The 55,524-nt window shown below is 71.9% G+C and carries 56 protein-coding genes, 1 rRNA gene and 2 pseudogenes (1 of these 59 only partly in view); 31 read left to right on the top strand and 28 right to left on the bottom strand.

What is annotated here, in order from left to right; all coding sequences use genetic code 11:
* The 5 genes from AB0N31_RS27155 to AB0N31_RS27135 all read right to left on the bottom strand — a co-directional run.
* Positions 1 to 197: the 5' portion of a Fur family transcriptional regulator gene (locus AB0N31_RS27155; RefSeq protein ID WP_366061055.1), read on the bottom strand. Its footprint begins 265 nt before the window's first position; only the first 197 of its 462 coding nucleotides appear in the window; the start codon lies at positions 195 to 197; the stop codon falls past the left edge of the window.
* Positions 198 to 275: 78 nt separating this feature from the next.
* Positions 276 to 851 carry an FABP family protein gene (locus tag AB0N31_RS27150; protein WP_366061054.1) on the bottom strand — a complete coding sequence of 192 codons (576 nt, stop codon included), beginning with the start codon at positions 849 to 851 and terminating at the stop codon, positions 276 to 278.
* Positions 852 to 1,078: 227 nt separating this feature from the next.
* The gene (locus tag AB0N31_RS27145; protein WP_366061053.1) at positions 1,079 to 1,957 is read right to left on the bottom strand and encodes a hypothetical protein; all 879 of its coding nucleotides are present in this window, start codon (positions 1,955 to 1,957) and stop codon (positions 1,079 to 1,081) included.
* Positions 1,954 to 2,871: a hypothetical protein gene (locus AB0N31_RS27140; protein ID WP_366061052.1), complete on the bottom strand. Its 918-nt coding sequence runs from the start codon at positions 2,869 to 2,871 to the stop codon at positions 1,954 to 1,956. Before AB0N31_RS27140 ends, AB0N31_RS27145 begins: the two co-directional genes overlap by 4 nt.
* A complete protein-coding gene (locus AB0N31_RS27135) occupies positions 2,868 to 3,644 on the bottom strand; it encodes a hypothetical protein (protein ID WP_366061051.1) in 777 nt (258 codons plus the stop codon). The genes AB0N31_RS27140 and AB0N31_RS27135 overlap by 4 nt, the downstream gene beginning before the upstream one ends.
* A gap of 102 nt (positions 3,645 to 3,746) precedes the next feature.
* Here AB0N31_RS27135 and AB0N31_RS27130 point away from each other — a divergent pair, with 102 nt between their 5' ends.
* Positions 3,747 to 4,109, top strand: coding sequence for a DsrE family protein (locus AB0N31_RS27130; protein WP_073495028.1), 363 nt, complete (start codon positions 3,747 to 3,749; stop codon positions 4,107 to 4,109).
* Between the two features lie 28 nt (positions 4,110 to 4,137).
* Here AB0N31_RS27130 and AB0N31_RS27125 read toward each other — a convergent pair whose 3' ends face one another.
* The 8 genes from AB0N31_RS27125 to AB0N31_RS27090 form a co-directional block, all read right to left on the bottom strand.
* Entirely contained in the window at positions 4,138 to 4,398 is a 261-nt protein-coding gene (locus AB0N31_RS27125; protein ID WP_366061050.1) for a DUF3099 domain-containing protein, read from the bottom strand.
* A gap of 188 nt (positions 4,399 to 4,586) precedes the next feature.
* Positions 4,587 to 4,874, bottom strand: a complete 288-nt coding sequence (locus AB0N31_RS27120) for a DUF1416 domain-containing protein (RefSeq protein WP_004986406.1) — start codon at positions 4,872 to 4,874, stop codon at positions 4,587 to 4,589.
* A gap of 45 nt (positions 4,875 to 4,919) precedes the next feature.
* Positions 4,920 to 5,759, bottom strand: coding sequence for a sulfurtransferase (locus AB0N31_RS27115; RefSeq protein ID WP_363086870.1), 840 nt, complete (start codon positions 5,757 to 5,759; stop codon positions 4,920 to 4,922).
* Positions 5,760 to 5,898: 139 nt separating this feature from the next.
* The gene (locus AB0N31_RS27110) at positions 5,899 to 5,982 is read right to left on the bottom strand and encodes an Ms5788A family Cys-rich leader peptide (RefSeq protein WP_353850233.1); all 84 of its coding nucleotides are present in this window, start codon (positions 5,980 to 5,982) and stop codon (positions 5,899 to 5,901) included.
* A gap of 207 nt (positions 5,983 to 6,189) precedes the next feature.
* Complete coding sequence (locus AB0N31_RS27105) at positions 6,190 to 6,924, bottom strand: DUF2993 domain-containing protein (protein ID WP_366061049.1); 735 nt, start codon at positions 6,922 to 6,924, stop codon at positions 6,190 to 6,192.
* Between the two features lie 115 nt (positions 6,925 to 7,039).
* A complete protein-coding gene (locus AB0N31_RS27100) occupies positions 7,040 to 8,320 on the bottom strand; it encodes a hypothetical protein (protein ID WP_366061048.1) in 1,281 nt (426 codons plus the stop codon).
* A 1-nt stretch (position 8,321) separates the two neighbouring features.
* Positions 8,322 to 8,576, bottom strand: coding sequence for a MoaD/ThiS family protein (locus AB0N31_RS27095; protein ID WP_366061047.1), 255 nt, complete (start codon positions 8,574 to 8,576; stop codon positions 8,322 to 8,324).
* Between the two features lie 52 nt (positions 8,577 to 8,628).
* The gene (locus AB0N31_RS27090; RefSeq protein WP_366061046.1) at positions 8,629 to 9,468 is read right to left on the bottom strand and encodes an alpha/beta fold hydrolase; all 840 of its coding nucleotides are present in this window, start codon (positions 9,466 to 9,468) and stop codon (positions 8,629 to 8,631) included.
* A gap of 174 nt (positions 9,469 to 9,642) precedes the next feature.
* On the opposite strand from AB0N31_RS27090, the gene AB0N31_RS27085 reads away from it, so the two are divergent.
* The 7 genes from AB0N31_RS27085 (at position 9,643) to AB0N31_RS27055 (ending at position 17,544) form a co-directional block, all read left to right on the top strand.
* A complete protein-coding gene (locus tag AB0N31_RS27085; protein WP_366061045.1) occupies positions 9,643 to 10,422 on the top strand; it encodes a response regulator transcription factor in 780 nt (259 codons plus the stop codon).
* An 86-nt stretch (positions 10,423 to 10,508) separates the two neighbouring features.
* Positions 10,509 to 11,531 (top strand): LacI family DNA-binding transcriptional regulator, encoded by a 1,023-nt coding sequence (locus AB0N31_RS27080; protein WP_366061044.1) that lies wholly within the window; start codon positions 10,509 to 10,511, stop codon positions 11,529 to 11,531.
* Between the two features lie 152 nt (positions 11,532 to 11,683).
* Positions 11,684 to 12,865, top strand: coding sequence for a trypsin-like peptidase domain-containing protein (locus AB0N31_RS27075; protein WP_366061043.1), 1,182 nt, complete (start codon positions 11,684 to 11,686; stop codon positions 12,863 to 12,865).
* Between the two features lie 29 nt (positions 12,866 to 12,894).
* Positions 12,895 to 13,104, top strand: a complete 210-nt coding sequence (locus tag AB0N31_RS27070; RefSeq protein ID WP_366061042.1) for a hypothetical protein — start codon at positions 12,895 to 12,897, stop codon at positions 13,102 to 13,104.
* Between the two features lie 55 nt (positions 13,105 to 13,159).
* Complete coding sequence (locus tag AB0N31_RS27065) at positions 13,160 to 13,894, top strand: response regulator transcription factor (RefSeq protein ID WP_366061041.1); 735 nt, start codon at positions 13,160 to 13,162, stop codon at positions 13,892 to 13,894.
* Positions 13,891 to 15,321, top strand: coding sequence for a HAMP domain-containing sensor histidine kinase (locus tag AB0N31_RS27060; protein ID WP_366061040.1), 1,431 nt, complete (start codon positions 13,891 to 13,893; stop codon positions 15,319 to 15,321). Before AB0N31_RS27065 ends, AB0N31_RS27060 begins: the two co-directional genes overlap by 4 nt.
* Before the next feature lie 126 nt (positions 15,322 to 15,447).
* Complete coding sequence (locus AB0N31_RS27055; RefSeq protein WP_366061039.1) at positions 15,448 to 17,544, top strand: pectinesterase family protein; 2,097 nt, start codon at positions 15,448 to 15,450, stop codon at positions 17,542 to 17,544.
* Positions 17,545 to 17,638: 94 nt separating this feature from the next.
* Here AB0N31_RS27055 and AB0N31_RS27050 read toward each other — a convergent pair.
* Positions 17,639 to 17,989, bottom strand: a pseudogene (locus tag AB0N31_RS27050) (Scr1 family TA system antitoxin-like transcriptional regulator); the annotation flags it as partial.
* A gap of 106 nt (positions 17,990 to 18,095) precedes the next feature.
* Entirely contained in the window at positions 18,096 to 19,898 is a 1,803-nt protein-coding gene (locus AB0N31_RS27045; RefSeq protein ID WP_366061038.1) for a bifunctional metallophosphatase/5'-nucleotidase, read from the bottom strand.
* Positions 19,899 to 20,213: 315 nt separating this feature from the next.
* Between AB0N31_RS27045 and mshD the strand changes: the two genes are divergently transcribed.
* Positions 20,214 to 21,140, top strand: a complete 927-nt coding sequence (gene mshD, locus AB0N31_RS27040; protein WP_366061037.1) for a mycothiol synthase — start codon at positions 20,214 to 20,216, stop codon at positions 21,138 to 21,140.
* Between the two features lie 7 nt (positions 21,141 to 21,147).
* Here mshD and AB0N31_RS27035 read toward each other — a convergent pair whose 3' ends face one another.
* From AB0N31_RS27035 to AB0N31_RS27015, 5 genes are all read right to left on the bottom strand, one after another.
* Positions 21,148 to 21,942: an ABC transporter gene (locus tag AB0N31_RS27035; RefSeq protein ID WP_366061036.1), complete on the bottom strand. Its 795-nt coding sequence runs from the start codon at positions 21,940 to 21,942 to the stop codon at positions 21,148 to 21,150.
* Positions 21,930 to 23,483: an ABC transporter permease gene (locus AB0N31_RS27030; RefSeq protein WP_366061035.1), complete on the bottom strand. Its 1,554-nt coding sequence runs from the start codon at positions 23,481 to 23,483 to the stop codon at positions 21,930 to 21,932. The genes AB0N31_RS27035 and AB0N31_RS27030 overlap by 13 nt, the downstream gene beginning before the upstream one ends.
* Entirely contained in the window at positions 23,480 to 24,349 is an 870-nt protein-coding gene (locus tag AB0N31_RS27025) for an ABC transporter ATP-binding protein (RefSeq protein WP_366061034.1), read from the bottom strand. The genes AB0N31_RS27030 and AB0N31_RS27025 overlap by 4 nt, the downstream gene beginning before the upstream one ends.
* A 47-nt stretch (positions 24,350 to 24,396) precedes the next feature.
* Complete coding sequence (locus AB0N31_RS27020; protein ID WP_366061033.1) at positions 24,397 to 25,239, bottom strand: zf-HC2 domain-containing protein; 843 nt, start codon at positions 25,237 to 25,239, stop codon at positions 24,397 to 24,399.
* Positions 25,240 to 25,306: 67 nt separating this feature from the next.
* Entirely contained in the window at positions 25,307 to 25,855 is a 549-nt protein-coding gene (locus tag AB0N31_RS27015; RefSeq protein WP_366061032.1) for an RNA polymerase sigma factor, read from the bottom strand.
* A gap of 312 nt (positions 25,856 to 26,167) precedes the next feature.
* Here AB0N31_RS27015 and AB0N31_RS27010 point away from each other — a divergent pair, with 312 nt between their 5' ends.
* From AB0N31_RS27010 to pstB, 11 genes are all read left to right on the top strand, one after another.
* On the top strand, positions 26,168 to 26,656 hold the full coding sequence (locus AB0N31_RS27010) for a GntR family transcriptional regulator (protein ID WP_366061031.1): 489 nt from the start codon (positions 26,168 to 26,170) through the stop codon (positions 26,654 to 26,656).
* Positions 26,653 to 27,552, top strand: coding sequence for an ABC transporter ATP-binding protein (locus AB0N31_RS27005; RefSeq protein ID WP_366061030.1), 900 nt, complete (start codon positions 26,653 to 26,655; stop codon positions 27,550 to 27,552). Before AB0N31_RS27010 ends, AB0N31_RS27005 begins: the two co-directional genes overlap by 4 nt.
* Positions 27,549 to 28,616, top strand: a complete 1,068-nt coding sequence (locus AB0N31_RS27000) for an ABC transporter permease (RefSeq protein WP_366061029.1) — start codon at positions 27,549 to 27,551, stop codon at positions 28,614 to 28,616. Before AB0N31_RS27005 ends, AB0N31_RS27000 begins: the two co-directional genes overlap by 4 nt.
* Complete coding sequence (locus AB0N31_RS26995) at positions 28,613 to 29,599, top strand: hypothetical protein (RefSeq protein ID WP_366061028.1); 987 nt, start codon at positions 28,613 to 28,615, stop codon at positions 29,597 to 29,599. Before AB0N31_RS27000 ends, AB0N31_RS26995 begins: the two co-directional genes overlap by 4 nt.
* A 390-nt stretch (positions 29,600 to 29,989) precedes the next feature.
* Positions 29,990 to 32,221, top strand: a complete 2,232-nt coding sequence (locus AB0N31_RS26990) for an RNA degradosome polyphosphate kinase (protein WP_366061027.1) — start codon at positions 29,990 to 29,992, stop codon at positions 32,219 to 32,221.
* Positions 32,202 to 33,332 (top strand): CHAD domain-containing protein, encoded by a 1,131-nt coding sequence (locus AB0N31_RS26985; protein WP_366061026.1) that lies wholly within the window; start codon positions 32,202 to 32,204, stop codon positions 33,330 to 33,332. Before AB0N31_RS26990 ends, AB0N31_RS26985 begins: the two co-directional genes overlap by 20 nt.
* Positions 33,333 to 33,369: 37 nt before the next feature.
* Positions 33,370 to 33,804: an NUDIX hydrolase gene (locus AB0N31_RS26980; RefSeq protein ID WP_366061025.1), complete on the top strand. Its 435-nt coding sequence runs from the start codon at positions 33,370 to 33,372 to the stop codon at positions 33,802 to 33,804.
* Between the two features lie 274 nt (positions 33,805 to 34,078).
* Entirely contained in the window at positions 34,079 to 35,215 is a 1,137-nt protein-coding gene (gene pstS, locus AB0N31_RS26975; RefSeq protein WP_366061024.1) for a phosphate ABC transporter substrate-binding protein PstS, read from the top strand.
* Positions 35,216 to 35,351: 136 nt separating this feature from the next.
* Positions 35,352 to 36,362 (top strand): phosphate ABC transporter permease subunit PstC, encoded by a 1,011-nt coding sequence (pstC, locus tag AB0N31_RS26970; protein ID WP_366061023.1) that lies wholly within the window; start codon positions 35,352 to 35,354, stop codon positions 36,360 to 36,362.
* Positions 36,359 to 37,420 carry a phosphate ABC transporter permease PstA gene (gene pstA, locus AB0N31_RS26965; RefSeq protein ID WP_366061022.1) on the top strand — a complete coding sequence of 354 codons (1,062 nt, stop codon included), beginning with the start codon at positions 36,359 to 36,361 and terminating at the stop codon, positions 37,418 to 37,420. The genes pstC and pstA overlap by 4 nt, the downstream gene beginning before the upstream one ends.
* 71 nt (positions 37,421 to 37,491) lie before the next feature.
* Complete coding sequence (gene pstB / locus AB0N31_RS26960; RefSeq protein ID WP_366061021.1) at positions 37,492 to 38,268, top strand: phosphate ABC transporter ATP-binding protein PstB; 777 nt, start codon at positions 37,492 to 37,494, stop codon at positions 38,266 to 38,268.
* Between the two features lie 169 nt (positions 38,269 to 38,437).
* On the opposite strand, the gene AB0N31_RS26955 is transcribed toward pstB, so the two are convergent.
* Both AB0N31_RS26955 and AB0N31_RS26950 read right to left on the bottom strand, forming a co-directional pair.
* The gene (locus AB0N31_RS26955; RefSeq protein ID WP_366061020.1) at positions 38,438 to 39,436 is read right to left on the bottom strand and encodes an inorganic phosphate transporter; all 999 of its coding nucleotides are present in this window, start codon (positions 39,434 to 39,436) and stop codon (positions 38,438 to 38,440) included.
* Between the two features lie 7 nt (positions 39,437 to 39,443).
* On the bottom strand, positions 39,444 to 40,064 hold the full coding sequence (locus AB0N31_RS26950) for a DUF47 family protein (RefSeq protein WP_366061019.1): 621 nt from the start codon (positions 40,062 to 40,064) through the stop codon (positions 39,444 to 39,446).
* Positions 40,065 to 40,288: 224 nt separating this feature from the next.
* Here AB0N31_RS26950 and AB0N31_RS26945 point away from each other — a divergent pair, with 224 nt between their 5' ends.
* Entirely contained in the window at positions 40,289 to 40,630 is a 342-nt protein-coding gene (locus AB0N31_RS26945) for a metal-sensitive transcriptional regulator (protein ID WP_366061018.1), read from the top strand.
* A gap of 45 nt (positions 40,631 to 40,675) precedes the next feature.
* Here AB0N31_RS26945 and AB0N31_RS26940 read toward each other — a convergent pair whose 3' ends face one another.
* Positions 40,676 to 40,849 (bottom strand): hypothetical protein, encoded by a 174-nt coding sequence (locus AB0N31_RS26940; RefSeq protein ID WP_366061017.1) that lies wholly within the window; start codon positions 40,847 to 40,849, stop codon positions 40,676 to 40,678.
* Positions 40,850 to 41,002: 153 nt separating this feature from the next.
* On the bottom strand, positions 41,003 to 41,842 hold the full coding sequence (locus AB0N31_RS26935; protein WP_366061016.1) for a hypothetical protein: 840 nt from the start codon (positions 41,840 to 41,842) through the stop codon (positions 41,003 to 41,005).
* A gap of 144 nt (positions 41,843 to 41,986) precedes the next feature.
* On the opposite strand from AB0N31_RS26935, the gene AB0N31_RS26930 reads away from it, so the two are divergent.
* Together AB0N31_RS26930 and AB0N31_RS26925 are read left to right on the top strand one after the other, a co-directional pair.
* Positions 41,987 to 42,160, top strand: a complete 174-nt coding sequence (locus AB0N31_RS26930; protein WP_366061015.1) for a hypothetical protein — start codon at positions 41,987 to 41,989, stop codon at positions 42,158 to 42,160.
* Positions 42,161 to 42,251: 91 nt separating this feature from the next.
* Positions 42,252 to 43,820 (top strand): FAD-binding oxidoreductase, encoded by a 1,569-nt coding sequence (locus AB0N31_RS26925; protein WP_366061014.1) that lies wholly within the window; start codon positions 42,252 to 42,254, stop codon positions 43,818 to 43,820.
* Between the two features lie 64 nt (positions 43,821 to 43,884).
* Here the strand turns inward: AB0N31_RS26925 and AB0N31_RS26920 are convergent, their stop codons facing one another.
* Positions 43,885 to 44,598 carry a phosphatase PAP2 family protein gene (locus tag AB0N31_RS26920; protein WP_366061013.1) on the bottom strand — a complete coding sequence of 238 codons (714 nt, stop codon included), beginning with the start codon at positions 44,596 to 44,598 and terminating at the stop codon, positions 43,885 to 43,887.
* A 237-nt stretch (positions 44,599 to 44,835) separates the two neighbouring features.
* Complete coding sequence (locus tag AB0N31_RS26915) at positions 44,836 to 45,843, bottom strand: bifunctional lytic transglycosylase/C40 family peptidase (RefSeq protein WP_366061012.1); 1,008 nt, start codon at positions 45,841 to 45,843, stop codon at positions 44,836 to 44,838.
* A gap of 271 nt (positions 45,844 to 46,114) precedes the next feature.
* On the opposite strand from AB0N31_RS26915, the gene AB0N31_RS26910 reads away from it, so the two are divergent.
* From AB0N31_RS26910 to AB0N31_RS26875, 8 genes and pseudogenes are all read left to right on the top strand, one after another.
* On the top strand, positions 46,115 to 46,849 hold the full coding sequence (locus AB0N31_RS26910; RefSeq protein ID WP_366061011.1) for a carbonic anhydrase: 735 nt from the start codon (positions 46,115 to 46,117) through the stop codon (positions 46,847 to 46,849).
* 81 nt (positions 46,850 to 46,930) lie between these two features.
* Positions 46,931 to 47,161 (top strand): annotated as a pseudogene (locus AB0N31_RS26905) (DUF397 domain-containing protein); the annotation flags it as partial.
* A gap of 466 nt (positions 47,162 to 47,627) precedes the next feature.
* Positions 47,628 to 47,936 (top strand): hypothetical protein, encoded by a 309-nt coding sequence (locus AB0N31_RS26900; protein ID WP_003991275.1) that lies wholly within the window; start codon positions 47,628 to 47,630, stop codon positions 47,934 to 47,936.
* A 189-nt stretch (positions 47,937 to 48,125) separates the two neighbouring features.
* The gene (locus tag AB0N31_RS26895) at positions 48,126 to 48,953 is read left to right on the top strand and encodes a hypothetical protein (RefSeq protein WP_366061010.1); all 828 of its coding nucleotides are present in this window, start codon (positions 48,126 to 48,128) and stop codon (positions 48,951 to 48,953) included.
* Positions 48,943 to 50,283 carry a hypothetical protein gene (locus tag AB0N31_RS26890; RefSeq protein ID WP_366061009.1) on the top strand — a complete coding sequence of 447 codons (1,341 nt, stop codon included), beginning with the start codon at positions 48,943 to 48,945 and terminating at the stop codon, positions 50,281 to 50,283. Before AB0N31_RS26895 ends, AB0N31_RS26890 begins: the two co-directional genes overlap by 11 nt.
* Positions 50,280 to 51,839 (top strand): SCO6880 family protein, encoded by a 1,560-nt coding sequence (locus AB0N31_RS26885; RefSeq protein WP_366061008.1) that lies wholly within the window; start codon positions 50,280 to 50,282, stop codon positions 51,837 to 51,839. The genes AB0N31_RS26890 and AB0N31_RS26885 overlap by 4 nt, the downstream gene beginning before the upstream one ends.
* Positions 51,840 to 51,847: 8 nt before the next feature.
* Positions 51,848 to 53,272 (top strand): ATP-binding protein, encoded by a 1,425-nt coding sequence (locus AB0N31_RS26880; RefSeq protein WP_366061007.1) that lies wholly within the window; start codon positions 51,848 to 51,850, stop codon positions 53,270 to 53,272.
* A 14-nt stretch (positions 53,273 to 53,286) separates the two neighbouring features.
* Positions 53,287 to 54,765 carry a type IV secretory system conjugative DNA transfer family protein gene (locus tag AB0N31_RS26875; RefSeq protein WP_366061006.1) on the top strand — a complete coding sequence of 493 codons (1,479 nt, stop codon included), beginning with the start codon at positions 53,287 to 53,289 and terminating at the stop codon, positions 54,763 to 54,765.
* Between the two features lie 3 nt (positions 54,766 to 54,768).
* Here the strand turns inward: AB0N31_RS26875 and AB0N31_RS26870 are convergent, their stop codons facing one another.
* Positions 54,769 to 55,323 (bottom strand): GNAT family N-acetyltransferase, encoded by a 555-nt coding sequence (locus AB0N31_RS26870; RefSeq protein WP_366061005.1) that lies wholly within the window; start codon positions 55,321 to 55,323, stop codon positions 54,769 to 54,771.
* 113 nt (positions 55,324 to 55,436) lie between these two features.
* Positions 55,437 to 55,524 (bottom strand): 5S ribosomal RNA (rrf, locus tag AB0N31_RS26865); the annotation flags it as partial.

Genomic DNA, 55,524 nt, shown 5'->3' with positions numbered 1-55,524 from the left:
CCCAGCTCCTCCAGCAGCTCGAGCGTGCGGTAGACGGTGGAAATGTTGACCCCCGACGCCGTCCTCCTCACTTCCACGAGGATGTCGTCGGGGGTCGCGTGCTCCAGGGTGTCCACGGCTTCGAGGACGAGTTGCCGCTGCGGGGTCAGCCGGTAGCCGCGCTGCCGCAGATCGCTCTTCCAGTCGGTGCTCACCACACAGCAGAGTCTAGGACCCTTTCGGTGAAGTCCCGCTGCGGAGAAGGTCCGCCGGACGCGCGCGTGCGCGAAGAGGGCCTACTTGAAGAAGGCGATGCCGTCGTCCGGCATGTCGTCCGGCAGGGCCTTCGCCCAGCGTTCGACCTCTTCCGGGGTGACGACCTTCTTCAGGTGGGCCGACATGTAGGGGCGCAGCTCGACCTCGGGGGTCTGCTTCTCGCCGACCCACATGAGGTCGCTCTTGACGTAGCCGTACAGCCGCTTGCCGCCCGTGTAAGGGCCGGAGGCGGCCGTGCGGGCCACCGCGTCCGTGACCAGGTCGATCTGGGGCTTCTTGTCGGCCATCTCGCCGTACCAGACCTCGACGACGCCGTCGTCGCGGACCATCGTCACCTCGACCTTGCGGTCGGCGTCGATCCGCCAGAAGCCGGACTCGGTCTCCAGGGGACGGACCTTGTTGCCGTCCTGGTCCAGGACCCAGGTGCGGGAGTGGTACTCCAGGAAGTCCCGGCCGTCGTGCGTGAAGGTGGCCTCCTGCCCGAAGTTGCACTTCTCGGCTCCGGGGAAGTCGTGCACGCCCGCGCCCGCCCAGGTGCCCAGCAGGAAGGCGAGGGGGACGAGGTCCTTGTGGAGGTCGGACGGGATCTCGATCATCGGTGGCACTTCCTAGACGTGGGTCAGCGCTGGCCCTGGTACAGCTTCTTCACGGTCAGCCCGGCGAAGGCGAGGACGCCGACGCAGACCAGGACCAGCAGGGCTTCGAAGAAGATCTCCACGGGGTGCTCCTCGGATGAGCGTGCTTCGGGTTACGTACTACAGGGCCGGGCCCCAGCTTACGCGGCCGGGGACCGGCCCTCCTTGCGAGGTGGCCCTCGCCGGCGTCACCCCAGCAGCTGGCTCTGCAGCGTCACCGTCTGCTGGAAGGGGACGGCCGCGGCGGCGCCCTTGCGGGACTGCACGACCAGGGCGTGGACGTCACCGGCGGCGATGTGCGCGAACCGCACCTGTTCCGGCCCGTACGGCTTGGCCTCGGCGTAGGGGATGCTCTGCACCTCCGACACCGCGGCGCGCTCCGGGAAGCCCTCGTCGTACTCGGCCTCGGCGGCGCCCCGCACCTGGTGGACGGGGGGTGCGAAGGCGACGGCCTCGCTCGCCACCAGCTGGTCGACGACGGCCGCGGTGTCGAACTGGAGGAGGTAGACGCGGGTCCGGGTGCCGTCCGGGGTCGTCCAGCCGCGGGCGGCGATGTGCCGCAGCCCGTGGTCGACGAGCTTCTGGCCGAGCTCCTCGCGGTGCTCCTCCTGCTCGTACTCCGCGAGGTAGTCCTTCGTCGCCAGCCAGCCGTCCGAGCCGCGCAGCGCCTTGTCCTCCGTGGCCCCCTCGGGGGCGGGCAGGAGAAGGGCGCGCAGGTCGGCGTAGTGGGTGCCGGCCGGGTTCGTCTCGGCGAAGGGCCCGGGGCTGCCCGAGGGCAGCGGCGGCTTGGTGAGCGTCGGGTACACCCACCGCCCGTCCGACTCGGTCGCCAGTCCCGGCACGTCCGTGCGCTCCATCCCGGCGATGCCGTACGCCGACCCGGCACCGACCGCCGCGAAGACGGCGACGGCGGCGGTCCACCGCAGCAGGGCCCGCAGGACCCGGCGGTCCTTGGGGGCCGGGGTGGGGACGGGAGCGGGGACGGGGGTGGGATCGGGGGTGGGATCGGGGGATTCGGTGACGTCCACGGCTTCCGTCGCCTCCGTGAGTTGCCGCTGCTCGGTCATACCGCCTCCCCGGGCTTCGCCACGCGGTCGAGCTGCGCGCGCAGAAATGCCGCCACGTCCTTGGTGTCGATCGGCTCCACTCCCTGCGCCGTGGCGCTGACCAGGACGTTCCCGACGTAGGCGGAGCAGTACATCGCGCTGAGGCCGCTGTCGTCGTCCTTGGGCGGGAGGAAGCATTTGGCGTTCTTGTGGCCCTTGATCTCGGGGCCCTTGCGGAAGACGTCCAGGGCGTCCAGGAAGTCGCTCTGGAACGTGGCGATCTCGCGGACCGCCGCCTTGCTGTCCAGCTGGGAGAGCACGACGCTCACCGAGTAGACGTCCTCGTTGGAGGAGTAGGTGTCGGCCGGGCGGTTGTAGTAACTGCGCATCGCCATGCCCTGGATGCGCTGCTTGTCGATCTGCTTCTCCAGCCGCATGCGCTGGGACCGGGGCAGGTCGCTCAGCGACTTCTTGCGCAGGGCCGTGGCCTGCGCTCCGCTGAGCTGGACGTCGGAGCCGAACTCATCGAGGTCGGGCCCTCGCGTCCAGCCTTCGGTGCCCCCGTACGGCAGGAGCATCCCGGCGAGGCCCTGTCCGCGGGCCGCCTCCGGCTCGTCCGCCGTGACCGCCGGGAACTTCCAGCCGGGCGCACCCGCGTCCCGGTCGGCGTCCCGCACGACCACGGCCGTGGTGCCGACACCGGCGACGACGGCCCCGGCGAGCAGCAGGGATCCGGCGACCAGGGCGACGCGCCGCCCGTTCGGTCGCCGCTTCGCGGAAGCGCCTGACCCGGGTCCGGGGGACGCCAGGACCTCGGGGGCCGCCAGGACCTCGGGGGCCGCCAGGACCTCGGGGGCCGCAGGGGTCTCCGGGGACGCGGAGGTCTCCGGGGCCTTCACGGGCAGCTCCGCGGGCGGGTTTTCCTGCTCGCTCACAGCTGCTCCATCTGCCGGCGGGCCAGATCCATGATCTTCTTCTTGGGGATCGCCTTGGTGCCGGAGACCCACACCTCCACCGTCACGTCGCCGCGCCAGGCGTGCGCCTCGGCGGTGTAGAGGGGCAGGTAGCCCGGCTCGGTCCCGGGCTTGCGGTGGACGTACACCATGCCGTCCCCGGTGCCGGGGAGGTCCCAGCTGTCGGTGGCGGCCTCCTCGTCGGCCCAGTGCTGGTTGTTGTCGCTGTAGTCGGCGGCCCCCAGGAGCTCCTCCTGCCGGAACTGCACCAGGCGGATCTCCACGGTGTAGGCCTTGCCCTCGGACCAGCCGGTGACGGCGGTCCGCCGGAACTCGTCCCCGACGAGGTCGGGGAACACCTCGCCCGGTTCCTTGTACAGGCCGGCGTAACCGGCCATGTCCATCCAGCCGTCCAGGCCCTCCAGCCACTCGGCGTCCTTGGCGCCCTTGGGCTTCTTCAGCAGCAGCTTCCGCAGGTCGCCGTCGGTCCGCACCCTGCGGTCCTGCGCGGCGGACAACGGTTCGGGGCCGGGCCCCTTCGCCTGCGCGAGCACCGGCTGGGACAGCGGCGGCAGCTTCGTCGGCTCGCGGTCGGCCTGGACCAGGTAGCCGGTGCAGGTGCCGGCGACGACGCCGAGCACGGCGGCCGCGGCGATCAGCAGCGTGGTACGGCCCCGGCGGCGCGGCCGGGGTGCGGCAGCGGCCTGGTCGGCCGGCCCGGCCGCCGGTTCCGCTGCCCCTTCGGGTTCTTCCACAACGTCCCCCTCATGACGTGAGGCGCGCGTTCCGTATGCGCGCTCCACAGGTGACTCGTGGTCGACCGGGGGAGTTGTGGCGATCTTGATTACGATTCGGCCATGGCGAAGAAGCTCGTGATCAAGGTGACGGCGGGGGCCGACGCCCCCGAACGGTGCTCGCAGGCGTTCACGGTGGCGGCGGTGGCCGTGGCCAGTGGGGTGGAGGTCTCCCTGTGGCTGACCGGGGAGTCCGCCTGGTTCGCGCTGCCGGGCCGGGCCGCCGAGTTCGAACTGCCGCACGCCGCCCCGCTGCCCGACCTGCTCGACTCGCTCCTGCTGGGCGGCCGGGTCACGCTGTGCACGCAGTGCGCGGCCCGGCGGGACATCACCGAGAAGGACGTCCTGGAGGGCGTGCGGATCGCCGGGGCGCAGGTGTTCGTGCAGGAGGCACTGGCGGACGAGACCCAGGCGCTCGTCTACTGAGGCGACTCCGCGGGGCGGCTCCGAAGGCCTACGGGCGCCGCTTCTTCCCGTCCAGTTCGTCCCACCACTCGTCGGACTTCGGGTCGCCGGACGGGTCGTCCCACCAGCGGTCCTCGGGGCCGCGCCGGTTGGCGACGACCGCGGCCACCGGCGGGATGACCATCGCGACCACGCACATCCCGACGGCCACCGGAACCGACCAGAGGCGTACGACGCCCCAGGCCAGGACGAACAGCGCGATGCAGGTGCCCATCATGGCGAAGTAGGCGTGCCGACGGCGGGCGTACATACGTCCAGGGTAGGCCGGGCCGGGCGGTCCGGCACGAAGCGGACGGGGCCGTACCCGCGGAGCCGGGCGGGAGCCGTACCGGAGCCGGAAAGGCCCGCGGGGCCGCACCTCAGGTGTCCAACCCGAGAGGTGCGGCCCCGCGGCCGTCTGTGCCTGTCTGTGTCCGTCTACGTCCGCCTACGTCTGTCTCAGACGGCGATCGCGACCTCCGCGAGGCCGCCCTGCTGGGCGACGACCGTGCGGTCGGCGGTGCCGCCGGGCACGAGGGCGCGGACGGTCCAGGTGCCTTCGGCCGCGTAGAAGCGGAACTGTCCGGTGGCGGAGGTGGGGACCTCCGCGGTGAACTCACCGGTCGAGTCGAGCAGCCGGACGTAGCCCGTCACCGGCTCGCCGTCGCGGGTCACCTGACCCTGGATGGTGGTCTCACCGGGCTTGATCGTCGAGGCGTCCGGGCCGCCGGCCTTCGCTCCACACATGTCTTTCTCCAGAGGGGGTCTGACCAGAAGGTCGGGTCGGTCGGGTTACTTGTTGGCGCCGAGCTCGATCGGCACGCCGACGAGGGAGCCGTACTCGGTCCAGGAGCCGTCGTAGTTCTTGACGTTCTCGACACCGAGCAGCTCGTGCAGCACGAACCAGGTCAGGGCCGAGCGCTCACCGATGCGGCAGTAGGCGATCGTGTCCTTGGCCAGGTCGACCTGCTCGTCGGCGTAGAGGGCCTTCAGCTCCTCGTCCGACTTGAAGGTGCCGTCGTCGTTGGCGTTCTTCGACCACGGGATGTTGCGGGCGCTCGGGACGTGGCCCGGACGCTGCGACTGCTCCTGCGGCAGGTGGGCCGGGGCGAGCAGCTTGCCGGAGAACTCGTCGGGCGACCGGACGTCGACCAGGTTCTGCGAGCCGATGGCCGCCACGACGTCGTCGCGGAAGGCGCGGATGGCGGTGTTCTGCGGCTTGGCCCGGTAGGTGGTCTCCGGGCGCTCGGGCACCTCTTCGACCAGCTCGCGGGCGTCCAGCTCCCACTTCTTGCGGCCGCCGTCGAGGAGCTTGACGTTCTCGTGGCCGTAGAGCTTGAAGTACCAGTAGGCGTAGGACGCGAACCAGTTGTTGTTGCCGCCGTACAGGATCACCAGGGTGTCGTTGCCGATGCCCTTCGCCGACAGGAGCTTCTCGAAGCCCTCCTGGTCGATGAAGTCGCGGCGGACCGGGTCCTGGAGGTCCTGGGTCCAGTCGATCCGGATCGCGTTCCTGATGTGGTTCTTCTCGTACGCGGACGTGTCCTCGTCGACCTCGACGATGGCGATGTCCGGGTTGTCGAGGTTGGCCTCGACCCAGTCGGCGTCTACCAGGACGTCGCTGCGGCTCATGCTTGTTCTCCTCCGGGGCAGTTGCGGCGGGGGTGTGCAAAGAAAGGAGGGTGCGCGGCCGGGTCTCGCCGGCGGCCGGCGCGAGGACGCCCTCGAACGAGGACGCCGGGAGGGCGCGGAAGGCAGGTGGCGCTTCCGCTCAGACAGGGCGACAGAGCATGGCGGCGACGCGGCACAGGTCTACTGCCCGCCGCTTCGTGAGATCCGCCTGTCGCTGCTTCATGCAGTCGATCGTAGGGACGTAGGGGCGGACGTGTCACCAGCGCTCCGCATGGTGAGACGCTATCGTCCGCATAGCGGGACACAGAGAGCGCCCGGGCCGTCGTCGCACGGCCTCCGGGCGCTCGTGTCCGTCTGCATCCGTCGTCACATCTGCGGTACGGACGGCGGCGTCTCGCCTGTCGGACATCCGCCGTCCACCGGGGGTTGCCTACCCGGCGAGGCGGACGTTCGAACCCTTCACCGTGATCTCCACACCGCTCTTCGCCGCCTCCACCTTGTCGAGCCGGATACCGCCGGGCAGGTCGTCGATCTTCTGCTCGAAGTCGGTGATGCCGCGCACCTCGTCCTCGGCGACCCGGAACGGACCGAAGCTGGGCAGGGAGTCGGCGTGCACCCGGACGGTGTCGCCCTCGGCGGTGACCGTGCTCAGCACGGAGACCGGCTGCGGCAGCTTGGTGCCGCCGATGCTCGCCTCGACGGTGACCTTGATCTTGCCGTTGCCGCCGTCGGAGAGGCCGACGACCCGGGCCGTGACCGGGCCGATCTCGGTGGGCTCGGACGTGGCGGTCTTCAGCAGCTCCGCGTAGCTGATGGACGCGGTGCCGGTGGCGCTGGTGGCGGTGGCGGAGCTGTAGTCGCCGGAGAACTCGACGCCCCTCATGTTCGCCCGGAGATCGTCGATGCGGATCTTCTGGCCCTCGGCGCCGGCGACGGCCTCGTAGTCGTCGATGCCGACCTCGACGTCGTCCAGCTCGCCGCCGGCGACCTGGGTGAGGAAGGGGAAGCCCTTGATGGACACGTCCGGGGTGGTGGCGAGGTTCTCGTTCGCCCGGAGCTTGTCCGCGGCCTCGCCCTCGGCGAAGTTCACCGCGAGGCGGTCGGCGAGCACGAACAGGCCGCCCAGGACCACGACGACGACCAGCAGTATTCGAAGTGCTCGCATGCGGTTGTTCCCCCACCCGGACGGCCAGACAGACAGTGACCACTCACGGTAACTCCGCATGCGGAGGGTGGCCGGAGTTTGTCGATCACCTGTGACACAGGCGACCGCCCACCCCCTACGCCAGCGCCCGTCCCAGCACGTACACCGCCGGCGCCGCGGCGGCCAGCGGCAGGGCGACGCCCGCCGTGAAGTGCACGAAACGCGACGGGTAGTCGTAGCTCGCCACCCGGTGGCCGACGAGCGCGCAGACCGCCGCGCCCGCACCGAGCAGCGCGCCCTCGGCGCCCAGTGCGGTCACCCCGCCGACCGCGATGCCGGCACCCGCCGCCGCGAGCAGCGCGACGACCACCGAGGCGGGCGTGGGCAGCGGCAGCGCGCGGGCCACCACGGCGACGGCGACCGCGGCGGCGCCGACCGTCACCGCGTCCGGATCGGCCCCGAGGTGGCCGGTGGCGAGGATCGCCAGGGCGGCCGAGACCACCGTCGCCATCAGGCCGTACATGCGCTCGTCGGGGTCGGCGTGCGAGCGGAGCTGGAGGACGAGACAGAGCAGGACCCAGACGCCGAGGGTGCCCAGGATCGCGGCCGGGGCGTTCTCGCGGCCGGCCGCGAGGAGCGCCACGTCGGAGACCAGCGCGCCGAGGAAGGCGAGCGCGATGCCCTGCCGGGCCGGCCACATGCCGTTCAGCCGGAACCAGCCGGCCGCCGTGACGGCCTGGAGGACGACGAGCGGGACGACCAGCGCGTACGTGCCGATCGCCGCCGTACCGGAGAGCAGCAGGCCGAGGAGGGCGGTGAGGGCTGCGGGCTGCATGCCGGGTTCGATGATCGGCGAGCGGCCTTCGAGGCGGGCGCGCTGGGCGTCGGTGACGCGCGCGTTGCCGGCCATGGTGGCGGGCCCGTAGGACGGGCCCGCCCCGCCCTCGGGCAGCGCCTCGGGGACGGCGGGGGCCGGCGGCGCCGCGGGGGCGGCCTGCGGCCGGCCGTACGGCGCCCGGTCCCCGTACGACGCCTGGTACTGACCCTGCTGCTCGTGCGGATGCTGCTGGTACCGGCCCTGCTGCTGGTACGGCTCCTGCTGGTACTGGTGCTGTTCCTGCTGGTACTGGTACTGGCCCTGCTGCTGCCCGGGTGCCTGCTGCTGCCAGACCGGGGCCTCGCCCGTCTGCGGGGGCAGGTACGCCGTCTCGGCCGGGTCCGCCGCCGCGACGGGCGGCTGCACGCTGGTCTCCCAGGTCTGGCCCTGCCACTGCTGCGTGTGCTGGAGGTGGGCCTGCGGGTCCTCGTACCCGTAGTCCTGCCGGCCCGGCCACTCCTGCTGCTGCGGGGCCTGCTGCTGATACGGGTCGTACCCCTGCGGGTAGCGGCCCCCCTCGTACGGCTGCTGGTCGGTCATCTCACCCTCCTGCGAACGGCGGGAGCACCTCGACCGTGCCGCCGTCGGCCAGCCGTACCGTCTCATGCCCGCGGGTGCCCACGGGGTCACCGTCGACGAGGAACGAGCATCGCTGCAGCACACGCGGGAGTTCGCCGGGGTGTCGCTCCCGCGCGGCCCGGAGCGCCTCGGCGAGGGTGTCCGCGTCGTGCGGCTCCTCGGCGACTCCGGCCGCGGCCTTGGCGGCCGCCCAGTAGCGCACCGTGACCTTCGCCATCTCGTCCCTCAGTCGGTTTCTTCGGTCGGCCTGTTGCTTCGACAGGGTCAGGCTAGCCCGCCCGGGCCGCCGTCCAGGCACCGATGCGGGTCAGGAGATCGTCGGTCGCGGCGTGCTCGGCGTGGCCCATGCCCGGCTCCACCCACAGTTCACCGTGGTCGCCCGCGGCCTCGGCCAGCATGCGGGGGTGGTCGAGGGGGAAGTAGCCGTCGCTGTCGCCGTGGACTATCAGCACGGGTGTGGGCGCGATCCCGGGGACCGCCTCGACCGGGGAGAGCGGGACCGGGTCCCAGTCGCGGTGGTGGATGCGGGTGCGCAGGCCGTAGCGGCCGACCAGGCGGCCCGCCGGGCGGGTGACCAGCCAGTGCAGCCGGCGCATGGGGGCCGTGCCGCGGTAGTACCAGCGGGCGGGGGCGCTGACGGAGACCACCGCGTCGACCGTGCCGGTGTGCAGGGCCGCGTGCCGCAGCACCACCGAGCCGCCCATGGAGAAGCCGACGGTGGCCACGCGCGCGTGCCCGAGCCGGCGGGCCCAGGCGACGGCCGCGTCCAGGTCGAGCACCTCCCGGTCGCCGACGGTGGAGCGGCCGCCGGAGCGTCCGTGCCCGCGGAAGGAGAAGGTGACGACGGCCCCGTACCGGGCGAGCGCCGAGGCGATCCGGCGCACGTGCGGGCGGTCCACGTCCCCGGTGAAGCCGTGGGCCACGACGAACACCAGGCCACGGGAAGGTGACGCGGAGGCGTCGTGTACGACCGCACCCGGGTCGTACACGGAATCGACGGAAACGCCGTCGGCCGTGGGCAGAAACGTCCGCAATGGTGCCTCCGTGCCCGTCTCAGGGTTCGGACGAACGGTGGAACGTGCCACGTGACCTGCCGGACCGTTGCTCATGTGGGCTATTCTGCTGGGCAGAGGACTCGGGCAGCGTAGCCCCCGGGTCCTTTTGTGCTTTCGGAAGCGTTGTATACGAAGCGGGAAACCGCAGGTGTACGGGGCCCCGGGACGCGCAGAGCAGTGCCGCAGTGCCGCAAACGTCCTCGCAGGGACCGAGGAGGAACCAGACGTATGAGTTCTCTGCTGCTCCTGACCAACGCCCTCCAGCCGTCGACGGAGGTGCTGCCCGCGCTCGGACTGTTGCTGCACAACGTGCGGGTGGCCCCGGCGGAGGGCCCCGCCCTCGTCGACACCCCGGGCGCCGACGTCATCCTGATCGACGGGCGCCGTGACCTCCCCCAGGTCCGCAGCCTGTGCCAGCTGCTGCGCTCCACCGGCCCCGGCTGTCCGCTCGTCCTGGTCGTCACCGAGGGCGGTCTCGCCGCCGTCACCGCCGACTGGGGCATCGACGACGTCCTGCTCGACACCGCCGGCCCGGCGGAGGTCGAGGCACGGCTGCGGCTGGCGATGGGCCGGCAGCAGATCGTCAACGACGACTCCCCCATGGAGATCCGCAACGGCGACCTGTCGGTCGACGAGGCGACGTACTCCGCCAAGCTCAAGGGCCGGGTCCTCGACCTCACCTTCAAGGAGTTCGAGCTCCTGAAGTACCTCGCGCAGCACCCGGGCCGCGTCTTCACCCGCGCCCAGCTCCTCCAGGAGGTCTGGGGCTACGACTACTTCGGCGGCACCCGAACGGTCGACGTGCACGTACGACGGCTGCGCGCCAAGCTCGGCCCGGAGCACGAGTCGCTGATCGGAACCGTCCGCAACGTCGGTTACCGATTCGTTACCCCCGAGAAGGTCGACCGTGCCGCCGAGGAGGCCAAGGCCACGGCGGGCCGGGCAAAGCCGGAAGATGCGGACACCGAGGTGCCCGTGGGTGCCGAAGGGATCTCCGCGGAGGCATAGCCGCCGCTCAGGCCGGGCGTCACTCCCGCACAGGGAAGCTGCTCGACGCCCTGCCCGTGGCGGATCCATCCGCGTAGACTCCGCGCGTGGCCAAGGTAACCAGGGATGATGTGGCACGGCTGGCGGGGACCTCCACCGCCGTCGTCAGCTATGTCATCAACAACGGACCCCGGCCGGTCGCCCCGGCCACGCGCGAGCGTGTCCTCGCCGCCATCAAGGAGCTGGGGTACCGGCCCGACCGGGTCGCGCAGGCGATGGCGTCGCGGCGCACGGACCTCATAGGCCTGATCGTGCCGGACGCCCGCCAGCCCTTCTTCGGGGAGATGGCGCACGCGGTCGAACAGGCCGCCTCCGAGCGCGGGAAGATGGTGCTGGTCGGCAACTCCGACTACGTCGGCGAGCGCGAGGTCCACTACCTGCGCGCCTTCCTGGGCATGCGGGTGTCCGGCCTGATCCTCGTCAGCCATGCGCTGAACGACAACGCCGCAGCCGAGATCGACGCCTGGGACGCCCGCGTGGTGCTGCTCCACGAGCGGCCCGAGGCCATCGACGACGTCGCCGTCGTCACCGACGACCTGGGCGGCGCCCAGCTCGCCGTGCGCCACCTCCTGGAGCACGGCTACCCGTACGTCGCCTGCGTGGGCGGCACCGCCGAGACGCCCTCCGTCGGCGACCCGGTCTCCGACCACGTCGAGGGCTGGCGGCGGGCCATGGACGAGGCCGGCCTCCCCACCGAGGGCCGGCTCTTCGAGGCCCCCTACAACCGTTACGACGCCTACAAGGTGGGGCTGGAGCTGCTGTCGGGCCCGGACCGGCCGCCGGCCGTCTTCTGCTCCACCGACGACCAGGCGATCGGCCTGCTGCGGGCGGCGCGCGAGCTGCGCATCGACGTGCCCGGCGAGCTGGGCGTGGTCGGCTTCGACGACATCAAGGAGGCCCCGCTCGCCGATCCGCCGCTGACCACGGTCGCCTCCGACCGCTCGGCGATGGCCCGCGCGGCCGTCGACCTGGTCCTGGACGACGGGCTGCGGGTCGCGGGTTCGCGCCGCGAGCGGCTCAAGGTGTTCCCGTCCCGTCTGGTGGTTCGCCGCTCCTGCGGCTGCGAGTGAGCCCGGCGCGCTCCCGGCCACGCCGTATGAGGCTTCTCTGAGAGCGACCGGCCCCGCGCGAGAACCGTCTTCATATCGGGCATACGAGGTTCTGCCGGGCTTCTCAGGGAGCACTCAGGCAGCTCTCATGGTCGGGCGGAAAGCTCTGTTCCATGACCGAGAGCATCCGCCGCAGCGGCGAGTACGAGAACCACGAGAACCCGTACCAGGGCGCCCCGCAGCACGCTTCCGCACCCGTGGACCCGGAATGGCCGCCCCCGCCGGCGTACCACCCGGCCGCACCGCAGCCCTTCGGGTCGCAGTCCGCCACGCCGCAGCCCACCGGGCCGGCCGGCGGGTGGCAGACGCCGGGCCGGCCCGCCGGCGCCCGGGACGACGCCGCGGCCGGTGACGGCAACGGCGGGGGCACCGCTCTCCTGACGCCCGTGGCCGCCGCCCCCGGTCCCGTTCCCCCGAGGAAGCGTGCGGCGCGCGGCCCGATGGCACTGCTCGCCGCCGTGGCGATCGTCGCCGCGGCGATCGGCGGCGGCACCGCCTACGGCATACAGGAGCTGACCGGCAAGGACCAGGTGGTCGCCTCCTCCACGACCACCAGCGTGGTGCCGGCCGCCAGGACCGGTGACGTCGCCGGCATCGCCGCCGCGGTCAGCCCGAGCGTCGTCGAGATCAACGCCACCCTCAGCGGCGGCTCCTCGACCGGCTCGGGCGTGATCATCACCGGCGACGGCGAGATCCTCACCAACAACCACGTCATCGCCGGCGCCTCCTCGATCAAGGTGTCGACCAGCGACGGCAAGGAGTACACGGCCGAGGTCGTCGGCACCGACAGCAAGAAGGACCTGGCCCTGATCAAGCTGGAGAACGCCTCCGGCCTCAAGACGGCCACCCTCGGCGACTCCGACGGCGTCAAGGTCGGCGACACGGTCGTGGCGATCGGCTCGCCCGAGGGCCTCACCGGCACCGTGACCAGCGGCATCGTCTCCGCCCTCGACCGGGACGTGACCGTCTCCACCGACGAGAGCCAGGGACAGCAGCAACAGCAGCAGGGCGGCGGCTGGCCGTTCGAGTTCGGCGGTCAGCAGTTCAACGGCGACACCGGCTCGTCCACCACCACGTACAAGGCGCTCCAGACGGACGCCTCCCTCAACCCCGGCAACTCCGGAGGCGCCCTGATCGACGCCGGCGGCAACATCATCGGCATCAACTCCGCGATGTACTCCGCCGCCGACGCCACCTCCTCCACCGCGGGCAGCGTCGGCCTCGGCTTCGCCATCCCGATCAACACCGTCAAGGCCGACCTCGCCACGCTGCGGGCCGGCGGCTCCGACAGCTGAACCCCCTTCCAGCGCTCAGGGAGTACGTCATGATCAAGCAGGTTTCGCACCCGGTGACCGGCGTCGGCGCGGCCGACCTCGCCCTGGCCCTCGACGTGGCGTACGAACTGCACGCCCCGACGGCACCGCCCCGGGCCCCGGAGGTCGCCGTCCCGCAGCTGATGGGCCTGCGCACCGGCGCCGCCCGCCCGCACCGCCGCAAGGTGCCGCTGAGCCGGCTCACTACGATGCGAGGCTGAGAGGGTCCCGCCCGCAGCACCCCGCCGCCCCACCGCACCCGAGGGAATCCACGCCATGAGCCCCGCCGAAGGCGACCGTGACACCCAGCGCATCCTGATCGTCGACGACGAGCCGGCGGTGCGCGAAGCGCTCCAGCGCAGCCTCGCCTTCGAGGGCTACGACACGGAGGTCGCCGTGGACGGCGCGGACGCCCTGGAGAAGGCGACCGGCTACCGGCCCGACCTCGTCGTCCTCGACATCCAGATGCCCCGCATGGACGGCCTCACCGCCGCCCGCCGCATCCGCGGGGCCGGCGACACCACCCCGATCCTCATGCTGACCGCCCGCGACACCGTCGGCGACCGCGTCACCGGACTCGACGCGGGCGCCGACGACTACCTGGTCAAGCCGTTCGAACTGGACGAGCTGTTCGCCCGCGTACGGGCCCTGCTGCGGCGCAGCTCCTACGCCGCGGCCGCCGGCGCGGGCACCGACGACGACGAGGTCCTCACCTTCGCCGACCTGCGCATGAACCTCGCGACACGGGAGGTGACGCGCGCCGGGCGGGCCGTCGAGCTGACCCGTACCGAGTTCACCCTCCTGGAGATGTTCATGGCGCACCCGCGTCAGGTCCTCACCCGCGAGCAGATCCTCAAGGCCGTGTGGGGCTTCGACTTCGAGCCCTCGTCCAACTCCCTCGACGTCTACGTCATGTACCTGCGCCGCAAGACGGAGGCCGGCGGCGAACCGCGCCTCGTGCACACCGTGCGGGGCGTGGGATACGTGTTGCGGCAGGGCGGCGCGGAGTGAACCGAGTCGTACGGCGACTGCGCACCCTTCCCATTCGGGCCCGGCTGTCGATGCTGGTCGCCGCGGCGGTGGCGTTCGCGGTGGCGGCGGTGTCGATGACCTGCTGGTTCATCGTGCAGGGGAAGCTGTACGAGCAGGTGGACGGCGACCTGAAGAAGATGGTGGCCCAGCCGAGGCTCGACGACCAGATCGAAAACGTGCTCAGAGTGTGCCCGCAGGACACTCAGCCCGACTCCGGCTACCCGGGAACCAGCTACTTCCAGGTCGTGACGGACGACGACACGGTCTGCGTCAACTCGTTCTCCGCTGGCAAGGTGAAGATCTCCGCCACCGACCGGAAGGTGATCGCGAACGCGGACGACAGCGCCGACGGCGTGTTCCACGACGGCACCGCCGAGAACGGTGAGGCCGTACGCGTGCTGACGCTGCCCGTGCAGACCAATGCGGGGCCGGTGGCGCTCGTCCTCGCCACCCCCCTCAAGGGCACCGAGAAGACCCTCAACGAACTCGCCCTCATCCTTCTCCTCGTCTCCGGTGTCGGCGTCCTCGGCGCCGGTGCCGCGGGCCTGGCCGTCGCCCGCGCGGGTCTGCGCCCCGTCGACAAGCTGACCGAGGCCGTCGAGCATGTCGCGCGCACCGAGGACCTCGGCATCCGCATCCCCGTCGAGGACGACAGCGAGGACGAGGTGGCCCGCCTGTCCAGGTCGTTCAACTCGATGACCGCCTCCCTGGCCAGCTCCCGTGAGCTCCAGCAGCAGCTCATCGCGGACGCGGGCCACGAACTCCGCACCCCCCTCACCTCCCTGCGCACCAACATCGAGCTGCTCACCCGCAGCGAGGAGACGGGCCGGCCCCTCCCGGAGGCGGACCGCAAGGCGCTGCTCGCGTCGGTGAAGGCGCAGATGACCGAACTGGCCGCGCTCATCGGCGACCTGCAGGAGCTGTCCCGCTCGGAGGGGCAGCGGGGCGAGCGGGTCCAGGTGGTCTCCCTGGAGGACACCGTGGAGTCGGCCCTGCGCCGGGCGCGGCTGCGGGGCCCGGAGCTGACGATCACGGCCGCGCTGGACCCCTGGTACGTGCGGGCGGAGCCGGCCACGCTGGAGCGGGCGGTGGTCAACGTCCTCGACAACGCGGTGAAGTTCAGCCCGCGAGGCGGCTCCGTCGAGGTCGCGCTCTCCGACGGCGTCCTGACCGTCCGCGACCACGGCCCCGGCATCCCCGAGGACGAACTCCCTTACGTGTTCGACCGGTTCTGGCGTTCCCCGAGCGCGCGGGCACTCCCCGGATCGGGTCTCGGCCTGTCGATCGTCGCGCGCACGGTGCGCGAGGCCGGCGGCGAGATCACGGTGGCCCGCGCGGAGGGCGACGGCACGCTGGTGACCGTACGGCTCCCCGGCGCTCCGACGCCTCCGCCCGAGCTGCCGTAGCGCCCGCGCCGCCGTACTCCCCACGCGTTCCGGCGGGTTCGGCAACCTTTCCGCCGTGAGCGGCGACCACCCGGTGACCCGCACCCCTTCCGGGTGGTCCTCCTCCCACGGAACGGAACCCCACACATGACCGACATCGGCCGCAAGTCCCGGCACCGCAGGCGCAGGACCGGCATGGCGCTGGGCGTGCCGCTCGTGCTGACCGCCGCCGGCACCTTCGCCTACGGCACGGACCTCGGACTGTTCGGTGCGCAGGCCCAGGCGAACGCGTCCGCCGCCACCGCCGCCCCCGCCTGGGCGACCGCCACCGCCGACGGCTTCGCCTCGGTGAACGCGCTCGGCCAGAACGGGACGTACGGCGGCCGGGACGGCCAGACCGTCACCGTGAAGACGCTCGCCGATCTGGAGAAGTACGCGACGGCCGCCGAGCCGTACGTCATCGTCGTCGCCGCGACGATCACCATGGACCCGGTCGGCAAGGAGATCAAGGTCGCCTCCGACAAGACGATCGTGGGCTCCGGGACCTCCGGGCACATCGTGGGCGGAGGGTTCTTCCTCGGTCAGGGCGTCCACAACGTGATCATCCGGAACCTGACCATCCGGGACGCGTACCAGGGCGTCTGGAACGACAAGGACCACGACTTCGACGGCATCCAGATGGACGGCGCCCACCACGTCTGGATCGATCACAACGACATCCGGCACATGGCCGACGGGCTCATCGACAGCCGCAAGGACACCACCTACCTGACCGTCTCCTGGAACAAGCTCAGCCAGGACAACAAGGCCTTCGGCATCGGCTGGACCGACAACGTCACCGCGGACATCACCATCCACCACAACTGGATCCGCGAGACCGAACAGCGCAACCCCTCCACGGACAACGTCGCCCACGCGCACCTGTACAACAACTTCCTGGAGGACGTGGCGGGGACGGACATCAAGTCCTCCTACGGCAACTACTCCCGCGGCGGGACGAACATGATCCTGGAGAACTCCTACTTCCAGGGCATGACCAACCCCGTCGTCCGGGACGCCACCGCCACCCTCGTCCAGCGCGGCAACCACTTCTCCGGCACGACCGGCAAGAACGAGAGCGGCGGCACGGGCGCGGCCTGGAACCCGAAGACGTACTACCCGTACACGCTGGACAAGGCGGCGGACGTGCCCGTGCTGCTCAAGTCCGGCACGGGACCGCGCGGTTCCATCGGCACCACCTCGGCGGCCACCTCGGCGGCCACCTCGACGGCCACGACGAAGGCGGCCGCCGCCACCACGCTCACCGTCGCCAAGGACGGCAGCGGGCAGTACTCGACCGTGCAGGCCGCGGTGAACGCCGTGCCGGCCAACAACCCCTCCCGCGTCGTGATCGCCGTCAAGCCGGGCACGTACCGCGAACTGGTCAAGGTCCCGTCCAACAAGCCGCACGTCACCATCCAGGGCACCGGCGGCAGCCGCAAGGACACCACGATCGTCTACAACAACGCGTCGGGCACGCCCAAGCCCGGCGGGGGCACGTACGGCACCGGCGGCAGCGCCACCGTCGCCGTCGAGGCGGACGACTTCCAGGCCCGCAACCTGACCATCTCCAACGACTTCGACGAGTCCGCCCACCAGGACATCGCCGGCCAGGCGGTCGCCCTGCGCACCGCCGCCGACAAGATCTTCCTCGACGGCGTCATCGTCAGCGGCGACCAGGACACCCTGCTGGTGGACACCGCGTCCAAGGACAAGCTGGGCCGCGTCTACATGACCGACTCGTACGTCGTCGGCAACGTCGACTTCATCTTCGGCCGGGCGACGGCGGTCATCGACAAGTCGGTCATCACGCTGAAGAAGCGCTGGAACGGCACCTCGGCCGGCTACGTCACCGCCCCCAGCACCGCGGCGGGCCGCAAGGGCATCCTGATCGCCAACTCCACGGTCAACGGCGACGTCTCCGACCGCTCCTTCCACCTCGGCCGCCCCTGGCACGCCGGCGGCGACGCCACTCTCGACCCGCAGACCACGGTCCGCAACACCACCCTCAGCGCGGCGATCCGGACCACCCCCTGGACCGACATGAGCGGCTTCTCCTGGAAGGACGACCGCTTCGCCGAGTACAAGAACACCGGTGCGGGCTCGGGCGCCGCGAGCGGCGACCGGCCCCAGCTGACCGACGCGCAGGCCACGAACCAGGAGGTCGCGGACTGGCTCGGCGACTGGGCGCCGTCCGCTTCCTGACCTCTCCCGCGGAATCGGCCACACCGGACGCCGGAGCGGAAGCGGCGCCGGTGTGGCCGTACACGTCCTGGCCGCGCGCCGCGTGAGTCAGGAACGCCGTCGACTCCACCGGAGTCAGGGCCGCGTCCCTGACCAGATCGTAGGAAAAGCGGCAGGACGGGACCTTGTCCGGATCGTCGATCAACTCGCCGAAGTCGTTGCCTTCCACCTGGGCGACGGGGTCCCCGACTCGCTGCCGGAGGAGCCAGAGGTGGCTGCCCATGAGGTCGTGCACACCAGCCGCGTACGGCAGCACTTGGCCGCCGGGGGCCGCCACCGAGCCGTTCCCCCCTTCGGGAACCGACGTCGGCGCACGTCCCTCGTATCCCCCGGAGCGAACCGCCGTTCGGTCCGCCCGCGATCGGTGCCAGGGACGACGGCTGACCGGCGCGGCCCGCCGCCTCATCCCCGCAGGACTTGATACACGCGGACACAGAGAGGCGGCCGCGTCGATGACGCGGCCGCCTCCGCGGTGGGAGAACTCCCAGGGGCGAGGTGGGAGGACCCCGGGGTTACTGCACGATCGTGATCCGGTTCGGCACCGGCGGCGCGATCGGCGCGGCGGCCGAGGAGTTGGCCGTCAGGTACTGCTCCAGGGCGGCCAGGTCGTCGAGGCCGACGAGGTCGTTCGTGCCCTGGCCCAGGGTGGTGAAGCCGTCACCGCCGCCCGCGAGGAAGCTGTTCGTCGCGACGCGGTAGGTGGCGGCCGGGTCGACGGCGGCGCCGTTCAGCTTGATGGAGTCCGTGACGACACGGTCGGCGCCGCTCTTCGTCAGGTCCAGCGTGTACGTCAGGTTCGCCGACGGCTGGAGGATCTTCGGCGCGCTCGCGTTCGACCCGCTCACCTGCTCCTTGAGCACCTGGATGAGCTGGGCGCCGGTGAAGTCCTGCAGGTTCACGGTGTTGGCGAACGGCTGGACGGTGAAGCCCTCGGCGTAGGTGACCACGCCGTCGCCCTCGGTGCCCTTGGCGGCGTAGGTCAGACCGGCCCGCACCCCACCGGGGTTCATCAGCGCCAGGTCCGCCTCGGCGTCCAGCTTCCTGCCGTACCAGAGCTGCGCGTCCGCGATCAGGTCGCCCATCGGGGACTCGGTGCCCGTGTTGGGGACGTCGGCGGAGACATGGCCGATCGCGCGGTTGCCGATGGGCGCCGCCAGGGTGTTCCACTTGCTGATCAGCTCGGTCATGTCCGTCGCCTTGGGGACGGTCCGGGTGACCACGTGGTTCGCCGACTTCACCGCCGTACGGGCGATGTCCCCCGTGAAGCGGTCGTACGTCAGCGTGGTGTCCGTGTAGAGGCGGCCGAACGAGGCGGCCGAGGTCACCGTGCGCGGCTTGCCCGCCGGGTCGTTGATCGTGCAGGCGTACGCGGCGTGCGTGTGACCCGTGACCAGGGCGTCCACCGACGGCGAGACGTTCTTCGCGATGTCGACGATCGGGCCCGAGATGCCGTCACCCGCGCCCGGCGAGTCGCAGTCGTAGTTGTAGGAGGTGGAGGCCGGCAGGCCGCCCTCGTGGATCAGCGCCACGATCGACTTCACGCCCTGGCGCTGGAGCTCCTTGGCGTACTTGTTGATCGTCTCGACCTCGTCCTTGAACTTCAGGCCCTTGACGCCTTCCGCGGAGACGATGCCCGGCGTGTTCTCCAGGGTCACGCCGATGAAGCCGATCTTGACGTCCTTCTTCTTCCAGACCCAGTACGGCTTCAGGATCGGCTTGCCGGACTTCTCGTTCAGGACGTTCGCCGCGAGGTACGGGAAGTCGGCGCCGCCGAACTCCTCGTCCGTGTAGCAGCCGTCCGTCGGGTGGCAGCCGCCCTTCTGAAGCCGCGACAGTTCCTTGGCGCCCTCGTCGAACTCGTGGTTGCCGACCGAGGTGACGTCCAGGTCCAGCTTGTTGAGCGCCTCGATGGTGGGCTCGTCGTGGAACAGGCCGGAGATCAGCGGGGAGGCGCCGACCATGTCGCCGCCGGCCGCGGTGATGGAGTACTTGTTGCCCTCGCGGGCCTGGCGCAGGTGCGTGGCCAGGTACTCCACACCGCCCGCGTCGATCGTCTTCGTCGTGCCGTCGGCCTGGAGTTCGGTGACCCGGCCGGAGGAACCGCTCGGCGGCTCGAGGTTGCCGTGCAGGTCGTTGAACGACAGCAGCTGGACGTCCTGGTAACGGCTCGGCAGCGGCTTTCCGTGCCGGGCGTCCTGCGCACCCGCCGGCAGCGCGGCGACCAGTGCGCCGGCGGTGGCCAGACCGGCGGCCGCCGCGAGCAGCCCGTACGTACGGCGTCTGCGGCTCGGATGCGAGTGGGAAGTGGCTGGCATGCGCCCCCCTGTGGTGTCTGCTGTGGTGTCGACGTCCCCGGGGCCGGAAGGCCCTGCGAGGCGTCTGAGCTGGTGGCCCCGTCGGGCCGCAGCCTAGAGTCAACGCGCGTAGCGCGACAGGGGGTTCATGGTTACATCCTGGTTTCCCTTTGCCGTCCGCCGCTCGTCCGCCCAGCTCCCGCCCGTGCCGCCTCGCGGTTCCCGGTGCTTCGGCACCCCCGTTCCGGAAGGATCCGCGCCCCCCTTCCCCGATGGATCCGCGTCCTCTCCCCCGATGCCGCCACTTTGCCCGGCCCGGCCCTTACCCTCGTACGCATGACCAGCGACGACCCGGTATCGGCCCCCGGCCAGCGATCCATCGAGAACCTCTCCGCGCTCTCCCCCGCACAGACCGAGGCCGTCCTCGACCTGCTCGCGGAGGCCGCCCGCAGCGACGGCCGGCAGGCGGTGTCCGAACAGGGCCGGCTGCAACTGCGGGGCGGCCCCCGCGAGGGCGTCTCCCACCTCCTGCTCTCCGTGGCCGGCGAACTCGTCGCCTACGCGCAACTGGAGGACACCGACCCCGTCGAGGCCCCGGCCGCCGAGCTGGTCGTCCATCCCGCGCACCGCGGGCACGGGCACGGCCGGGCACTCGGCTCCGCCCTGCTCGCCGCCTCCGGCAAACGCCTGCGGGTGTGGGCCCACGGCGGCCACGCCGCCGCCCGGCACCTCGCCCAGGTGCTCGGGCTGTCGCTGTTCCGCGAACTGCGCCAGATGCGTCGGCCGTTGACCGACCTCGACCTGTCCGAGCCGGTGTTCCCCGACGGGGTGACCGTCCGGACCTTCGTCCCCGGGCAGGACGACGGTGCCTGGCTGGCCGTCAACGCCGCCGCCTTCGCCCACCATCCCGAACAGGGCTCCCTCACCCAGCGCGACCTCGACGACCGCAAGGACCAGCCCTGGTTCGACCCCGCCGGCTTCTTCCTCGCCTTCCGCGGGGACCGGCTCGTCGGCTTCCACTGGACGAAGGTCCACGCCGAGGAGGGCCTCGGCGAGGTGTACGTCCTCGGTGTCGCCCCCGGCGCGCAGGGCGGCGGCCTCGGCAAGTCCCTGACCACGATCGGACTGCGGCATCTCGCGGCGCAGCGGCTGCCCACCGCCATGCTCTACGTCGACGCGGACAACAAGGCGGCGGTGTCGGTGTACGAGCGGCTGGGGTTCGTCACGTACGAGACGGACCTGATGTACCGCACGGAGACCTGACCGCCCCTCACCCCTGCCCGACGGGGGCGCCGGCGGGGGCGCCGCCGGAGGGACCGAGGCGCACCCGGGTGCGTCTCAGCGGTTCGGGTGTGCACAGCGCTGTCGACACCAGCGTCAGCGCCAGGAGCACCGCCCACCGTACGTGGGTCTCCTCCCACCAGCGGTGACCCGGCAGGGTCAGCAGTCCCCACCGTGCCGGGACGAGCACCGCCACCGCCGCCAGCGCGCCGAGCCACGCCACCGTCCCCTTCCCCACCTCCGCACGGTCCGTGAAGCGCACGGCGGCGGTCGCCAGGGCGATGGCGCAGGCGGCGGTGGCGAGAGCCTCCAGGGTGACCGGGCCCAGGGACGGGCGGGTCGGCCCGGGCAGCACGAGCAGGACCGCCGTCCACCACAGGGACATCAGCGGCACGGCCATGGCCAGGCGCAGGCCGGCGCGGAGGGGACGGCCGAGCGGGCTGGCGGCGGTGGTGTGCCGGGCCGGGTCGTCGAGCAGGAAGGCCAGGCCCACCCCGCCGGTCAGCGCGGTCAGCCGCAGCACCACCAGTCCCCAGGCCGTCTCCGGTGCCTGGTCCGGGAGCCGCGTGCTCGCCGCGAGCAGCAGTCCCGAGCCGGCCGTCGCCGTCAACGCCGCCCAGGGCAGGGACCGCCACACCGGCGGGGCGAGGGACCTGAGCAGGGTGCGGAGGCGGGGGGCCGGGCCGTGGCCGGCGGGCGACATCGGGCCGTGGCCGGGGACGGGGTGACCCGAGCGGCCGGGGGCGGGGTTCCCCGCCTTGTCCGCGTCTCCTACTCGTCGCACGATTCCACCCCCTGCGGCACCGCGACGCCCAGCAGCTTCGCCGCCTCGGCCGTCGAGGTCCGCGCGGACGTCAGCTCCGGCCAGTGCGCCTTGACCCGCGCGGTGATCTCCGCCCGGGGCCGGGCGAGCAGTTCGCCGACGACCTCCGTCTGGTGGGCCGTCAGGCTCAGCCCGTTCGTGGGGGCCAGGACCTGGCCTGAGCCGGTGGTGCTGTCGTCCAGCCGCACGTCCTCGAACGTGGCCATCGGGGTGGGGTCGGTGCCCAGCACCAGCCACATGATCGTCACCGCGCGGGCGTCGCACATGTTCCGGGTGGTGGCGTCCTCCGTGCCCGCCACGAGGACGGTGGCGGCTCCCACCGCGAACTCGGGGACGCGGTTGCCGCCCCAGCGGGTGCCGACCGTCACCTGGCCCGGGGTGGCGGAGGGGGTCAGCGCGGAGTCGACCTCGATGCCACCGCTGGTGTCGATGCGCTGGCGGACCGTCAGGGGCGCCGTCGCCGCGCTGCCGCCGGCCGCGGACCGGATCCGGTCGACGACCGCCGCCCAGTCGTCCCGCACTCCCTTCCACTCGGGGAAGGAGCAGTAGGTCGACCCGCCGTGCTCCGTGCACGACTGGACCTTCTGCGGGGTCGTGGACGCCGTCTTCCGCGCCGCCTCCAGGGCGTCGGTGTCACGCGGGAGCTGGCCGATCGCGCCGGCCGTGGTGACCGCGAGGGCGAGGGCGGTCGCCGCCTTGACCGCGCGGGTGCGGCCGCCGGACAGCAGCAGGGCCGCGCAGGTCAGCACGGCGCACAGGCCCAGCAGGTAGAGCGCGTGCCAGGCGGCCGGGCGGCCGAGGAGGTCGCTGGGGACCGGATCGCCGCCGGAGATCCCGGAGAAGACCATGGGGGAGAGCCAGCCCGCCCCCGGCTCGTCCGACTCGGTGACGCCGGTGGCGAGGACCATGAGCAGATACACGGCGACCACGAAGAGCATGGGCGCGAAGGACGTGGGCACGAGCCGCGCCAGCAGGACACCGGTGATCCCCGCCATCAGGACGACCAGTGGCCCGACGGCGAGTTCGGCGACGGAGCCGTGGCCGATCGCGCCGGGCTTCAGGGCTTCCCGGGTGAACTCGGCCGCGACGACGACCGCGGTGAGCGCCGCGAACGACACCGCGGACAGGAGGTGCGCGAGGACGCGTCGCCAGGGCTCCATCGCCATGACGTCGAACTGCTCGACCGTGCCGTGCTTGCGCGAGCGCAGGGCGGCGGCGTTGGTGCAGACGAGCAGGGCGACGGCGAGGAGCAGGGGGGACGTCTGGGTGTCGCGGTCGACCGTGTTGAGGACGGGGTAGTCGCTCATGCCGTCCTGGAACGCCAGCCGCGCGACGGTGAAGCCGACGTACAGGAACAGGAAGACCAGTATCGGTACCTGCTGGAGGAGTTCGCGGGTCTCGAAGCGGGCCAGGGCGAGCACGGCGCCGGTCCGGCGGCCGGGCCCCGGTGGCTCGGGGGGCGCGGGGACGGATTCCCTCACCGTCGTGATCGTGGTGCTCATGCGGTCACCGCCCGGCTGTCGCTGTCGAGGGTGAGCAGATAGCCGTCCTCCAGGGTGGGTTCGAGGAGGTCGGCACCCTGCGGCGGATCTCCGACGTTGCGGAAGGCGCCGGTGCCGGTGCGCCAGCCGGCCAGGGCGGCGGGGTCCCGCTCCGTGCTGCTCCAGACCCGGCCGGCCGCGCGGGCGGTCAGCTCCGCGGGGGTGCCCTCGAAGCGGACGCGGCCCCGGGCGAGGACCACGACCCGGTGGCAGAGCATCGCCACGTCCTCGGTCTGGTGGGTGGACAGCAGGACCGTGCGCCCCTCACCGGCCTCGGCGATCAGCCCGCGGAAGCGCATGCGCTGCTCGGGGTCGAGGCCGACGGTCGGCTCGTCCAGGACGAGGAAGCCGGGGTCGCCGACGAGCGCGGCGGCCAGCGCCACGCGCTGCCGCATGCCGCCGGACAGCCGCTTGAGCCGCTTGCCCCGCACGTCGGCGAGGTCGACGGCGTCCAGTACGCGCCGCACCTCGCGGAGCCGGGCGGTGCGGTCGGTCAGTTCCTTCAGGATCGCCACGTAGTCGACGAACTCGAAGGCCGTGAAGTCGGGGTGGAAACCGGGCGTCTGCGGCAGATAGCCGAGCGTGCGGCGCAGGGCCAGGCGGCCGGCCGAGGTGCCGGGGTCGTGGCCCAGGGCGGTGAACTCGCCCCGGTCCGGCGGCACCGCCGTGGCCAGCACCCGCAACAGGGTGGTCTTTCCGGCACCGTTGGGGCCGAGCAGGCCGGTCACGCCCCGCGTCAGGCGCAGCGAGACGCCGTCCAGGGCGTGGGTGCCGCCGTAGCGCAGGGACAGGCCGGTGGCCGTCACGGTGGTGGGCGGGGTGGTCATGCGGGACTCCTGGGATTCCGGTCGGTGGGCGGGGGCGGGCGCGGGCGTCATACGGCGCCGCCGTCCGGGAAGCCGGCCACGGGACGCGCGTCGAAGCGGTCCCGGGTCTGGTAGAGCAGCACGGTGGCGAGAGCCGCGACGGCCGCCGCGGCCGACTGCCCGGCCGCCGTGAAGGGCACGAGCGTGGTGTGGGAGTGCGCCTGCGACTGCGCCACCACCAGCAGCGTCAGCCAGGCCCCGCCCACCAGGGCGGGCGCGAGGACCGGGCCGAGCCGGGGGGTCAACGCCAGTCCGGTCGCGGTCAGGGCCAGCGCGGGCAGCAGCCAGGTCAGGGCCAGCAGCCCGTACCCCGGCAGGGCGAGGGTGGCCAGACCGTTGAAGGCGAGGCCCGCGGTCAGCACCGCGACCGTCCGGATCATCAGCAGGCGGAAGCCGTGCATCGGGGCGACGACGGCCATCTCGTACGACGGGTCGAGGGCCGGTCCGTACGACAGGGCGACCCCGCCGAGCGGGAGCAGCGGGGCAAGGGCGAGGAACAGCATGGGCCGGTCCACCAGGTGGACCGCCAGCACGGTCATGACCAGCAGGGACACCACCGCCAGCAGCCACGACCGGCGCAGCACCGGGGTGGCCGTCAGCAGCCGGGCGGTGTGGTCGGCCACGCCGAGCCGCACCAGCAGCCGCTCGACGGGGCCCGGCCGCGGCGCGTCCAGTTCGGCGTCCAGCCGCTCCCAGCCTGCGTCCAGCGCGACCGGGTCGACCGCCCCCGCGAGCCGTGACCGGCACTGGGCGCACCCCGCGAGATGCGTGTCGGCGGACCACAGCAGGGGCGCCACCAGCTCGCCCCGCGCGTAGGCGCGCAGGTCCTCCTCCGGTACGTGCCACGTCATGCCAGGGCCTCCTTCAGTCTGTCGGCCTCCGCGCGTCCGCGCAGGCGCCCTTCCGTCACGTGCCGCCTCATGCCAGCGCCTCCCGCAGTTGCTTGCGGGCCCGCTGGGCCCGCGTCTTGACCGTGCCCGCGGGGATGCCGAGCAGGACGGCGGCCTCCCGGGTGGTGAGTCCGTCGATGACGGTGGCCTGGAGGACCGCCCGCAGCTCCGGAGAGAGACGGGTGAGGGCACCGGCGAGATCCCCGTGCTCCACTCCCGCGAGCACGCGCTCCTCCGCGGAGGCCTCGTCGCGGTGGCGCAGCCGGGCCAGGGCCTGGCGCAGCCGCCCCCGCGCGCCGTCACCGCGCACGGCGTCGACGAGGCGGCGGGCGCCGATGCGCCACAGCCAGCCGGCCGCGTCCTCGGAGTAGCCCTCCTGGAAGCGGGCGGTGCCGCGCCACACCGCGAGGAACGTCTCCTGGACGACGTCGTCGACTATCGCGGCGTCGGCGCAGCGGCTGCGCATGCGCGCGGTCAGCCACGGCGCGTATCGCCGGTACAGCTCCTCGAAGGCGTGACGGTCCCCGTCCGCCGCGACGGCCCGCAGCAGCTCCCCGTCGCTTCTCGTTTCGCTCACATCCCCTCATCGGACGAGCCCCGCCGATCGGTTCACGATCCGGCACCCCAATTTTTTCGGCCGCCGCCCGGCCCTCTCCCTCCCCTCTCCGTGCCGCTCCGGCCCTCTCCCTCCCCTCTCCGTGCCGCTCCGGCCCTCTCCCTCCCCTCTCCGTGCCGCTCCGTGCCTCTCCCCACCGACCCACGGGCTCCGCTCCGTGCCGACCCACCGACCCACCGACCCACAGGCGCACAGGCGCACAGGCTCCGCTTGACATGCCCGGCACCTTGCACCACCCTTTCACTACTCAATTAGTGAAAGGGTGGTTGTCGAGTGGTGGAATACCGCATCGACCGGCACAGCGGCGTGGCCACCTACGTCCAGATCGTCCAGCAGACGAAACAGGCCCTCCGCCTCGGCATGCTGCGCCCCGGCGACAAGCTGCCGACGGCCCGCGAGGTGGTCGAGGCCACCGCCATCAACCCCAACACCGTCCTGAAGGCCTACCGCGAACTGGAGCGCGACGGACTCGTCGAGGCCCGGCGCGGTCTGGGCACCTTCGTCCGGCGCGGACTGAGCACCGCCCCCGCCGACTCGCCCCTGCGCGCCGAGCTGGACGAGTGGGCGGACCGGGCCCGCGGGGCGGGCCTCGACCGGGACGACGTGAGCGCGCTCTTCACCGCCGTACTGGACGAGCACTTCGCGGACGGCCACGGGCAGGCGGAGGCCCACCGGCAGCCCGGCGCCACCGACCGCACCGACCGCACCGACCGCACCGACGCCACCACCCACCACGAACACTCCCAGGGGGACCCTTCATGACCGACACCGCCATGGCGGCAACCGCGCTCGGCAAGCGCTTCGGCCGACGCGGCGGCTGGGCGCTGCGCGACTGCGCGTTCCGGCTGCCCGCCGGGCGCGTCTGCGCCGTCGTCGGACCCAACGGCGCGGGCAAGTCCACGCTCCTCGCCCTCGCCGCCGGCCTGCTGGCGCCCTCCGAGGGATCGGTCACGGTCCTCGGCACGGACCCGGCGTCCGCACGCGCGCGTGTCGGTTACGTCGCCCAGGACAAGCCGCTGTACCCGCAGCTCACGGTCGCCGAGACGCTGCTGTCGGGTGCCGACCTCAACCCGGCGCGCTGGGACGCCGCCACCGCCGAGCGCATCGTTTCCGCGGGCGAGCTGGACCCCGGGGCCCGCATCCGCACCCTCTCCGGCGGCCAGCGCACCCGTGTCGCGCTCGCCCTGGCGCTCGGCAAGCGGCCGGAACTGCTCCTCCTGGACGAGCCGATGGCCGACCTCGACCCGCTGGCCCGGCACGAGCTGATGGGCACCCTGATGGCGCAGGCCGCGCAGCACGGCACCACGATCGTGATGTCCTCGCACGTGGTCGCCGAGCTGGAGGACTCCTGCGACCACCTGCTGCTGATCGGGGGCGGCCGGGTCCGTCTGGCCGGGGAGATCGACGAACTGCTGGCCGCCCACGCGCGCGTGAGCGCACCCGCCCCGTCCGCGGAGGCAGGTGACCTCGCCGCGCACACGATCGTCGAGTCCCGCGTGACCGGCCGCCAGTTCACCGCCCTCCTGCGCCCCTCGGGCCCGCTCGCCGCCGACTGGCGCCCCACCGCACCGTCCCTGGAGGACCTCGTCCTCGCCTACCTCCGCAACCCCGAAGCGGCCCCCCTCGTCCCCACCCACCCGGAGGAGGCCGCCGTATGACCGCCGCCACCACCCCCACTCCCGCCCCGGCCGCCACCGCGCGCTCCGCCCCGGCGCCCCGTCTGCTGCCGTGGCTGCTGCGCCTGCACCGCCCCGGGCTGGCCGTGTGGGCCGGTCTCGTCGCCGTCCTCGCCCTCGCCCTGCTCGCGATGTGGGGCCCGCTCGGTGACGCGGCCGCCGACGGCTGGCGGCAGTACCGCGCGTGCGTCGGCGACGGACCGTGCGGCTACGACCAGGACGCGATCATCCGGTACCGGGACGTGTACACGTACACGACGTTCGCCGTGATCGTGCTGCCCTTCCTCGTCGCGGCCTGGGCCGGCGCCGCCCTCGTGGGCCGTGAGCTGGAGAGCGGCACCGCCCACCTCGCCTGGACGACGGGCCTCTCCCCGACCCGCTGGCTGGCCGCCAAGATCGCCGCCCCCGCCGTCCCGATCGCCGTCGGCACCGGCCTTCTGGTGGGGCTGCACCGCCTGGCCTGGTCGGCGAACCGGCACCGCATCGACACGTCCAAGACCTGGTACGACTCCCCCACCCTGCACGCGAACGGTCCCACCACGGTCGCCCTCGCCCTGGCGGGCCTCGCCGCCGGCGCCCTCGCGGGCCTGCTGTGGCGCCGTACCCTGCCCGCGCTGGTCACCGCACTGGGCTTCACCGTCGTCCTGAGGTTCGCGGCCGACCTGGTCATGCCGTATCTGTGGCCGTCCGTCACCCGCGTCACCGGCCTCGACACCGGTTACGTCATGGAGGGCGTCAAGGTCGACTCGGGCCTGGTCACCGCGGACGGCGCGCACGTGGCCGATCCGGGCTGCGGGCCGTCGTTCGTCAAGGGCTGCGCCGAGGTGTACGCCAGGCTCGACGCCACCGGGTTCTACACGGAGTACCACCCCGAGTCCCACTACTGGCCCCTCCAGCTGACCACGACCGCCCTCGTCCTGGCCGTCGCCGCCGGCCTCACCGTCGCCGCGTTCGTCCTGCTCAGGCGGTCCACGGCCACGAAGCCCTCCCCGGCCCGCACCCCGCACCGCACCGCGGCCCCCGTCCGCCAGGAGGCCTCCCCGTGACCGCCCTCGCCACCGCGCGCGTCCGCCGGGAGGCCGCCGGCGCCCGCTGGGGCGTCGCCCGGACCGCCCTGCGGCTGCACCGCGCCGCCCTGCTCGTCTGGGCTCTGGCCGTGCTGGGCCTGACCGGCTGGCTGGTGTGGCTCACCGAGGTCACCGCCGGCCAGGCACGCGCCGAGCAGGAGGCTTGCGACCGCGCGGCCCGGGACTGGTGCGACACCTCCCTCGGCACCCTCGGCCACAGCGCGCCGATGGACTGGATCGCCGCCCTCACCGCCCACTCCTTCCTCGTCGTCGCCGCCTTCGCGGGCGGCGGGCTGATCGGCCGGGAACTGGAGAACGGCACCGCCCGTCTCGCCTGGTCGCAGAGCATCACCCCGGCCCGCTGGCTGGCCGCCAAGCTCACCGTCCCCGCCCTCGCCGTGACGCTCGGCGTCACCGTCCTGGTCCTGGTGTTCCGCTGGGCCCGGGAACCCGACCGGGACCTGATCGGCACCGACTGGACGGACGGCAGCGTGTTCGTGGCGCTCGGCCCGGCCGCCGTCGCGTACGCCCTGTGCGCCCTCGCCCTGGGGGCGCTCAGCGCCCTCCTGCTGCGCCGCGCCCTGCCCGCGCTCGCCGTCTCCGTCGTCCTGACCTGGCTGCTCGCCCTCGTCCTGGGGCACTTCCGCGCCGCCCTGTGGCCGGCCCTGACCCGGACCTCGGCGACCGGTGAGGTCCACGTCCCGGACACCGCCTGGCAGGTGGACCGGGGCGCCCTGGTCCACGGCAGCCCCGCCCCGGACGTGAACCACTGGAGCTGCGACGGCACCGCCGAGGAGACGCGGCGCTGCCTGGACGACCTCGGCGTCACCGGCTCTTACGCCACCTACCACCCCGAGTCCCACTTCTGGGCCCTCCACCTGGTGGAGACCGGCATCCTCCTGGCCGTCACCGCCGCGGCCACCGTCGTGTCCTTCCGCCTCCTGCGCCGCCGCACGGCCTGACCCGCCCGGCGACTCCACCGCCACGGGCCCTGTACGTCCCTCCACCGGGAGAGAGCCGTACGGGGCCCGAAATCGTGGGGGCCACCCGAAGTCTTAGGGGCCACCCGAAGACGTAGGGCGTACGGGCCACAGCCCGACCCCCGCCACCTCCCCCTCCCCGACCCCCGCCACCTCCCCGGCCCCACCCCCGCGAGCCGCCGCCCGATATCCCGCACGCCATGTCTCCGTAACCGCCGGTTCAGACGACCTTGCGACGCTCAGCCAATGAACCCCGCCGTGCCCGAGCCCTCGCCGCCCCCCGAGGACAGACTCCTCGACGGGAACGCCGCCGCGCTCCCCCGCGCACGATCCGACGCGCCCGTCTCGCCGTCGGCGCGGAAGAATGGGTCTATGAGCCAGTCGAACGCCCAGGCCAAGGTCCAGCACGAGCAGCCCTCCGTGGGCTCCATAGCCGCGCACCGCCCGCACACGGTGGCCGCCGCGGTATCCGATCTGGAACCCGACATCGACGCCGACCTCGACGGATACGAGGAGTCGCCGTACGACGGGCCCCAACTGCCGCAGGGCCGCTTCCTCGACCGGGAGCGCAGCTGGCTGGCGTTCAACGAGCGGGTCCTCGAGCTCGCCGAGGACCCGAACACGCCCCTGCTCGAGCGGGCCAACTTCCTCGCCATCTTCGCGAGCAACCTCGACGAGTTCTTCATGGTCCGGGTGGCCGGACTCAAGCGCCGCATCGCCACCGGCGTGGCCACCCGCTCCGCCTCCGGCCTCCAGCCGCGCGAGGTGCTGGAGATGATCTGGGCCCGCTCCCGCGAGCTGATGGCCCGGCACGCCGCCTGCTACCACGAGGACGTCGCCCCCGCACTCGCGGAGGAGGGCATCCACCTGGTCCGCTGGAACGAGCTGACGGAGAAGGAGCAGGCCCGCCTCTTCACGCTGTTCCGGCACCAGATCTTCCCCGTGCTGACGCCCCTGGCGGTCGACCCGGCGCACCCCTTCCCGTACATCTCGGGTCTCTCCCTGAACCTCGCGGTGATCGTGCGCAACCCGGTCAGCGGGCACAAGCACTTCGCGCGCGTGAAGGTGCCGCCGCTGCTGTCCCGCTTCCTGGAGTGCTCCCCGGGCCGGTACGTCCCCGTCGAGGACGTCATCGCCGCCCACCTGGAGGAGCTGTTCCCGGGCATGGAGGTGCTGGAGAGCCACGCCTTCCGCCTCACCCGCAACGAGGACCTCGAGGTCGAGGAGGACGACGCCGAGAACCTCCTCCAGGCCCTGGAGAAGGAACTCATGCGGCGCCGCTTCGGACCGCCGGTGCGCCTGGAGGTCGAGGAGTCCATCGACCGCGAGGTGCTCGACCTGCTGGTGCGCGAGCTGAAGATCGGCGAGGCCGAGGTGTACCCGCTGCCGGGCCCCCTGGATCTCACCGGCCTGTTCCGCATCCACGGCCTCGACCGGCCCGAGCTGAAGTACCGCAAGTTCATCGCGGGCGTCCACCGCGACCTGGCCGAGGTCGAGTCGGCGTCCGCGCCCGACATCTTCGCGGCCCTGCGCAACCGGGACGTGCTGCTGCACCACCCGTACGACAGCTTCTCCACCTCCGTCCAGGCCTTCCTGGAACAGGCGGCCGCCGACCCGGACGTCCTCGCCATCAAGCAGACCCTGTACCGGACCTCCGGCGACTCCCCGATAGTCGACGCGCTCATCGACGCCGCCGAGTCCGGCAAGCAGGTCCTCGTGCTGGTCGAGATCAAGGCCCGCTTCGACGAGCACGCCAACATCAAGTGGGCGCGCAAGCTGGAGGAGGCCGGCTGCCACGTCGTCTACGGCCTGGTCGGCCTGAAGACCCACTGCAAGCTGTCCCTGGTGGTCCGCCAGGAGGGCGAGACCCTGCGGCGCTACAGCCACGTCGGCACCGGCAACTACCACCCGAAGACGGCCCGGCTGTACGAGGACCTCGGCCTGCTCACCGCGGACCCCCAGGTCGGCGCGGACCTCTCCGACCTCTTCAACCGGCTCTCCGGCTACTCCCGCCGCGAGACCTACCGCCGGCTGCTGGTCGCCCCCAAGTCCCTGCGCGACGGCCTGATCTCGCGCATCGACAAGGAGGTCCAGCACCACCGCGCCGGACGCCCCGCCCACGTCCGCATCAAGGTCAACTCGATGGTGGACGAGGCGATCATCGACGCCCTCTACCGGGCGTCCCAGGCCGGTGTCCCGGTCGACGTCTGGGTGCGCGGCATCTGCGCCGTACGACCGGGTGTGCCGGGCCTGTCGGAGAACATCCGGGTCCGTTCGATCCTCGGCCGCTTCCTGGAGCACTCCCGGGTGTTCGGTTTCGGCAACGGCGGTGAACCCGAGGTGTGGATCGGCAGCGCCGACATGATGCACCGCAACCTCGACCGTCGCATCGAAGCCCTGGTCAGGGTCGTCGACCCGGCCCACCGGGCGGCCCTGAACCGGCTGCTGGAGACCGGCATGTCGGACTCCACCGCGTCCTGGCACCTCGGCCCGGACGGCGAGTGGACGCGGCACGCGACCGACGCGGACGGCCAACCCCTGCGCAACGTCCAGGAGATGCTCATAGACGCCCGGAGGCGCCGGCGTGGCACAGCGACACCATGACCTGACGGACTCCACGGCCGGGCGCGCCGCCCCGCCCGTGACCGGGGAGGTCCTGGCCGGCTATCTCCGGGGTCAGGCCACCGAGTTCCTCCGCGCGCTGCGCCTGCACCGGGAGACCGGCGGCGGGCAGAACGGCTCGGGCGGCACGGCGGACGCCGTCGACGCGACGCGCGCCCTGCGCCGCTCGGCCCGCCGGATCAGCGGCAGCCTGCACACGTTCCGCCCGCTGCTCGACCCCGGCTGGTCGGAGGAGATACGCCCCGAACTGGCCTGGGTGTCGGGCACGCTGGCCCTGGAGCACGCCTGCGCGTCCCGCCTGGAGCGGCTGCTGCTCGCGCTGCAACGGCTGTCGGGGGCGACGGTGATACCGCCCCAGGCCCTGACGCCGGGGACGGGCACGGCCACCGCGACGACGGCCGTCCCCGTGGCCGGCTCCCGAAGGACCGCCCCGCCGAGAGCGGCGAGCACCGCCCCCGACCGCGGCAACCTGACCGTGGGCGCGGCCAAGGCGGGAGCCCTCCTCGACCGCCAGCTCACCCTCGCCCGCACCCGGGCCCACTCCACCGCCCTCCAGGCCCTCGGTTCCTCCCGCTTCCACGCCGTCGCGGACAAGGTCGCCGTCCTGGCCAGCGAGGTTCCCCTCACGCCGCACGCCGCCACCGCCGATCCGCGGCCCCTGGCCGCCGCGGCCGAGGAGCGCCTCGCGGACGCGGTCGCCGCGCTGCCCCTGCTGACCGCCGGCCATCCGTACAACGCGGAGGCGCTGATCCACGGCCTGTCCCCGGACCCCGCCCCGCACCCGCAGGACGCGCCCTGGCACCAGGTCCGCCTCCTGCTGCGCCTGCACCGGTACGCCCTGGAGGTCCTGCACGGCGACGACGGCCCGCCCGACGTCCGGCTGCTCTCGGCCGGTCAGGCCCTCGACCGCCACCGCGACGCCTCGGAGGCGGCGGCCGCGGCGGCCCACGCGGCCCGCACGCCCCGCATCGCCCCGGCGACGGCGTACGCGCTGGGCGTGCTGCACGCGGACCAGCGGCACGAGGTGGAGGCGGCCCGGTACGCCTTCCAGCGTTCGTGGCAGAAGCAGACCGTCGGCACGACCACGTCGTAGCCCGCGAGGGCCCGATTCGTCCAGGAGGCGGTGACCGGTGAGCCATCCCGACGGCACATCACAGGAGGCTCTCGTGCGGGCAGCCGGCTGCGTCCTGTGGCGACGGTCGCCGATCGACGGTGAGCTGGAGGTATGCCTGGTCCACCGACCGAAGTACGACGACTGGTCGCACCCCAAGGGGAAGCTCAAGCACGACGAGGACTGGCTGGCGTGCGCCGTCCGCGAGGTGGCCGAGGAGACCGGCCACACGGCGCACCCGGGGCCCCGGCTGCCCACGGTCCGCTACCTGGCCCAGGGCCGTCCGAAAGAGGTCCGCTACTGGGCGGCCGAGGCCGGCGCCGGCCGTTTCACGCCGAACGACGAGGTGGACCGGGTGCTCTGGCTGCCCCCGGCGGCCGCCCGCGCCCGTCTCACGGAGCCGAGGGACCGCACCCTCGTGGACGCGCTGCTCACCGCCCTGCGCCGGGCATAGCCCCGGCCCGGCACGCCGCCCACCGCCCCGTACCGGGCGCGACCCCCGCCCGGCCGGAATCACCCTGTGTCCTCGGCGTGAGCGTTCCGTGACCTAACCGCACCGCCTTCAGGGGTTCACCCCGCGTTCATTCGGGCCCGTAGGCGGCTTCACCTGTTCTGCCTAATTTCGGCCTTACCCGGTGCGGTGCGCGACTCCAGGGAAGCGCTCGTGCCGCCCAGTCTTCGCACGCCGCCGGATTCAGGACGGCGGCTCTCGGAAGGATCTCCCTCAAGTGAAGCTTCAGCGCATGAACCGGCGGGCCCTCACCCTCGGTGCTCTCGCCGTCTCCGGCGCCCTGGCCCTCACGGCGTGCGGCTCCGACGACACCGGCTCCAAGAGCAGCGGCGGCGGCAACAGCAGCTCCGCCGCCGCGGGCGCCAGTGACATCAAGTGTGACGACGCCAAGGGCCAGCTCCTCGCCGACGGCTCCTCCGCGCAGAAGAACGCGATCGACGCCTGGGTCAAGAACTTCACCCAGGCCTGCAACGGGGTCCAGGTCAACTACAAGGGCTCCGGTTCCGGCGCCGGCATCACCGCGTTCACGCAGGGCACGGTCGCCTTCGCCGGCTCCGACTCCGCGCTGAAGCCCGAAGAGGTCACCGCCTCCAAGGAGGTCTGCACCGGCGGCCAGGGCATCGACCTGCCGATGGTGGCCGGCCCGATCGCCGTCGCGTACAACCTCTCCGGTGTCGAGAACCTCGTCCTGGACGCGCCGACCCTGGCGAAGATCTTCGACGGCAAGATCAAGAACTGGAACGACGCGGCCATCGCGAAGCTGAACCCGGGCGCGAAGCTTCCCGACCTCCAGATCCAGCCGTACCACCGCTCGGACGAGTCCGGCACCACGGACAACTTCACCAAGTACCTGATCGCCGCCGCCCCGAACGACTGGAAGTACGAGGGCGGCAAGGCCTGGCAGGCCAAGGGCGGCCAGTCCGCCTCCGGCTCCTCCGGTGTCGCGCAGGGCGTCAAGCAGACCAACGGCGCCATCGGCTACATGGAGCTGTCGTACGCCAAGGACGGTCTCGGCACCGTGGCCCTGAACACGGGCGCCGCCGCCCCGGTCAAGGCCTCCTCCGAGGGCGCCACCAAGGCCGTCGCGGCCGCCAAGGTCGTCGGCACGGGCAACGACCTGGCGCTGAAGATCGACTACACCTCCAAGGCCGAGGGCGCGTACCCGATCACCCTGGTGACGTACGAGATCGTCTGCGACAAGGGCAACAAGGCCGCCACCCTGCCGGCCACCAAGGCCTTCCTGCGCTACCTGGCCAGCGAGCAGGGCCAGGGCATCCTCTCGGGCATCGACTACGCGCCGATCCCCGACTCCATCATCACCAAGGTCCGCACCACCGTCGAGGGCCTGAGCTGATCTGAAGGTGCGGTCCGGCGCCGGGTCCGCCCGGCCCGGACCGCACCGTCCGGTGCACCGCCGCCAGGGGCCGCACGCATACCCGGCCCCGCCCGAGCCGCCCACCCACGAGCGGCTCCGCAGACCGGAGAACCCCATGGACATATCGACGCAGAAGACAGACGAAGCACCTCCACCCACGGCCCCGCCGGCCACGGCCGAGCAGAAGCGCGCGGCGCGCGGCGCCACCCGACCCGGTGACCGGATCTTCCTCGGTCTCTCCCGCGGGTCGGGCATCCTGCTGCTCGCGATCATGGCCGCCATCGCGGTCTTCCTCACCTACCGGGCCTCGCTGGCCATCAGCGAGGACGAAGCGAACTTCCTCACCGCCTTCGAGTGGAACACCGGCCTGGTGCCGCCGGAGTTCGGCATCGCCGTCCTCGCCTTCGGCACGGTGGTCTCCTCGATCGTCGCCATGGTCCTCGCGGTCCCGATCGCCGTCGCCATCGCGCTGTTCCTCACCCACTACGCCCCGCGCAAGCTGCGCAACCCGATCTCGTACGTGATCGACCTGCTCGCCGCCGTGCCGTCCATCGTGTACGGCCTGTGGGGCGCCCTGATCCTCGTCCCGCACATGAACGGCCTCTTCAGCTGGCTGGACGAGTACCTGGGCTGGACGGGGATCTTCTCCTGGGACCAGGGCGCGCCGCGCTCGATGCTCACCGTCGGCATCCTGCTGGCGATCATGATCCTGCCGATCATCACCAACGTCAGCCGCGAGGTCTTCCGCCAGGTCCCGCAGATGCACGAGGAGGCCGCCCTGGCCCTCGGCGCCACGCGCTGGGAGGTCGTCCGGATGTCCGTGCTGCCGTTCGGCCGCTCCGGCGTGATCTCCGCGTCGATGCTCGGTCTCGGCCGTGCCCTCGGCGAGACGATGGCCGTCGCCACGGTCCTCTCCCCCGACTTCGACATCCACGCCAGCCTGCTCAACCCGGGCGGCGGCACCTTCGCCCAGAACATCGCCAGCAAGTTCAACGAGGCGAACGAGTTCGGCCGGGACGCGCTCATCGCCTCCGGCCTCGTCCTGTTCGTCATCACGCTGCTGGTGAACGGCGCGGCCCGCGCGATCATCGCCCGCCGCAAGGAGTACTCGGGGGCCAACGCATGAGCCACGCCGTCGTCAACGACAAGCGCCCCAGCACGCTGCGCGGCGCCACCCTGCCGAAGTGGTCCCCGTGGGCCATCGCGGGCGGCTCGATCGCCCTGGCCGTGGCCATCGGCCTGGCCGGGGGCCTCGACAGCCGCGTCCAGTGGGGCCTGATCGCCGGCCTCCTCTTCCTGCTGGCCACCTACGGCATCGCCGCCCGCGTCGAGGGCCGCCGCCAGGCCAAGGACCGCATCGCCACCGCCCTCGTCTGGGTCTCCTTCCTGATCGCCGTCGTGCCGCTCGCCTCGCTGATCTGGGCGACCGTGGAGCGCGGCACCAAGGTCCTGGACGGCTACTTCCTGACCCACTCGATGGGCGTCGTCGCCGACTCCGAGCCCGGCGGCGGCATCTACCACGCCATCCTCGGCAGCCTGGAGCAGGTCGGCCTCGCCACCGTGATCGGCGCCCCGATCGGCATCCTCACCGCGATCTACCTGGTGGAGTACGGGCGCGGCAACCTCGCCCGCGCCGTCACCTTCTTCGTGGACGTCATGACGGGCATCCCGTCGATCGTCGCGGGCCTGTTCATCCTCAGCCTCATGCTGATGTTCGACATGCAGCCCTTCGGCTTCGCGGGCTCGCTGGCCCTGGCCATCCTGATGATGCCGGTCGTCGTACGCTCGACGGAGGAGATGCTCAAGCTCGTCCCCAACGAGCTGCGCGAGGCCTCCCTCGCCCTGGGCGTCCCCAAGTGGCGCACGATCCTGAAGGTGGTCGTGCCGACCTCCATCGGCGGCATCATCACCGGCGTCATGCTCTCGGTGGCCCGCATCGCCGGTGAGACCGCCCCCGTCCTCCTCCTCGTCTTCGGCAACCCGTTCATCAACTCGAACCCCTTCGAGGGTGCGCAGGCGTCGCTGCCGTTGTACATCTACCAGCAGTACGCGCAGAGCGCCGGTTCGCAGGCGGCGTACGACCGCGCCTGGGCGGCATCCCTCACGCTGATCGCCTTTGTGATGATCCTCAACCTGGTGGCTCGCGGCATCGCCCGCTGGAAGGCCCCGAAGACCAGTCGCTGAGCATCGATCTGCGGCTACCGCCGCGCGGGACCACAGCGACCCACCGGACTTTTGGAAGTGAAGTAGAAGACATGGCCAAGCGAATCGACGTAAGCGGACTGACCGCGTACTACGGCTCCCACAAGGCGATCGAGGACATCTCGATGACCGTCGAGCCGCGCTCGGTGACGGCGTTCATCGGCCCCTCCGGCTGCGGCAAGTCGACGTTCCTGCGCACGCTGAACCGCATGCACGAGGTCACCTCCGGTGGCCGCGTCGAGGGCAAGGTGATGCTCGACGACGAGGACCTGTACGGCCAGGGCATCGACCCGGTGTCGGTGCGGCGCGAGGTCGGCATGGTGTTCCAGCGTCCGAACCCCTTCCCCACGATGTCGATCTTCGACAACGTGGCGGCGGGCCTGCGGCTGAACGGCAACTACAAGAAGAGCGAACTGCAGGACGTCGTCGAGAAGTCCCTCAGGGGCGCGAACCTGTGGAACGAGGTGAAGGACCGCCTGAACAAGCCGGGCTCGGGCCTCTCCGGCGGCCAGCAGCAGCGTCTGTGCATCGCGCGGGCGATCGCGGTGGAGCCGAACGTCCTGCTGATGGACGAGCCCTGCTCCGCGCTCGACCCGATCTCCACCCTCGCCATCGAGGACCTGATCGGCGAGCTGAAGGAACGCTTCACGATCGTCATCGTCACGCACAACATGCAGCAGGCGGCGCGCGTCTCCGACCGCACGGCCTTCTTCAACCTGGCGGCCGTCGGTCAGCCCGGCCGGCTGATCGAGATCGACGACACGGAGCGCATCTTCTCCAACCCGTCGGTGCAGGCCACCGAGGACTACATCTCGGGCCGCTTCGGCTAGAGAACCCAAGCCCCTCGCGGTGCTGCATGGCGGTGCCACCGCGAGGACGCAGAAGAGCCCGCCCCCTGGCTCCCGGGGGGCGGGCTCGTGCGTTTGCTCGCGAAGGGCCGGGCTGGGGCACGGACGGACGCCGTCCGCGCGGCCCTGCCCACCGCGGGCTCCGCGTGTCCTACAGGAACGCCAGGTCGACGACCCAGAAGGCACAGGCCGCGACGACCGCCGCCGCCGGCATGGTGATGAACCAGCCGAGGACGATGTTCTTGGCGACGCCCCACCGCACGGCGTTGATCCGCTTGGTCGCGCCCACACCCATGATCGCCGAGGTGATCACGTGCGTCGTGGAGATCGGCGCCTTGAAGAGGAACGCGGAGACGAACATGATCGAGGCGCCGGTCGTCTCGGCCGCGAAGCCCTGCGGGGGGTCCAGCTCGATGATCTTCCGGCCGAGCGTGCGCATGATGCGCCAGCCGCCCGCGTAGGTGCCGAGCGACAGCATCACGGCGCACACGAGCTTGACCCACACCGGGATCGGGTCGCCGTAGTCCTCGACGTCGGCGATGACCAGCGCCATCACCACGATGCCCATCGTCTTCTGCGCGTCCTGGAGACCGTGGCCGAGCGCCATGCCGGCCGCCGACACGGTCTGCGCGATGCGGAAACCGCGCTTGGCCTTGTGCGGGTTGGCGCGCCGGAAGATCCACAGGATCGCCGTCATCACCAGGTAACCGACCAGCAGGCCGACCACCGGCGACACGAACATCGGGATGACGACCTTGTCCAGCACCCCGTTCCAGTACACCTGGGTCCCGCCGGCCAGCGCCGCGCCCACCATGCCGCCGAACAGCGCGTGCGAGGACGAGGACGGCAGGCCGAAGTACCAGGTGACGAGGTTCCAGGTGATCGCCCCCACCAGCGCCGCGAAGAGGATCCCCATCCCCTGCGACCCCTCGGGCGTCTCGATCAGCCCCTCGCTGACGGTCTTGGCGACCCCGGAGCCGAGGAAGGCGCCGGCGAGGTTCATCACCGCGGCCATCGCCAGTGCCGCCCGCGGCGTCAGCGCCCGCGTCGACACGGACGTCGCGATCGCGTTCGCCGAGTCGTGGAAGCCGTTGGTGTACGTGAAGAAGAGCGCGACCGCGATGGTCGCGACCAGAGCGAAGGTGTCCATGGAGGGGTCAGGACTCCTTGACCGCGATGGTCTCCACCGTGTTCGCCACGTGCTCGAAGGCGTCCGCGGCCTCCTCCAGCACGTCCACGATCTGCTTGAGCTTCAGCACCTCGATCGCTTCGTACTTGCCGTTGAAGAGGTGGGCGAGCAGCTTGCGGTGGATCTGGTCGGCCTGGTTCTCCAGCCGGTTGACCTCGATCCAGTACTCGGTGAGGTTGGACATGGTCCGCAGGTTCGGCATGGCCTCGGCGGTCAGCTCCGCAGCCCGCGCCAGCACCTCGATCTGCTGCTCGACGCCCTTGGGCAGTTTCTCGACGTTGTAGAGGACGACGAGGTCGACGGCCTCCTCCATGAAGTCCATGATGTCGTCGAGGGACGACGCGAGGTTGTAGATGTCCTCGCGGTCGAACGGCGTGATGAAGGAGGAGTTCAGCTGGTGGAAGATCGCGTGCGTGGCGTCGTCACCGGCGTGTTCCGCGGCCCGCATACGCTCTGCGATCTCGGCCCGGCCGGCGGTGTCCGCCCCGAGCAGTTCCATGAGGAGTTTCGAGCCCGTGACGATGTTGTCCGCGGACGCGGCGAACATGTCGTAGAAGCTCGTCTCCCTGGGGGTCAGACGAAAGCGCACGTGGGGTCCTCAGGATGCATCGGTTTCGGTCAGGCTGATGCTAGGCGCATCATCCGGCCACGGCTAATGGGCCGCCCACCAGTGTCACCCATGAACCACGGCGACCGGCAGCGGGGCCGCCCGGCGGTCCGTTCCAGGGGCCGTCGGCAGCCGCGACCACAGGCCCTCTACCCCGCAAAGTTCGGTACGATATACCCAGTAGGGGTATATGTCTGGAGGACATCATGACGAGCACCGAGGCCGGGGCGGCCACCGAAGAGGCCGTGACCGACCACGACCGCGGTGTGCACGGTTACCACAAACAGAAGGACGAGCACCTCAAGCGCCTGCGCCGCATCGAGGGGCAGATCCGGGGCCTCCAGCGCATGGTCGAGGAGGACACCTACTGCATCGACATACTCACCCAGGTGTCCGCCTCCACCAAGGCCCTGCAGTCCTTCGCGCTGCAACTGCTGGAGGAGCACCTGCGCCACTGCGTCGCCGACGCGGCCGTCAAGGGCGGCGACGAGATCGACGCGAAGGTCGAGGAGGCCACGAAGGCCATCGCCCGCCTGCTGCGGACCTGACCCCGGCCCTGCCCCTGCCACCTCGGCACCGAGCGGGGCCCGCGCTCAGCCGGCGCGGGCCTCGCGTTCCTCGGCCACCCTGAGCACCTCGTCGATGCTCTCCAGGCTGAGCCGCTCCTCGGCGGCGGACGCCGCGATGATCAGCTCTCCGCACAGTTCGATCTCGGCGAGGGCCACGTGGTCCTGTACCGCCGTACCGCCGACCGGAGCCACGCGCATCACCTCGTCCCTGCCGTCACCGACTTCCTAGAGTAGGGAGCGGCGCACAGGCCGCGCATGGCACGGACGGGCTAGTCCTCATACCGGTTCCCTGGCCGGATCCGGCCCCCACCGGACGGTCACCGGCCGCTCGCCCCGCGGTGCCGGCCCGGCTCACTCCTCCGCGATCCGCCCGGCGTAGATGTCCCCGGGCACCGGCAGCCGTACGTCGACGGGCGCCCCGAAGTCGTACAGCAGCGTCGTCGAGGCGACCGCGACGGCCTCCTTCCGCCGTCCGTTGACGAAGGTGAACCGGTGCCGGACCTTGCGGATGCGTCCCTCGTCGTCGAGGTAGACGTCGAAGGGGACCCGGGCGGTGGCGAACCCCTTCGCCGCCGCCCCCAGCGAGTCCCGGCCGCCCGCCGAGGCGCCCTTGGCAGCCACCGCGAGGTCGGCGGTGCCGCGGAAGTGCCGCACGTCGGTCCCCGCCAGCCGGCCCCGGCCCACATAGGTCGCGGTGCGCGTCCCGCGCAGCACCTCGGCGGCGGCGTACGGGTCGGTCGCGCCGCCGGTCACCAGGTTCCCGTCGGACAGCGTCGCCGTGTCCACCCGCACCCACTTGTCGGCGGGCACGCCCGCGCCCCGGTTCTTCATGAACAGCGCGCCGGGCGCGAGGAGTTCGACGATGGGCCGGTGCTCACTGACGCCGGCCGGATCCTGCGGGAGCACCACCTTCAGCTGCCCGAGCTGCCGGCGGTAGTCGTAGACGCCCTCGCCCCGGATCGTCACGCGGGTCCCGCCGGTGGCCATCTCCATCGACGTCCGGGCCTTCGAACTGCCCGCCGCCACCAGCGCGTCGGCCGCCCGGCGGAGCGTCTCGACCGGGTCGGCGGCCCGCGCGTCCTCGGCGGCGTTGCCGGGCCCGGCGCACCCGGTGGCGGCGCCGGCCCAGACGCCGGCCACCAGCCCCGCGACGACCGCCGTACCCCACCGCCGCTGCTGCCGCTGAGTCATCGCCTGTCTACCCCCAGCCGGTACGTCCGTCACGGGTCCCCTGTCGTTCCCGATAACGACGGGTGGGCGGCCCCCGTCACGCGCGATCGGGGTTCACGGTGGTCGCAGGCGTCCTTTCCGCCGGGGCTGGGTACGGTTGACTCCGTGACCCAGCAGGACCGTTCGGTCTCCTCCCCCGGCGACGGGGAAACGCACACCACCACGACCGTCGAACGCGGCCCCTTCTGCCTGGCCCGCTGCACCTGCGGCTGGCACGGCCCGGCGCGCAGGGCGAGAAGCCTGGCCAGAGCGGACGCCGCCGGCCACACCCGCGACTGACCCGATCCGCTCCCCTCTCCGGGGAACCCCCGGCCCCGAAGCCCCGTCTGGCTCCATGAGAAGCCGACGGAGGCAGAGGGGGCGGTCAGCCATGCATCGGCGTACGTTCATCGCGGGCGGTACGGCCGCCGTCGCGGCGGCCTCGTGCCGGTCGGGCGGCGACGGCGGCCCCTCCGGGGCCTCCTCCGCTTCCCGGGCCGTCTCCGGCACGGCGGACGGCAAGATCCCGCTGCGGTCCACGAGCGCCGTGGCCGCCGCCGACTGGGCCGCTCTCGACCGTTCCCTCGACGGCCCCCTGATCCGCCCCGGGGACACCTCGTGGACGGCGGCCCGGCAGCTGTACAACACCCGCTTCGACACCCTCCGGCCGGCCGCGGTCGCCTACGTCGCCCACCCCGACGACATCCGTACCGCCCTGGCGTACGCCCGCGCCCACGGCACCAGGGTCGCCATCCGCAACGGCGGCCACTCCTACGGCGGCTGGTCCTCGGGCGACGGCCGGCTGATCCTCGACGTCTCCCGGCTGAACCGGGTCCGCGCGAGCGGCGGTTCGGCCGTCGTCGGCGCCGGCGCCAAACTGATCGACGTCTACCGCGCGCTCGCCGCCAAGGGCGTGACGATCCCGGCCGGCTCCTGCCCGACGGTCGGCGTCTCCGGTCTGGTCCTGGGCGGCGGCCACGGCGTCGTCTCGCGCGCGTACGGCCTCACCTGCGACAGCCTCACCCAGGCGACGATCGTCACGGCGGACGGCAGGCAGATCACGGCGGACGCCACGCACCACAAGGACCTGTTCTGGGCACTGCGCGGAGCGGGCAACGGCAACTTCGGTGTCGTCACCGAACTCCGCTTCACCACCCACCCGGCCCCCCAGGCGGTGACCAGCCACCTCTCCTGGCCCTGGTCGAAGGCCGCGGCCGTGGTGCGGGCCTGGCAGGAATGGGGCCCGTCCCAGCCGGACGAGATCTGGTCCGCCCTCCACCTGGCGAGCACGCCCGGCGGCACCCCGAGGATCTCCGTGTCCGCCTTCTGCATCGGCACCCACGGCCAGTTGCAGAACGCCGTCGACCGCCTCGCGGACCGCGTGGGCGCCTCCGCGACGACCGTTTCGCTGCGCCGCCGCTCCTACGAGGAGGCCATGGAGGTCTACGCCGGATGCTCCTCCTTCGCCACCGACGCCCAGTGCCACCTGCCCGGTCCGACCCCCGGCCGCTCCCCGCGGGGCGCCCTGGGCCGCGAGACCTACGCGGCCCGCTCCGACTTCTTCGACCGCTCCCTCCCGGCAGCCGGCGTCCAGACCCTGCTCCGGCAGCTGGGGACCGTCCGGGGCGGCTCGGGCAGCATCGCGCTCACCGCCCTGGGCGGCGCGGTCAACCGGGTCTCCCCCACGGCCACGGCGTTCGTCCACCGCCGCTCCCGCATGCTGGCCCAGTACCTGGTGTCGTGGCGCGCGGGCACGACGGGCACGACGGCCCGGTCCTGGCTCGCCGCGGCCCACAGCGCCATGGCCCCGCACTCCTCGGGCGCCGCCTACCAGAACTACGCGGACCCCACGCTGCCGAACTGGAAGAAGGCGTACTACGGCCCGGCGCTCCCGCACCTCACCCAGGTGAAGCGCCGGTACGACCCGACCGGCTTCTTCACGTACGCCCAGTCGCTGTGACGAGGCCGGCCCGGCCCGCGGCCACCCGCCACCGCCGGCCCCCGGCCCACGGCCGCGCGACCGCCTACGCGGCCAGGTCCCGCTCCTCGGCGGAGGCCGCGTCGACCCGGGCCCCCGGGACCACGGCGTCCTTCTCCGTGCCCCGCGCGGAGCGCGCCCGCACGACCCACCCCAGCCACGCGGTCCCCTCGACCGCCTTCAGCACGGGGGTGAGCAGCATCGAGGCCACCGGCGACAGCAGCAGTGCCACCGCCGTACCGAGCGCGAACCCCCCGATGACGTCCGTCGGGTAGTGCACCCCCATGTAGACCCGGCAGAACCCCTCCACCAGTCCCAGCCCGATCCCCACGAGTCCGAACCTGCGGTGGGCGAGGAACAGCGCGACCCCCATCGCCATGGTGATCGTCGCGTGGTCGCTCACGAAGGAGTAGTCGGTCTTCCCGGAGACCAGGACCTCGAGGCCCTGGTGATCGAGGAAGGGCCGGGGCCGTTCCACGAACCCCCGTATCGGCACGTTCACCAGGACCGCGACCGCGGCCGCCAACGGCACCCACACCAGCGCGGCCACGGAGGAGGCGGCCTCCTCGGCCGGCACGGGCCGCCGCCGCACGGTCCACCAGCACCAGACCACGAGCAGCACCATCGCCAGGAGCAGTCCGTACTCGCCGACGAACTCGACGATCCGGTCCAGCCAGTGCGGGGCGTCCTTGGCGAGGCCGTTGATGTCGTAGAGCAGGTCGACGTCAGGGTTCGACCCGGATTCGGCGAGTCCAGCCATGGTGCTGCGGCCCCTTCGTCGTTGCTGCCGGGCGCGCCTCACGCACGCCGCTCGTACCCACCCCCGTGGTCGTAGATCCGCGTTCGCCGCTCTGTCGGTCAGTCACAGGCATTGCTCGGCTACGTCAACAGGAACGCACGACCCCCGTTGATACGTTCCACTCTCCACCGAATGATCACGCAGACGTTATCGAAGAGAGATACGTCACCGCAGCTCAGGCGACGGGTCCCGGCCGGCTCAGACCCTCGTGGGGAGCGCTTTCGCGCCATCTTCGGTGACCCGCGTGGCACCGAAGTACTTGCGGGTGTCGATCGGGTCGAACCGGATGACCGCTCCCGTACGGGGCGCGTCGATCATGTACCCGCCGCCGACGTAGATGCCGACGTGGTCGATGGCCCGGGAGTTGGTCGGATCGGTCGAGAAGAACACCAGGTCGCCCGGCAGCAGTTCGTCCCGCGAGGGGTGCGGCCCCGCGTTGTACTGGTCGTTGGCCACCCGGGGCAGGGTGATCCCGACGCTCTCGTACGCCGCCTTGGTCAGACCCGAGCAGTCGAACCGTCCGCCCTGCTCAGGCGTGCCGTTCCCGCCCCACAGATACGGCGTCCCCAGCTTCTTCTGCGCGAAGTAGATCGCCCCGGCGGCCTGCTCGGACGGATCGACCCGGGTGACCGGCGCGGCGAAGCTCTTCGCCAGCGTGGTGATCGTCTTCACGTAGTTCCGGGTCTCCCGGTACGGCGGCACACCCCCGTACTTGATGACCGCGTAGGCCCCCGCGTTGTAGGACGCGAGCATGTTGTGGGTGGGGTCGCCCGGCACCTTCTTCACGTACGAGGCGAGTTCGCAGTCGTAGGACGCGGCCGACGGAATCGCGTCATTCGGGTCCCACACGTCACGGTCGCCGTCCCCGTCGCCGTCGATACCGTGGGAGGCCCAGGTGCCGGGGATGAACTGCGCTATCCCCTGGGCCGCCGCGGGGCTCTTGGCGTTCGGGTTGAATCCGCTCTCCTGGTAGAGCTGGGCGGCGAGCAGCGCCGGGTCGATCGCGGAGCAGAGGTTGCCCCACTTCTGCACGAGCGCCTGGTAGGCGGCCGGCACGGCGCCCTTGGCCAGCCCGACGCTCCTGCCGCCCGCGCCGCCCGCGAGGTTCCCGGCGACGACGTACACGCCGACGACGAGCAGCATCACGAAGCTGAGCCCCGCCGCAGTCGCGGCACCCGCCAGGATCCACGCCTTACGCACCGTCAACCGCCCCTCGCCCGTACGGCTTTCCGCCCGCGTCAGTGTATGAGCTTCCCCCGCGGAATCCCGTGCAACCGACGCTTCCACCACCGGCCGGACCGACCCCGGCGAGGCGCCGCCCCGTCACCGTCGGGTGCGCCCCTCCCGGCCGGCCGCGTCAAGGCCGTTCCTGGTGCGCGCCAAGCACCACCCATCGTTCGGTCGTGGATTCCCCATCCACCCCCATGTTCGGGCAACCTCCGCACCAGCCCCGGGACTCGCGCATACGTTCCCCTCCGTGATCCCTGACACCGGCACCTCCCCCCACACGGCCCCCGCCCGTCGCGCCCTGCTGCGCGGCGGCCTCGTCGGTGCGGTGGCCCTGGGCGGCGCGCCCCTCACCGCGGCCCCCGCCTCCGCCACGCCCGCCCCCCGCACGCCGGCCCGCCCCACCACCGCAGCAAAGGCCCTGCGGGAACTGGCCGCCGGCAACCGCCGCTGGCGCACCTTCCGCGAGCGGCACCCGGACGAAACCCCTTCCGTGCGGCAGAGCCTGACCCAGGGCCAGCACCCCTTCGCCGTCGTCCTCGGCTGCATCGACTCCCGCGTCCCGCCCGAGCTGGTCTTCGACCAGGGCCTCGGCGACCTGATGACCGTCCGCACGGCCGGCGAGGTCCTCGACGAAGCCGTCCTCGGCAGCGTCGCGTACGGCGTGCTGGAGCTGGGCATACCGCTGGTCGTGGTCCTCGGCCACCAGTCCTGCGGCGCCGTGCGCGCGGCGGTCGAGGCGGACCTCTCCGGCGAACGGCTGCCCGCACACATCCAGTACCTGGCCGACCGGATACGCCCCTTCATCGACCGTACGAAGGAGGGCGACGCCCGCGTCGACGCCACCGTCGACGCGAACGTCCTGGCCGTCCGCTCCCTGCTCGCCGCCGAACCCGACCTCGCCGCGAAGATCACGGCCGGCGAACTGGCCGTCGTGGGCGCCCGCTACGAACTCACGACCCAGGCGGTGCACCGGCTCGACTGACCCGGAGCCGGACCGGGCCGGGCCGGGCCGGGCCCCGCTATCGTCCTCGTGTCGCCGAGGCCCGTGCGGAAGGAATCTCCCGTGACCGACATCCCCCCCGACCTGACGTGGGTTCGCGCCGCGCCGCCGGAGGCGACCGGCCCCGGCCCCTGGATCGAGATCGCCTTCGGCGAGGGCGACGACGGGGAGGCCCCCGTCCACCTCCGCGAGACCAGCGACCCGGACAACGTGGTCACGACGAACCGGCGCAAGTGGGACGCGTTCGTCCTGGGCGTCCGGGCAGGAGAGTTCGACCACTTCGTGGAGGGCGTGAAGGGCCTGGAGGACGTGGAGGGCCCGGATGAACCGGACAAAGCGGACGGGGTGGCGGAAGCGGCGGACGCGGCGGACACAGACGGCGACACGGGGACCACCGACCGGCCGCTCCCCTGACAGGCGGTCAGGGGAGCGCTTCCCCGGCGAGCCACGGCCCCGCCCCCTGTTCGCCGTCAGTCATGAGACCATCGGAAACGGACGCTCACCCGACCAGCCGTCAGAAACGGCGCACGGCCGTGAAGTGGGTCAACGACGGAACCGCACGACAGGTTCCGCTCCGACCTCATTGCCCGGGGTGACCTGCCGTGATACACAGAGTGACGAGTGCGTGCTATTCGTACGAATCCCGCCCGTCAATGACGCCAAGTCGACATACGAAGGCGGCGTTGTCGGCGACAATGAGGCCTGACCTCTGCACACCGCAGGGGCCTCTCGGAACTACCCACCAGGGGCGGTGACTTACATGCTCTTTGCGGCCGACAAGGGCGACATCAACACCATCATCGGCGGGATCGCTCCGGACTGGGGCCCCTTCGGCAGCCTGGGCAACGAGGCCAAGGTGATGATCGAGGTGGTGATGGCGGTCGCCATCCTCCTCTGCCTCGGCATCGCGATCTGGGGCGCCGCCAAGCAGCGCATCGGCGCGACGGCCCTGCGCGACACCTTCAGCGCGGAACAGGGCAAGGGCCTCATCATCGCCGGGCTGACGGGCGTCTTCATCATCGGATCCCTCGGCACCCTGTTCACGATCGTGTACGGCATGGCCGTGTAGCGGGCGTCACCCACCGCCAGTCCGCACCGGGCACTCCCGGCCCTCTCCACCCCACCCACCCGTCGTGCCCACCGGCTGAGGTTGCGTCTCCCTGATGTCGAGTCACCACACCGCGCCCGCGCGGGAACCAGCACGGCTACCGTCGTACTACTACGTGTTCCGGTACGGCAGCGAGGGGGCGTACACGGCATGAGTCCCGGAGACGAACACGACTACGGCGAGCCCACGGGCACCCGCGTGCGCCTGCCAGAAGCCGACCCCTACGGCGGCGCCCGCCGCCCCGCCCGCTCGTCCTCGCGCAGCCTGGTCATGGTGGTCGGCGTCGTCGTCCTCCTGATCGCCGCGATCGCCTTCGCGAACCGCGGAGGAGACGATTCCCCTTCCACCGCGGCCACGGGCGAGGGCAACGCCGACAAGCCGAGGACCTCGTCGACGGCGGCGAGCGGGACGAAGCCGGTGGACGCAAAGAGCGCGGGGATCCCCTCCGGGTACGCCCGCGACGAACAGGGCGCCCAGAGCGCGGCAGCCAACTTCGCCGTGGTGCTGGGTTCGGCGGAGATGTTCGACACGGCCAGGCGGCACCAGATCGTCGACACCGTGTACGCGCCCGACGTCGCCGCGGTACGCCAGTCCGCCCTGGACGCCGCGTACTCGAGTGAGGCGTTCCTGAGCAACATCGGCCTCGACAAGGACGGCACCGCGCCGAACGGCCAGACGTTCGTCTCACGCGTCGTCCCGGTGGGCACCAAGACCACCGCGTACAGCGTGAACGCGGCCACCGTCGAGGTCTGGTACACGTCACTGTTCGGCCTCTCGGGCGAAGCCTCGACCAACCCGGTGTCCGAGAGCTGGTACACCACCACCTACCAGCTCAAGTGGATCGACAACGACTGGAAGGTCGCCGACTTCCAGCAGAAGGACGGGCCCGTTCCGGTCGGGCGCGACCAGAAGGCCTCCACCGCCGACGACATGACGAAGGCCGTCGAGGAGTACGGAGGGTTCACGTATGCGCGCTAAGCACCTCCCCCTGAAGCTGACGGCTGCCGTCGTAGCCGCTCAGAGCACCGCGGTGCTGCTGGCGGGCCGTGCCCTCGCCGCGCCGACGCCCAGCCCGAGCCCCTCTCCGTCGGCATCCCCGTCACCCAGTGACAGCACCTGTGACCTCATTCGCGGCCCTGCCGAGGAGTACTGCAAGAAGGGCAACAACCGCTCCGGCACCACCACCCCCAGCCTCTCCGACACCGCCGACCCCCTCTCCTCGCTGGCCAAGGGCTGTGCCGAGGCCGCCGCCTGGACCGTCGACAAGCTCAGCGTCGCCGTGCAGGACACCGCGAACGTCGACTTCACCAACGCCCGGTTCCTCCAGCAGTACGCCGTCGTCTTCGCCGCGTCGACCGTCCTGACCCTCCTGCTGTGGCTGCTGGCCGTCGCCAAGCGGGCCGTCCGGGGAGTCCCCCTCACCACCGCGATCGGCGAAGCCGTCGGCTTCCTGTGGCTCACCGTCCTCGCCTCCGCCTTCACACCGCTGATCCTGTACACGGTCGTCTCGGCCACCGACGGCATCAGCGAGGTCCTGGCGAAGACCACCGGCAACCAGACCGACACGTTCTTCGGCACCTTCTCCGCAGCCCTGGAGAAGGGCGAGGACATCGGCGGCGGCCCGATCATGCTGATCGTGGTCTCCCTGGTGTCCATCCTCGCCGCCGGCGTCCTGTGGCTGGAGCTGGTCCTGCGGGCCGCCCTGCTCTACGTCGGCGCCCTGCTCGGCACGGTCGTCTACGCGGGCCTCGTCGACAAGAACCTGTGGGGCCACGTCCGCCGCTGGGCCGGCATCATGATCGCCGTCATCCTGGTCAAGCCGGTCATCGTGATCGTCCTCGGCCTGGCCGGCGCGCTCTCCGCCGACGACGGCCCGGGCGCCTTCGGCGCGGTCGTCTCCGGACTGTCCATCATCCTGCTGGCCATCTTCGCCAGCGCGATGATCTACCGCTTCGTGCCCGGCTTCGGCGACGAGATCGCGAGCTCGCGCAACAACCGCATGATGCAGGGCGCCGAGAGCAAGGCCGCGGCCGTCATCAGCTCCCCCGCCACCCTCGTCGCCCAGGGCATCAAGACGCACAGCACCCGCGCCGACAGCAACGGCGGCGGGTCCTCCTCCAGCGGCCAACGCCCGGCCAACCAGACCTCCGGCGGCATGGCCGCGCACAGCTCGCGCACCGGGAACGGAGGCGGCGGATCTGTCCCCTCCGCCGCACCCGCGCCCCGCGCCGGCAGCCCGGTGAACACCCCGCACGCCGGCAACAACCGCAACAGCAGTACCAACCGCACGGGAGGTGAAGGGCGTTGACGACTGATTCCCACGTGTCCCACGCGGTCACGCCCCGCCGTACATATCTGATCGGCCGCGCCCGGCCGAACGCGATCGTCGGCCGCAACCGCGAGTCCGGAGAGATCGCGCTCATCGTCGTCGGCGCGTTCCTCGGCATGATGTGCGGGCTCCTCGTCCCCGTCCTGTCCCTGCGGATCGTGCTGCTCGCCGGCTTCCCGATGATCGCGCTGGCCGCGGTCTACGTGCCGTACAGGCACCGCACGTTCTACAAGTGGTTCGAGATCAACCGCAGTTACAAGCGCACCCTGCGCCGCGGCACGGTCTACCGCTCGGCCGCCATGGAGGCGGGCACCCGGATCGACGGGCAGGAGATCGAGATCGGCCCGCCGCCCGGCATCGGCCGGATCAACTGGCTCGCCGCCCCCTTCGGCCCCGACGAGATCGCCGTCCTGCTGCACGCCGACCGCCGTACGGTCACCGCGGCCATCGAGATCGAGGGGCCCGGCGTCGGCCTGCGCGACAGCGAGGACCAGGAGGCCCTCGTCGACCGCTTCGGCACGCTCCTCAAGCACGTGGCCAACGGCGACGGCTTCGTCACCCGCCTCCAGATGCTCGCCCGCACCCTCCCGGCCGACCCCGACGCCCACGCCAAGGACGTCTCCCAGCGCGGCGACGACAAGGCCCTGCCGTGGCTGCAGTCGTCGTACGACCAGCTCCAGTCGATGGTGTCGACGAGCAGCGAGCAGCACCGCGCCTACCTGGTCGCCTGCATGCACTACACGCGCGAACTGGCCGCCGAGGCGAACGCCATGGCCCGTGCCGCCCGCCCGCAGAACGGCCGCAAACTGGACCGCGACGCCGGTCTCGCCGTCGTCATGGCCCGCGAACTGACCGACATCTGCTCCCGCCTCCAGGAGGCGGACATCCGGGTCCGCCAACCCCTCGGCCAGGGCCGCCTGTCGTCGCTCATCCACTCCATGTACGACCCGGACCACCCGATCGACCACATCCAGGCGATGACCCGGCGCAACGCCTGGCCGGCCGAGCTGGACGCCATGGAGCCGACCTACCTCAAGGCCAAGACCCGCGAGTCCTCCACCCGGGCCCCCTGGTGCCACGCCACGGCCTGGGTGAAGGAATGGCCGATGACGCCCGTCGGCGTCAACTTCCTGGCCCCGCTCCTCGTCCACACCCCGGACGTCATCCGGACGGTCGCCGTGACGATGGACCTCGAACCCACCGAGGTCGCCATCGAACGCATGCTGACCGAGAAGACGAACGACGAGGCGGAGGCGAGCCGGGCCGCCAAGATGAACCGCACGGTGGACCCGCGGGACGTGGCCGCCCACTCCCGCATCGACCAGCGCGGCGAGGACCTCGCGAGCGGCGCGGCCGGCGTCAACCTCGTCGGCTACATCACCGTCTCCTCCCGCAACCCGGAGGCATTGGCCCGCGACAAGCGGACGATCAGGGCGTCCGCGGGCAAGTCGTACCTCAAGCTGGAGTGGTGCGACCGAGAGCACCACCGCGCGTTCGTGAACACCCTCCCGTTCGCCACCGGCATCCGAAGGTAGGGCTTTACATGCGGGACCCGATGTCCGTCCTCACCGACGCCTTCACGTCCTTCCTCTTCGGCAAGGTCGAGACCACCCGCCTGCCCGTACGCACCTCCACCGGCCAGGCCCAGGCGGTCTACCTCCCGACCGCCGCCCCCGGCCTCGGCGACTCGGGCGTGATCATCGGCCGTGAGGTCTACTCGGGCAAGGGCTACATCTACGACCCCTTCCAGCTGTACGGCCAGCAGCTCCCGGCCCCGCACTGGCTGGTCCTCGGAGAGTCCGGCAACGGCAAGTCGGCCCTCGAGAAGACGTACGTCCTGCGCCAGCTGCGCTTCCGGGACCGCCAGGTGTGCGTCCTGGACGCCCAGGGCGAGGACGGCGTCGGCGAATGGAACCTCATCGCGCAGGCGCTCGGCATAACTCCCATCCGCCTGGACCCGATGGCCGCCCTGGACCACGGCATCCGCCTCAACCCACTGGACCCGTCGATCACGACGACGGGCCAGCTGGCACTGCTGCGCACCATCGTCGAGGTCGCGATGGGCCACGGCCTGGACGAACGCTCCGGCTTCGCCCTCAAGGTCGCCCACGCCTACGTCAACGAGACGATCGTCGAACGCCAGCCGGTGCTCAGCGACATCGTCGAACAGTTGCGGCACCCCGAACCGGAGTCGGCCGAGGCGATGAACGTCGCCACAGACGACGTACGGGCGTGGGGCCTGGACGTGGCGCTGGTCCTGGACCGCCTCGTCGACGGCGACCTGCGCGGCATGTTCGACGGCCCGACGACGGTCGGCATCGACCTGGACGCCCCGCTCATCGTCTTCGACCTGTCCCACATCGACCGCAACTCCATCGCCATGCCGATCCTCATGGCGATCGTCGGCGTGTGGCTGGAGCACACCTGGATCCGCCCCGACCGGAAGAAGCGCATCTTCCTGGTCGAGGAGGCCTGGCACATCATCAACAGCCCGTTCGTGGCCCAGCTGTTCCAGCGGCTGCTGAAGTTCGGCCGCCGCCTGGGCCTGTCCTTCGTCGCGGTCGTCCACCACCTGTCCGACGTGGTCGACGGAGCGGCGGCGAAAGAAGCCGCCGCCATCCTCAAAATGGCGTCGACACGGACGATCTACGCCCAGAAGGCCGACGAGGCGAGGGCGACGGGCCGCGTGCTCGGCCTGCCACGCTGGGCGGTGGAGATCATCCCCACCCTCACCCCGGGCATCGCGGTGTGGGACGTCAACGGCAACGTCCAGGTCGTCAAACACCTGATCACCGAGACGGAACGCCCGCTGGTCTTCACCGACCGCGCGATGACCCAGTCGTCGGCCGACCTCGCCGAGGACGACGCGCTGCGCGCCGCGGAGCTGGAACAGGAGCGGCGGGCCGCGGCCTTCGTGGAACAGCACCTGCCCGACTTGGACGGCTCGTCCGAGTCGACGGTGGCGTAGGCGCGGGGGGCGCGATGAGACCGGGCGACCACCGCGGCCAGGGCCGGGACCGAGGGCAGGGCCAGGGAGGCGTCCCCGACGGTCTGCTGGTCGGACTGCTCGCGTTCCTGCTCGGCATGACGCTGCTGGTGTGGACGGCGACGGGCCTCGCGGCCCTCTTCGCCCACGGCTCCTGGCCGGCCGGCGTCACCTTCCCCCGCACGCCCCTGGCCATGCGCCACCTCGTCGGCCGGCCGCACGACGTCGCCGGCGCCTGGCCGGCCGCCGACCCGTCGGCCCTGTCCGGCTACGGCCTGTTCTGGGGCCTGCTCATCGGCCAGGTGATGATCCTTCTGGTGCTCACGGTGTTCACGCTGGGCACGGTGGCGAGATGGCGGGCCGTACGGGCGGGTCGCAGGACGCAGACCGGCCACGAGGCACCCCCGCCGGCACCGGTCCCGGAGCCGGCGGCCCGGCCGGCTCAGCACGAGGTGCCCGCCCCCCGGACGGAACCCGCACCGCAAGCGGCGGAGCCCCTTCCCGTCGCCCGCACCGAACCGGCCGTCGGCTGGGAGGCGGCGCCCCGACCGGAGGGTACGGTCCTCTACGCCGCGCCCGACACCCGCCACACCACCGCGGCCCAGGCCGTACGCGACGCCGAGGGCGCCGTCCTGGTCCTCACCTCGCACCCCGCACTCTGGCAGGACACCAAGGACGCCCGGGCCAAGCTCGGGCCGGTCCTTCTCTACGACCCCACCCACCTCTGCGGCACCCCGGCCCGCCTGCACTGGTCACCCACGACGGGCTGCGAGGACAAGGCGACGGCGGCCGCCCGTGCGAGCGCTCTCCTCACGCCCGTCAGGCCCACCGCCCGTCTGGACCAGGCGGTCGCCGAGACCGCCGAGACGCTCCTGCGCAGCTATCTGCACGCCGCCGCCATCGACGGCCGCACCGTCCGCCACGTGCACCGCTGGTCCCAGGGCACCGGGCTCCAGGAAGCGGTCCGCACCCTGCGCACGAACCCGAAGGCCGCGGCCGGTTCCGCGGGCGAGCTGGAAGCCGCCCTCACGGCTCACCCCGAACGGCGGGACATCGCCCAGGAACTGACGACCCGGGCCCTGTCCGCCCTCTCCACGGTGAACATCCGCGAGGCCTGCACTCCTCATCGAACCGACGCCCTCGCTTTGGATTCCTTCGTCGCCGAAGGGGGAACGCTTTATGTGGTCGGTGAATCCATCGAGGACCCGAGGACCAGTCCCGGCGCGATGCCCTTCCTCACGGCCCTCGTCTCAAGCGTGGTCGAGCGCGGCCGGCGCATGGCCGAACGGTCATCCTCCGGTCGGCTCGACCCACCACTGACCCTGATCCTGGACGACGTGGCGGCCGTGGCACCGCTCGCCCAGCTCCCCGATCTCCTGGCCGAGGGCACCGGCCTCGGCCTTCCCACTCTGGCCCTGCTCCGCTCCCGCGAGCAGGCCCGAGCGCGCTGGCCCCATCACGAACTGCCGGTGTGACGCCTACGTCCGCTCGGTCCGCTCGAGGACGTACTCCAGCTCGCGGCCGCCGGAGTCCCCGCCCAACGGCACGACGACTCCGCTCGGCAGGAAGCCGGCCCTGCGGTAGAAGGTCCGGGCCCGGCCGTTGTCCTCGTGCACGATGAGCCGCACGCGCTCCAGCCCGCGTGACCACGCCCATTCGAGCCCGGCGTCGAAAAGCACCTCGGTCAGTCCGATCCCGCGGTACTCGGGCCGCACGAACACCCCGACGACGTGCCCCTGCCGCTGCTCTACCGCAAAGCCCGCCCAGTCCTTGGTCCCGGCCTCCTCGATGAGCACGGTGAGCGTCCCGACCAACTCCCCGCCCGGCCCCTCGGCGACGATCTGCTGCGCCCGGTCGGACCCCTCGGCCCCTCCCGCCGTCCGCTCCTGCCAGAAGGAGTCGGACCTTGCCAGCCCTTGCTCGTACGTCTCCAGGAAGGCGAGGTGTGCGACCGGGTCCCGCAAGGCCAGGAGCCGCAGCTCCTTCACCGCCGGCCACTCCTCGGCACGCACGGACCTGATCAGGTAGCTCATGGGGCCACCGTAGTACCCGGGCGCCACGCACTCACCCGAATAATCCCGCGCTCGAAGCCCGATAAACGCAGGAAACCCCCGTGCCATCGGCACGGGGGTTTCCCGGAAAGATTGTTCGGCGGCGTCCTACTCTCCCACAGGGTCCCCCCTGCAGTACCATCGGCGCTGTGAGGCTTAGCTTCCGGGTTCGGAATGTGACCG

Origin of the sequence: Streptomyces sp. NPDC051051, assembly GCF_040682975.1 — a bacterium.
GTDB lineage: Bacteria > Actinomycetota > Actinomycetes > Streptomycetales > Streptomycetaceae > Streptomyces.
This window is presented reverse-complemented; position numbering and strand designations above follow the sequence as displayed.

Coding starts and splice junctions, on each gene's coding strand:
- AB0N31_RS27150 (WP_366061054.1), bottom strand. CDS start 851: ATGATCGAGATCCCGTCCGACCTCCACAAGGACCTCGTCCCCCTCGCC.
- AB0N31_RS27145 (WP_366061053.1), bottom strand. CDS start 1,957: ATGACCGAGCAGCGGCAACTCACGGAGGCGACGGAAGCCGTGGACGTC.
- AB0N31_RS27130 (WP_073495028.1), top strand. CDS start 3,747: ATGGCGAAGAAGCTCGTGATCAAGGTGACGGCGGGGGCCGACGCCCCC.
- AB0N31_RS27125 (WP_366061050.1), bottom strand. CDS start 4,398: ATGTACGCCCGCCGTCGGCACGCCTACTTCGCCATGATGGGCACCTGC.
- AB0N31_RS27120 (WP_004986406.1), bottom strand. CDS start 4,874: ATGTGTGGAGCGAAGGCCGGCGGCCCGGACGCCTCGACGATCAAGCCC.
- AB0N31_RS27115 (WP_363086870.1), bottom strand. CDS start 5,759: ATGAGCCGCAGCGACGTCCTGGTAGACGCCGACTGGGTCGAGGCCAAC.
- AB0N31_RS27110 (WP_353850233.1), bottom strand. CDS start 5,982: ATGAAGCAGCGACAGGCGGATCTCACGAAGCGGCGGGCAGTAGACCTG.
- AB0N31_RS27105 (WP_366061049.1), bottom strand. CDS start 6,924: ATGCGAGCACTTCGAATACTGCTGGTCGTCGTCGTGGTCCTGGGCGGC.
- AB0N31_RS27100 (WP_366061048.1), bottom strand. CDS start 8,320: ATGACCGACCAGCAGCCGTACGAGGGGGGCCGCTACCCGCAGGGGTAC.
- AB0N31_RS27095 (WP_366061047.1), bottom strand. CDS start 8,576: ATGGCGAAGGTCACGGTGCGCTACTGGGCGGCCGCCAAGGCCGCGGCC.
- AB0N31_RS27090 (WP_366061046.1), bottom strand. CDS start 9,468: ATGAGCAACGGTCCGGCAGGTCACGTGGCACGTTCCACCGTTCGTCCG.
- AB0N31_RS27085 (WP_366061045.1), top strand. CDS start 9,643: ATGAGTTCTCTGCTGCTCCTGACCAACGCCCTCCAGCCGTCGACGGAG.
- AB0N31_RS27075 (WP_366061043.1), top strand. CDS start 11,684: ATGACCGAGAGCATCCGCCGCAGCGGCGAGTACGAGAACCACGAGAAC.
- AB0N31_RS27070 (WP_366061042.1), top strand. CDS start 12,895: ATGATCAAGCAGGTTTCGCACCCGGTGACCGGCGTCGGCGCGGCCGAC.
- AB0N31_RS27065 (WP_366061041.1), top strand. CDS start 13,160: ATGAGCCCCGCCGAAGGCGACCGTGACACCCAGCGCATCCTGATCGTC.
- AB0N31_RS27055 (WP_366061039.1), top strand. CDS start 15,448: ATGACCGACATCGGCCGCAAGTCCCGGCACCGCAGGCGCAGGACCGGC.
- AB0N31_RS27045 (WP_366061038.1), bottom strand. CDS start 19,898: ATGCCAGCCACTTCCCACTCGCATCCGAGCCGCAGACGCCGTACGTAC.
- mshD (WP_366061037.1), top strand. CDS start 20,214: ATGACCAGCGACGACCCGGTATCGGCCCCCGGCCAGCGATCCATCGAG.
- AB0N31_RS27030 (WP_366061035.1), bottom strand. CDS start 23,483: ATGAGCACCACGATCACGACGGTGAGGGAATCCGTCCCCGCGCCCCCC.
- AB0N31_RS27025 (WP_366061034.1), bottom strand. CDS start 24,349: ATGACCACCCCGCCCACCACCGTGACGGCCACCGGCCTGTCCCTGCGC.
- AB0N31_RS27020 (WP_366061033.1), bottom strand. CDS start 25,239: ATGACGTGGCACGTACCGGAGGAGGACCTGCGCGCCTACGCGCGGGGC.
- AB0N31_RS27005 (WP_366061030.1), top strand. CDS start 26,653: ATGACCGACACCGCCATGGCGGCAACCGCGCTCGGCAAGCGCTTCGGC.
- AB0N31_RS27000 (WP_366061029.1), top strand. CDS start 27,549: ATGACCGCCGCCACCACCCCCACTCCCGCCCCGGCCGCCACCGCGCGC.
- AB0N31_RS26990 (WP_366061027.1), top strand. CDS start 29,990: ATGAGCCAGTCGAACGCCCAGGCCAAGGTCCAGCACGAGCAGCCCTCC.
- pstC (WP_366061023.1), top strand. CDS start 35,352: ATGGACATATCGACGCAGAAGACAGACGAAGCACCTCCACCCACGGCC.
- pstA (WP_366061022.1), top strand. CDS start 36,359: ATGAGCCACGCCGTCGTCAACGACAAGCGCCCCAGCACGCTGCGCGGC.
- pstB (WP_366061021.1), top strand. CDS start 37,492: ATGGCCAAGCGAATCGACGTAAGCGGACTGACCGCGTACTACGGCTCC.
- AB0N31_RS26955 (WP_366061020.1), bottom strand. CDS start 39,436: ATGGACACCTTCGCTCTGGTCGCGACCATCGCGGTCGCGCTCTTCTTC.
- AB0N31_RS26945 (WP_366061018.1), top strand. CDS start 40,289: ATGACGAGCACCGAGGCCGGGGCGGCCACCGAAGAGGCCGTGACCGAC.
- AB0N31_RS26940 (WP_366061017.1), bottom strand. CDS start 40,849: ATGCGCGTGGCTCCGGTCGGCGGTACGGCGGTACAGGACCACGTGGCC.
- AB0N31_RS26935 (WP_366061016.1), bottom strand. CDS start 41,842: ATGACTCAGCGGCAGCAGCGGCGGTGGGGTACGGCGGTCGTCGCGGGG.
- AB0N31_RS26925 (WP_366061014.1), top strand. CDS start 42,252: ATGCATCGGCGTACGTTCATCGCGGGCGGTACGGCCGCCGTCGCGGCG.
- AB0N31_RS26920 (WP_366061013.1), bottom strand. CDS start 44,598: ATGGCTGGACTCGCCGAATCCGGGTCGAACCCTGACGTCGACCTGCTC.
- AB0N31_RS26900 (WP_003991275.1), top strand. CDS start 47,628: ATGCTCTTTGCGGCCGACAAGGGCGACATCAACACCATCATCGGCGGG.
- AB0N31_RS26895 (WP_366061010.1), top strand. CDS start 48,126: ATGAGTCCCGGAGACGAACACGACTACGGCGAGCCCACGGGCACCCGC.
- AB0N31_RS26890 (WP_366061009.1), top strand. CDS start 48,943: ATGCGCGCTAAGCACCTCCCCCTGAAGCTGACGGCTGCCGTCGTAGCC.
- AB0N31_RS26880 (WP_366061007.1), top strand. CDS start 51,848: ATGCGGGACCCGATGTCCGTCCTCACCGACGCCTTCACGTCCTTCCTC.
- AB0N31_RS26875 (WP_366061006.1), top strand. CDS start 53,287: ATGAGACCGGGCGACCACCGCGGCCAGGGCCGGGACCGAGGGCAGGGC.
- AB0N31_RS26870 (WP_366061005.1), bottom strand. CDS start 55,323: ATGAGCTACCTGATCAGGTCCGTGCGTGCCGAGGAGTGGCCGGCGGTG.